The sequence below is a fragment of the Paenibacillus sp. EB106-06-01-XG199 genome (assembly GCF_058791575.1).
On sequence record NZ_JBYTDQ010000005.1, the window covers coordinates 346029 to 400764 of the forward strand.

75 protein-coding genes (2 of these 75 only partly in view) are annotated in these 54736 nt (G+C 46.8%); 67 read left to right on the forward strand and 8 right to left on the reverse strand.

Features of this window, described 5'->3' with window-relative positions; all coding sequences use genetic code 11:
- From AC3WT9_RS20010 to AC3WT9_RS20170, 33 genes are all read left to right on the forward strand, one after another.
- A protein-coding gene (locus AC3WT9_RS20010; RefSeq protein WP_492407831.1) for a phage terminase large subunit family protein crosses the window boundary here: on the forward strand, positions 1-450 show its 3' end. Its footprint begins 1410 nt before the window's first position; 450 of the gene's 1860 nt are visible here — the last part of the coding sequence; its start codon lies beyond the left edge, outside the window; its stop codon occupies positions 448-450.
- A gap of 28 nt (positions 451-478) precedes the next feature.
- Positions 479-709, forward strand: coding sequence for a DUF6148 family protein (locus tag AC3WT9_RS20015; protein ID WP_492407832.1), 231 nt, complete (start codon positions 479-481; stop codon positions 707-709).
- A 17-nt stretch (positions 710-726) separates the two neighbouring features.
- The gene (locus tag AC3WT9_RS20020) at positions 727-2388 is read left to right on the forward strand and encodes a phage portal protein (RefSeq protein WP_492407833.1); all 1662 of its coding nucleotides are present in this window, start codon (positions 727-729) and stop codon (positions 2386-2388) included.
- Positions 2389-2393: 5 nt separating this feature from the next.
- Complete coding sequence (locus AC3WT9_RS20025) at positions 2394-3497, forward strand: head maturation protease, ClpP-related (RefSeq protein WP_492407834.1); 1104 nt, start codon at positions 2394-2396, stop codon at positions 3495-3497.
- Positions 3497-3889 (forward strand): head decoration protein, encoded by a 393-nt coding sequence (locus AC3WT9_RS20030; RefSeq protein WP_492407835.1) that lies wholly within the window; start codon positions 3497-3499, stop codon positions 3887-3889. Before AC3WT9_RS20025 ends, AC3WT9_RS20030 begins: the two co-directional genes overlap by 1 nt.
- Positions 3890-3905: 16 nt before the next feature.
- Positions 3906-4946 (forward strand): major capsid protein, encoded by a 1041-nt coding sequence (locus AC3WT9_RS20035; RefSeq protein ID WP_492407836.1) that lies wholly within the window; start codon positions 3906-3908, stop codon positions 4944-4946.
- A 21-nt stretch (positions 4947-4967) separates the two neighbouring features.
- On the forward strand, positions 4968-5159 hold the full coding sequence (locus AC3WT9_RS20040; RefSeq protein ID WP_492407837.1) for a hypothetical protein: 192 nt from the start codon (positions 4968-4970) through the stop codon (positions 5157-5159).
- A 3-nt stretch (positions 5160-5162) separates the two neighbouring features.
- Positions 5163-5486: a hypothetical protein gene (locus AC3WT9_RS20045; RefSeq protein ID WP_492407838.1), complete on the forward strand. Its 324-nt coding sequence runs from the start codon at positions 5163-5165 to the stop codon at positions 5484-5486.
- 11 nt (positions 5487-5497) lie between these two features.
- A complete protein-coding gene (locus AC3WT9_RS20050) occupies positions 5498-6067 on the forward strand; it encodes a phage tail protein (RefSeq protein WP_492407839.1) in 570 nt (189 codons plus the stop codon).
- 7 nt (positions 6068-6074) lie between these two features.
- Entirely contained in the window at positions 6075-6518 is a 444-nt protein-coding gene (locus tag AC3WT9_RS20055) for a hypothetical protein (protein WP_492407840.1), read from the forward strand.
- Entirely contained in the window at positions 6515-6895 is a 381-nt protein-coding gene (locus tag AC3WT9_RS20060; protein ID WP_492407841.1) for a hypothetical protein, read from the forward strand. Before AC3WT9_RS20055 ends, AC3WT9_RS20060 begins: the two co-directional genes overlap by 4 nt.
- Positions 6885-8333 (forward strand): phage tail sheath family protein, encoded by a 1449-nt coding sequence (locus AC3WT9_RS20065; RefSeq protein WP_492407842.1) that lies wholly within the window; start codon positions 6885-6887, stop codon positions 8331-8333. Before AC3WT9_RS20060 ends, AC3WT9_RS20065 begins: the two co-directional genes overlap by 11 nt.
- 15 nt (positions 8334-8348) lie before the next feature.
- Positions 8349-8864 carry a phage major tail tube protein gene (locus AC3WT9_RS20070; protein ID WP_492407843.1) on the forward strand — a complete coding sequence of 172 codons (516 nt, stop codon included), beginning with the start codon at positions 8349-8351 and terminating at the stop codon, positions 8862-8864.
- A gap of 13 nt (positions 8865-8877) precedes the next feature.
- The gene (locus tag AC3WT9_RS20075; protein ID WP_492407844.1) at positions 8878-9204 is read left to right on the forward strand and encodes a phage tail assembly protein; all 327 of its coding nucleotides are present in this window, start codon (positions 8878-8880) and stop codon (positions 9202-9204) included.
- A gap of 181 nt (positions 9205-9385) precedes the next feature.
- The gene (locus tag AC3WT9_RS20080) at positions 9386-12241 is read left to right on the forward strand and encodes a phage tail tape measure protein (RefSeq protein ID WP_492407845.1); all 2856 of its coding nucleotides are present in this window, start codon (positions 9386-9388) and stop codon (positions 12239-12241) included.
- Entirely contained in the window at positions 12238-12444 is a 207-nt protein-coding gene (locus AC3WT9_RS20085; protein ID WP_492407846.1) for a tail protein X, read from the forward strand. The genes AC3WT9_RS20080 and AC3WT9_RS20085 overlap by 4 nt, the downstream gene beginning before the upstream one ends.
- A gap of 11 nt (positions 12445-12455) precedes the next feature.
- The gene (locus AC3WT9_RS20090) at positions 12456-13478 is read left to right on the forward strand and encodes a phage late control D family protein (protein WP_492407941.1); all 1023 of its coding nucleotides are present in this window, start codon (positions 12456-12458) and stop codon (positions 13476-13478) included.
- Between the two features lie 2 nt (positions 13479-13480).
- Positions 13481-13711 (forward strand): hypothetical protein, encoded by a 231-nt coding sequence (locus tag AC3WT9_RS20095; RefSeq protein WP_492407847.1) that lies wholly within the window; start codon positions 13481-13483, stop codon positions 13709-13711.
- A complete protein-coding gene (locus AC3WT9_RS20100) occupies positions 13711-14115 on the forward strand; it encodes a phage tail protein (protein ID WP_492407848.1) in 405 nt (134 codons plus the stop codon). Before AC3WT9_RS20095 ends, AC3WT9_RS20100 begins: the two co-directional genes overlap by 1 nt.
- Entirely contained in the window at positions 14112-14447 is a 336-nt protein-coding gene (locus AC3WT9_RS20105) for a lysozyme (protein WP_492407849.1), read from the forward strand. The genes AC3WT9_RS20100 and AC3WT9_RS20105 overlap by 4 nt, the downstream gene beginning before the upstream one ends.
- Positions 14448-15575, forward strand: coding sequence for a baseplate assembly protein (locus AC3WT9_RS20110; protein WP_492407850.1), 1128 nt, complete (start codon positions 14448-14450; stop codon positions 15573-15575). It abuts the gene before it with no gap.
- Entirely contained in the window at positions 15568-16119 is a 552-nt protein-coding gene (locus tag AC3WT9_RS20115; RefSeq protein WP_492407851.1) for a phage tail protein I, read from the forward strand. Before AC3WT9_RS20110 ends, AC3WT9_RS20115 begins: the two co-directional genes overlap by 8 nt.
- Positions 16120-16131: 12 nt before the next feature.
- Positions 16132-18645: a phage tail-collar fiber domain-containing protein gene (locus AC3WT9_RS20120; protein ID WP_492407852.1), complete on the forward strand. Its 2514-nt coding sequence runs from the start codon at positions 16132-16134 to the stop codon at positions 18643-18645.
- A 3-nt stretch (positions 18646-18648) separates the two neighbouring features.
- Positions 18649-19641: a hypothetical protein gene (locus AC3WT9_RS20125; protein ID WP_492407853.1), complete on the forward strand. Its 993-nt coding sequence runs from the start codon at positions 18649-18651 to the stop codon at positions 19639-19641.
- Positions 19642-19661: 20 nt separating this feature from the next.
- On the forward strand, positions 19662-20129 hold the full coding sequence (locus AC3WT9_RS20130; protein WP_492407854.1) for a hypothetical protein: 468 nt from the start codon (positions 19662-19664) through the stop codon (positions 20127-20129).
- Positions 20126-20233, forward strand: a complete 108-nt coding sequence (locus tag AC3WT9_RS20135; protein ID WP_438497188.1) for a CD1375 family protein — start codon at positions 20126-20128, stop codon at positions 20231-20233. The genes AC3WT9_RS20130 and AC3WT9_RS20135 overlap by 4 nt, the downstream gene beginning before the upstream one ends.
- A gap of 58 nt (positions 20234-20291) precedes the next feature.
- Positions 20292-20432, forward strand: a complete 141-nt coding sequence (locus AC3WT9_RS20140; RefSeq protein ID WP_438497189.1) for a CD1375 family protein — start codon at positions 20292-20294, stop codon at positions 20430-20432.
- A gap of 95 nt (positions 20433-20527) precedes the next feature.
- On the forward strand, positions 20528-20929 hold the full coding sequence (locus AC3WT9_RS20145) for a hypothetical protein (RefSeq protein ID WP_492407855.1): 402 nt from the start codon (positions 20528-20530) through the stop codon (positions 20927-20929).
- 11 nt (positions 20930-20940) lie between these two features.
- Positions 20941-21645, forward strand: a complete 705-nt coding sequence (locus tag AC3WT9_RS20150) for a M15 family metallopeptidase (protein ID WP_492407856.1) — start codon at positions 20941-20943, stop codon at positions 21643-21645.
- Positions 21646-21861, forward strand: a complete 216-nt coding sequence (locus AC3WT9_RS20155) for a phage holin (RefSeq protein ID WP_492407857.1) — start codon at positions 21646-21648, stop codon at positions 21859-21861. It begins immediately after the preceding gene.
- Between the two features lie 276 nt (positions 21862-22137).
- Positions 22138-22461, forward strand: coding sequence for a hypothetical protein (locus tag AC3WT9_RS20160; protein WP_492407858.1), 324 nt, complete (start codon positions 22138-22140; stop codon positions 22459-22461).
- A 65-nt stretch (positions 22462-22526) separates the two neighbouring features.
- A complete protein-coding gene (locus tag AC3WT9_RS20165; RefSeq protein ID WP_492407859.1) occupies positions 22527-23735 on the forward strand; it encodes an SIR2 family protein in 1209 nt (402 codons plus the stop codon).
- 593 nt (positions 23736-24328) lie between these two features.
- Positions 24329-25099: a DUF5677 domain-containing protein gene (locus AC3WT9_RS20170; RefSeq protein ID WP_492407860.1), complete on the forward strand. Its 771-nt coding sequence runs from the start codon at positions 24329-24331 to the stop codon at positions 25097-25099.
- A 45-nt stretch (positions 25100-25144) separates the two neighbouring features.
- Here the strand turns inward: AC3WT9_RS20170 and AC3WT9_RS20175 are convergent, their stop codons facing one another.
- Positions 25145-26005: an ATP-dependent DNA ligase gene (locus AC3WT9_RS20175; protein WP_492407861.1), complete on the reverse strand. Its 861-nt coding sequence runs from the start codon at positions 26003-26005 to the stop codon at positions 25145-25147.
- Between the two features lie 67 nt (positions 26006-26072).
- A complete protein-coding gene (locus AC3WT9_RS20180; protein ID WP_492407862.1) occupies positions 26073-26963 on the reverse strand; it encodes a hypothetical protein in 891 nt (296 codons plus the stop codon).
- A 415-nt stretch (positions 26964-27378) separates the two neighbouring features.
- On the opposite strand from AC3WT9_RS20180, the gene AC3WT9_RS20185 reads away from it, so the two are divergent.
- Both AC3WT9_RS20185 and AC3WT9_RS20190 read left to right on the forward strand, forming a co-directional pair.
- On the forward strand, positions 27379-27597 hold the full coding sequence (locus AC3WT9_RS20185; protein ID WP_492407863.1) for a LexA family protein: 219 nt from the start codon (positions 27379-27381) through the stop codon (positions 27595-27597).
- 306 nt (positions 27598-27903) lie between these two features.
- On the forward strand, positions 27904-28395 hold the full coding sequence (locus AC3WT9_RS20190; RefSeq protein WP_492407864.1) for a YhjD family protein: 492 nt from the start codon (positions 27904-27906) through the stop codon (positions 28393-28395).
- 39 nt (positions 28396-28434) lie between these two features.
- On the opposite strand, the gene AC3WT9_RS20195 is transcribed toward AC3WT9_RS20190, so the two are convergent.
- The 3 genes from AC3WT9_RS20195 to AC3WT9_RS20205 all read right to left on the reverse strand — a co-directional run bounded on the left by AC3WT9_RS20195 (position 28435) and on the right by AC3WT9_RS20205 (position 30483).
- Positions 28435-29133 (reverse strand): hypothetical protein, encoded by a 699-nt coding sequence (locus tag AC3WT9_RS20195; protein WP_492407865.1) that lies wholly within the window; start codon positions 29131-29133, stop codon positions 28435-28437.
- Positions 29134-29595: 462 nt separating this feature from the next.
- Positions 29596-29823, reverse strand: coding sequence for a helix-turn-helix domain-containing protein (locus AC3WT9_RS20200; RefSeq protein WP_492407866.1), 228 nt, complete (start codon positions 29821-29823; stop codon positions 29596-29598).
- A gap of 189 nt (positions 29824-30012) precedes the next feature.
- Complete coding sequence (locus AC3WT9_RS20205; RefSeq protein WP_492407867.1) at positions 30013-30483, reverse strand: helix-turn-helix transcriptional regulator; 471 nt, start codon at positions 30481-30483, stop codon at positions 30013-30015.
- Positions 30484-30702: 219 nt separating this feature from the next.
- Between AC3WT9_RS20205 and AC3WT9_RS20210 the strand changes: the two genes are divergently transcribed.
- The 24 genes from AC3WT9_RS20210 to AC3WT9_RS20325 all read left to right on the forward strand — a co-directional run bounded on the left by AC3WT9_RS20210 (position 30703) and on the right by AC3WT9_RS20325 (position 45957).
- Positions 30703-30924, forward strand: coding sequence for a helix-turn-helix domain-containing protein (locus tag AC3WT9_RS20210; RefSeq protein WP_492407868.1), 222 nt, complete (start codon positions 30703-30705; stop codon positions 30922-30924).
- An 87-nt stretch (positions 30925-31011) separates the two neighbouring features.
- A complete protein-coding gene (locus tag AC3WT9_RS20215; RefSeq protein WP_492407869.1) occupies positions 31012-31962 on the forward strand; it encodes a ParB N-terminal domain-containing protein in 951 nt (316 codons plus the stop codon).
- Position 31963: 1 nt separating this feature from the next.
- Positions 31964-32401, forward strand: a complete 438-nt coding sequence (locus tag AC3WT9_RS20220) for a hypothetical protein (RefSeq protein WP_492407870.1) — start codon at positions 31964-31966, stop codon at positions 32399-32401.
- The gene (locus tag AC3WT9_RS20225) at positions 32398-32649 is read left to right on the forward strand and encodes a DUF7667 family protein (protein ID WP_492407871.1); all 252 of its coding nucleotides are present in this window, start codon (positions 32398-32400) and stop codon (positions 32647-32649) included. The genes AC3WT9_RS20220 and AC3WT9_RS20225 overlap by 4 nt, the downstream gene beginning before the upstream one ends.
- Positions 32646-32837 (forward strand): hypothetical protein, encoded by a 192-nt coding sequence (locus AC3WT9_RS20230; protein WP_492407872.1) that lies wholly within the window; start codon positions 32646-32648, stop codon positions 32835-32837. The genes AC3WT9_RS20225 and AC3WT9_RS20230 overlap by 4 nt, the downstream gene beginning before the upstream one ends.
- The gene (locus tag AC3WT9_RS20235) at positions 32834-33181 is read left to right on the forward strand and encodes a type II toxin-antitoxin system PemK/MazF family toxin (RefSeq protein WP_492407873.1); all 348 of its coding nucleotides are present in this window, start codon (positions 32834-32836) and stop codon (positions 33179-33181) included. Before AC3WT9_RS20230 ends, AC3WT9_RS20235 begins: the two co-directional genes overlap by 4 nt.
- A 299-nt stretch (positions 33182-33480) precedes the next feature.
- Positions 33481-33645, forward strand: a complete 165-nt coding sequence (locus AC3WT9_RS20240) for a hypothetical protein (RefSeq protein WP_492407874.1) — start codon at positions 33481-33483, stop codon at positions 33643-33645.
- Positions 33646-33730: 85 nt separating this feature from the next.
- The gene (locus AC3WT9_RS20245) at positions 33731-35299 is read left to right on the forward strand and encodes an ATPase (RefSeq protein ID WP_492407875.1); all 1569 of its coding nucleotides are present in this window, start codon (positions 33731-33733) and stop codon (positions 35297-35299) included.
- The gene (locus tag AC3WT9_RS20250) at positions 35292-36215 is read left to right on the forward strand and encodes a RecT family recombinase (RefSeq protein WP_492407876.1); all 924 of its coding nucleotides are present in this window, start codon (positions 35292-35294) and stop codon (positions 36213-36215) included. The genes AC3WT9_RS20245 and AC3WT9_RS20250 overlap by 8 nt, the downstream gene beginning before the upstream one ends.
- A gap of 140 nt (positions 36216-36355) precedes the next feature.
- A complete protein-coding gene (locus AC3WT9_RS20255; protein WP_492407877.1) occupies positions 36356-36610 on the forward strand; it encodes a hypothetical protein in 255 nt (84 codons plus the stop codon).
- Positions 36607-36882 carry a hypothetical protein gene (locus AC3WT9_RS20260; protein ID WP_492407878.1) on the forward strand — a complete coding sequence of 92 codons (276 nt, stop codon included), beginning with the start codon at positions 36607-36609 and terminating at the stop codon, positions 36880-36882. Before AC3WT9_RS20255 ends, AC3WT9_RS20260 begins: the two co-directional genes overlap by 4 nt.
- The gene (locus AC3WT9_RS20265) at positions 36872-37627 is read left to right on the forward strand and encodes an MBL fold metallo-hydrolase (RefSeq protein ID WP_492407879.1); all 756 of its coding nucleotides are present in this window, start codon (positions 36872-36874) and stop codon (positions 37625-37627) included. Before AC3WT9_RS20260 ends, AC3WT9_RS20265 begins: the two co-directional genes overlap by 11 nt.
- On the forward strand, positions 37624-38247 hold the full coding sequence (locus tag AC3WT9_RS20270) for a 3'-5' exonuclease (RefSeq protein ID WP_492407880.1): 624 nt from the start codon (positions 37624-37626) through the stop codon (positions 38245-38247). Before AC3WT9_RS20265 ends, AC3WT9_RS20270 begins: the two co-directional genes overlap by 4 nt.
- Positions 38247-39053 carry a hypothetical protein gene (locus AC3WT9_RS20275; RefSeq protein ID WP_492407881.1) on the forward strand — a complete coding sequence of 269 codons (807 nt, stop codon included), beginning with the start codon at positions 38247-38249 and terminating at the stop codon, positions 39051-39053. Before AC3WT9_RS20270 ends, AC3WT9_RS20275 begins: the two co-directional genes overlap by 1 nt.
- A gap of 14 nt (positions 39054-39067) precedes the next feature.
- The gene (locus AC3WT9_RS20280) at positions 39068-39874 is read left to right on the forward strand and encodes a replication protein (protein WP_492407882.1); all 807 of its coding nucleotides are present in this window, start codon (positions 39068-39070) and stop codon (positions 39872-39874) included.
- Positions 39819-40187, forward strand: a complete 369-nt coding sequence (locus tag AC3WT9_RS20285) for a replicative helicase loader/inhibitor (RefSeq protein ID WP_492407883.1) — start codon at positions 39819-39821, stop codon at positions 40185-40187. Before AC3WT9_RS20280 ends, AC3WT9_RS20285 begins: the two co-directional genes overlap by 56 nt.
- A complete protein-coding gene (locus AC3WT9_RS20290) occupies positions 40177-41520 on the forward strand; it encodes a replicative DNA helicase (RefSeq protein WP_492407884.1) in 1344 nt (447 codons plus the stop codon). Before AC3WT9_RS20285 ends, AC3WT9_RS20290 begins: the two co-directional genes overlap by 11 nt.
- A complete protein-coding gene (locus AC3WT9_RS20295; protein WP_492407885.1) occupies positions 41492-41884 on the forward strand; it encodes a hypothetical protein in 393 nt (130 codons plus the stop codon). Before AC3WT9_RS20290 ends, AC3WT9_RS20295 begins: the two co-directional genes overlap by 29 nt.
- Before the next feature lie 13 nt (positions 41885-41897).
- Positions 41898-42560: a hypothetical protein gene (locus AC3WT9_RS20300; protein WP_492407886.1), complete on the forward strand. Its 663-nt coding sequence runs from the start codon at positions 41898-41900 to the stop codon at positions 42558-42560.
- Between the two features lie 13 nt (positions 42561-42573).
- Positions 42574-42738 carry a hypothetical protein gene (locus tag AC3WT9_RS20305; RefSeq protein ID WP_492407887.1) on the forward strand — a complete coding sequence of 55 codons (165 nt, stop codon included), beginning with the start codon at positions 42574-42576 and terminating at the stop codon, positions 42736-42738.
- A gap of 298 nt (positions 42739-43036) precedes the next feature.
- Positions 43037-44104: a DNA-methyltransferase gene (locus tag AC3WT9_RS20310; RefSeq protein ID WP_492407888.1), complete on the forward strand. Its 1068-nt coding sequence runs from the start codon at positions 43037-43039 to the stop codon at positions 44102-44104.
- A 17-nt stretch (positions 44105-44121) separates the two neighbouring features.
- Positions 44122-45033 carry a phosphoadenosine phosphosulfate reductase domain-containing protein gene (locus AC3WT9_RS20315; RefSeq protein WP_492407889.1) on the forward strand — a complete coding sequence of 304 codons (912 nt, stop codon included), beginning with the start codon at positions 44122-44124 and terminating at the stop codon, positions 45031-45033.
- 39 nt (positions 45034-45072) lie between these two features.
- Positions 45073-45387 (forward strand): hypothetical protein, encoded by a 315-nt coding sequence (locus AC3WT9_RS20320; RefSeq protein ID WP_492407890.1) that lies wholly within the window; start codon positions 45073-45075, stop codon positions 45385-45387.
- 186 nt (positions 45388-45573) lie between these two features.
- Positions 45574-45957 (forward strand): nucleoside triphosphate pyrophosphohydrolase family protein, encoded by a 384-nt coding sequence (locus AC3WT9_RS20325; protein WP_492407891.1) that lies wholly within the window; start codon positions 45574-45576, stop codon positions 45955-45957.
- Positions 45958-45974: 17 nt separating this feature from the next.
- Here the strand turns inward: AC3WT9_RS20325 and AC3WT9_RS20330 are convergent, their stop codons facing one another.
- Entirely contained in the window at positions 45975-46232 is a 258-nt protein-coding gene (locus tag AC3WT9_RS20330; protein ID WP_492407892.1) for a hypothetical protein, read from the reverse strand.
- A 228-nt stretch (positions 46233-46460) separates the two neighbouring features.
- Here AC3WT9_RS20330 and AC3WT9_RS20335 point away from each other — a divergent pair, with 228 nt between their 5' ends.
- Genes AC3WT9_RS20335 through AC3WT9_RS20345 form a run of 3 tightly spaced genes read left to right on the forward strand, consistent with a single transcriptional unit; the run spans position 46461 to position 47750 of the window.
- The gene (locus tag AC3WT9_RS20335) at positions 46461-46955 is read left to right on the forward strand and encodes a hypothetical protein (protein ID WP_492407893.1); all 495 of its coding nucleotides are present in this window, start codon (positions 46461-46463) and stop codon (positions 46953-46955) included.
- Between the two features lie 59 nt (positions 46956-47014).
- A complete protein-coding gene (locus AC3WT9_RS20340; RefSeq protein ID WP_492407894.1) occupies positions 47015-47506 on the forward strand; it encodes an ArpU family phage packaging/lysis transcriptional regulator in 492 nt (163 codons plus the stop codon).
- Positions 47507-47546: 40 nt separating this feature from the next.
- Entirely contained in the window at positions 47547-47750 is a 204-nt protein-coding gene (locus AC3WT9_RS20345) for a helix-turn-helix domain-containing protein (RefSeq protein ID WP_492407895.1), read from the forward strand.
- A gap of 11 nt (positions 47751-47761) precedes the next feature.
- On the opposite strand, the gene AC3WT9_RS20350 is transcribed toward AC3WT9_RS20345, so the two are convergent.
- Complete coding sequence (locus tag AC3WT9_RS20350; RefSeq protein WP_492407896.1) at positions 47762-48976, reverse strand: hypothetical protein; 1215 nt, start codon at positions 48974-48976, stop codon at positions 47762-47764.
- 270 nt (positions 48977-49246) lie between these two features.
- Here AC3WT9_RS20350 and AC3WT9_RS20355 point away from each other — a divergent pair, with 270 nt between their 5' ends.
- Both AC3WT9_RS20355 and AC3WT9_RS20360 read left to right on the forward strand, forming a co-directional pair.
- On the forward strand, positions 49247-49471 hold the full coding sequence (locus AC3WT9_RS20355) for a helix-turn-helix domain-containing protein (protein WP_019908812.1): 225 nt from the start codon (positions 49247-49249) through the stop codon (positions 49469-49471).
- A 168-nt stretch (positions 49472-49639) separates the two neighbouring features.
- Positions 49640-50401 carry a SagB/ThcOx family dehydrogenase gene (locus AC3WT9_RS20360; RefSeq protein ID WP_341095967.1) on the forward strand — a complete coding sequence of 254 codons (762 nt, stop codon included), beginning with the start codon at positions 49640-49642 and terminating at the stop codon, positions 50399-50401.
- A gap of 626 nt (positions 50402-51027) precedes the next feature.
- Here the strand turns inward: AC3WT9_RS20360 and AC3WT9_RS20365 are convergent.
- Positions 51028-51213 carry a hypothetical protein gene (locus AC3WT9_RS20365; RefSeq protein WP_038595962.1) on the reverse strand — a complete coding sequence of 62 codons (186 nt, stop codon included), beginning with the start codon at positions 51211-51213 and terminating at the stop codon, positions 51028-51030.
- 287 nt (positions 51214-51500) lie between these two features.
- On the opposite strand from AC3WT9_RS20365, the gene AC3WT9_RS20370 reads away from it, so the two are divergent.
- The 3 genes in view from AC3WT9_RS20370 to AC3WT9_RS20380 are tightly spaced (at most 12 nt apart) and all read left to right on the forward strand, a layout consistent with a single transcriptional unit that may run on beyond the window.
- Positions 51501-52922, forward strand: a complete 1422-nt coding sequence (locus AC3WT9_RS20370) for a spore germination protein (RefSeq protein WP_492407897.1) — start codon at positions 51501-51503, stop codon at positions 52920-52922.
- 12 nt (positions 52923-52934) lie between these two features.
- On the forward strand, positions 52935-54017 hold the full coding sequence (locus tag AC3WT9_RS20375) for a GerAB/ArcD/ProY family transporter (protein ID WP_341095965.1): 1083 nt from the start codon (positions 52935-52937) through the stop codon (positions 54015-54017).
- Positions 54010-54736, forward strand: the 5' portion of a protein-coding gene (locus tag AC3WT9_RS20380; RefSeq protein WP_341095963.1) for a Ger(x)C family spore germination protein. 374 nt of this gene lie beyond the right edge of the window; only the first 727 of its 1101 coding nucleotides appear in the window; its start codon is at positions 54010-54012; its stop codon lies beyond the right edge, outside the window. The genes AC3WT9_RS20375 and AC3WT9_RS20380 overlap by 8 nt, the downstream gene beginning before the upstream one ends.

Here is a 54736-nt window from a genome sequence, read left to right on the forward strand (position 1 = left end):
GGTGAAGAGAAAGGCGACGGCACGGAGACGCCTCTGCTTAATGGGATCAGTACAAACAATGTGGTGAAAGCAACCGTTATTCGAGTCGGAGTGTCTGAGGGAAAAGCGACGGTGTTCGCTTCTTTAAAACTTGATCCCGGAAAGCCGGGTTCGTGTCGGTTCCCTTTACCACATCCAGATAAGCCGGACCCATTCGTTTACGATGAAGAATATTTCAAGCAGTTGACGGCGGAACAATTGGTTACCCGATACGAAAAGGGTCTACCGTACACCGTCTGGGTCAAGACACGGGCACGAAACGAGGCGCTTGACCTTGCCGTGTATAATCGGGCAGCCATCGAAATGATCAATCCAAACTTTGACCTCCCGTTACCCGATCCCGTCAGTGCGAGGGCGGCTCCGGCCAAGGGCAAAAAGCCCAAGAAAAAGAATGTAGCCAGCAGCATATAGACCAGATGAAGGAGGTGAGAGAGGGAAAATGCCAAGAATATCATATGAAGAAGCCAAGACCAAATATCAAATGTGGAATGAAGCAGAAGATGCCATTGCAACCGGCAGCTCATACAGCATTGCAGACCGGTCCTTGACCCGTGCGGATATGGATACGGTCCTAATGATGAAAAGGAAATATGGCCGTATTGTCGATGCCTACGAGAATGGCGGGAAACGCCGGTCCAGAACAGCAGGCTTTTACCCCGTTGACCGATGAATGTCCTGGATAAGACGTTGAGTTATATTGCTCCTCGGTATGCGGCCAAGCGGGAGCAGGCCAGGACAGAAATTGAGAGGCAGCGGGCCGTTCGCCAGGTTACCAGTAATCTGATTAGTGGCCCTGGGAGTAATGGGCGAGGCTACGGGAAGCACGGAGCCAGCACCACCAAGTCATCCATGCTGTTTTGGAATACACCTGCCGGTGATGCCGATGTAGATATTCATCAGAATATTCCGAAGCTGCGAGAGCGGGCCAGGGACCTTCATGCGGGTACTGACATCGTGGCTGCAGCACATAAAGGGCTGCGTACTAACATTGTCGGTACTGGGCTGAAACTTAACACGGCATTTGATGCCAAATTCTTAGGCTTGGATAAAGTTAGAGCTGAGAAGCTGCGCAGTTCTATCCAGCGAGAATGGGCATTGTGGGCGGATACACCGAAATGTGACGCTGCCGGGCTAAGTGACTTTTACCAATTGCAGGCGCTGGCGTTCATATCGACAATGATGAGTGGAGATGTGTTCGCCCTGATGCCGAGCACACCCCGCCGCTGGTCTACTTACGATCTGAAGATTAATCTCATTGAGTCTGACAGATGTGCAACGCCTCCAGATAAAGTGATTATGGACAGGGACAGAATTCAGTCTGGTGTTGAAGTTGATGCTGACGGTATGGTCGTCGCCTATCACTTCAGCAACCGTCATCCGGGAGCGGATGGTTACAACCTCACCGGTGCAAATGAATGGGTCCGGGTTGAGAAGTACGGCAAGCGTACTGGGCGGGTGAACGTCCTCCATCTGTTCGAAGCTGAACGGCCGGGACAGCGGCGGGGCATTCCGGTTATTGCTCCAATCATTGAATCGCTGAAGCAACTCAGCCAATACACGAGCGCGGAGCTGGCTGCGGCCGTCATCACGTCTATGTACACCGTCTTTATTACAACCCCGGCGGATGAAGAAGGTGGGAGCCCGTTCGATGGCGTAGGAATGGGTGAAGAAGATCTGGACAGCGCTGAATACACTCCTGGAGCTACTGGGGACGAAATCAAGCTTGGTCAAGGTGCAATCATGCGGACTGATCCCGGGGAAGACGTCAAATTTGCGGACCCGACCCGGCCGAATCCAAACTATGAGGCGTTTGTCCGCGCCATGCTGAAGCAGATGGCAGCTGCGCTTGAACTGCCTTATGAAATATTGACCAAGCAATTTACAAGCTCATACTCGGCAAGCCGCGGCGCTTTGCTGGAAGCATGGAAGATGTACCGCATGCGGCGGGCCTGGCTGTCAAAGTCATTCTGCCAGCCGATTTATGAAGAATGGTTTGTGGAAGCAGTACTCAAAGGAAGAATTGAAGCACCCGGCATCTTTGATGATCCGGCTATTTTTGCTGCCTATACTCGGGCAGAGTGGCACGGTCCATCGCAGGGGCTACTTGATCCGACCAAGGAAGTGGACGCTGCTGTAACCCGTATCGAAAACAACATGTCCACGGCAGAGCGTGAGACAGCAGAGTTGAACGGTGGATCGTGGGAGCAGAATGTGCAGCAGCGGGCTTACGAAAAATCACGGCTGAAGGAATTGGGCCTTACGGAAGGCGGATCAGGCGGCAGCCAGCCGGTAACGCCTCAAAGTACGCCAGCGGAAGGTGATGAAGACAGCGAGGGGGGGGGTGAGTAAAACGAATGGCAAAAAAAATTAAGCTATCTGGCACGGTTGTTGGAGATAGGGATGCCCGAATTTATGAGTGGCTGGAGCTTCCTTACATCAGTCCGTCTGGAGTAGATAAGTTGCTTACAGAAGCCAATGGTGAAGAGGTTGAAATATACATCAGTTCAGGCGGCGGCAATGCTTGGGCAGGGGGAGAAATCTATACTCTTTTGAAGGAATATCAGGGGTTTGTCACTGTTAAAATCCCTTCAATTGCAGGTAGTGCTGCTTCTGTTTTTGCAATGGGCGGAGATAAGGTCCTGATTTCTCCAGCTGGTCAACTTTTCATCCACAATTCGGCAACATTGACTGACGGGAATAAAGAGGACCATCAGCAAAGCTACCAGATGCTTCAGAGCGCTGATGAAGCAATGATCAACGCCTATGTGATGAAAACCAAAAAGACGCGTGAGGAAATACGCAGTTTGATGGAGAATGAAACATTTTTCCATGCGCAGCGCGCCGTTGAGTTGGGGTTTGCGGATGAAATTATGTTTTCTACTGAAGAACTTAACCCGTCTGCAAGTGTTTTCGCAGGGGCAGAATTGCCTCCGGACGTGCTGGATAAGGTGCGCAACAAGATGATGGCACTCTTGCCAGGAAAACCGGAAACTGAAGGACAAGAAAAACCGCCTGCTGCCAAGGCCAAGGAGCCAAAACCAGCGGCACAAATAAAGGAGGAACCCAGAACAATGGATATTACAGAATTGAAAGAGAAGCACCCCGAGATTTTCGCGCAGGTTACCAGCGATGCGCAAGCGGCTGAAAGAAGTCGTGTCGCTGCTATTACAAGCCTTGCTGAAAAGACTCCGGGATCTGCAGAATTGGTTAAAGCAGCCATCGCTAATGGTGAGACGGCTGGTGAATTGGCGATTAAGATGGTGGAAGCTTCGCAGGTGCGTATTGCCAATGCAGCTAAAGAACGTGCAGCTGACGCTGCTGAAAGTGGTGTCGATGAGGTGGCATCGCTTGAGGCTAAAACGCCAGAAGCAGTTAAAGAAGAGAAAAAAGCTACTGCTGTCGAAAGCATGGTGGCTATGGCCCAAAATATTAAACCCAAGAATGGAGGTCGGAGATAATGTCTGAATATACTAGCCCATCGTTTGACGAACTGTTTGCGGGTGGGGTGCAGCCAGAGAGAATGACGGCGGTCATTATCAAGGCTGGGTCTGGTGTAGTAACTCGGGGAACCGTATTGGGCCTTGTAAGTCAGTTGCCCGAAACGGACCTATATGCTGGTACACCGATCACAGCACCAGTTGATTCTACGAAAACAGATGGTTCTAAAGATCCTTATTGCATCCTAGCAGACTCCACTATAGATGCAACCACAGTAGATGTGCGAGCTGCTGCGTACCTCGACGGCGAATTCAATCGCGATGCGCTTAAATTTGGAGGTACAGATAAAGTGGCCACACATGAGGTCGCTATGCGCAAGATCGGTTTGATCACAAAACGAGTAGTTAAATAAGGGAGGACAAGAGAACATGGCATCTTACCACGATATTTTAGAAATTCCAACACTAGTGCGAGTCGTTGAAGCATTTCCTGAAGACTCGTATTACCTTACGAATACATTTGCGAGCGAAGGAGAGACCTTCACGACTGATGAAATCGAAATCCAAACCAAAAAAGGTCACCGCCCCCTGGCTCCGTACGTAAATGAATTGCTTCCGGGCAAGGTTGTTCTGCGTACCGGATATACGTCCAAGACATACCGTCCGGCGCTACTGAAACCGATGCGTGTCATTACTCGCCATGACCTGAAGGTAAAGCAAGCCGGTGAAACGTTGCTGAATCCAAAAACACCGGCGCAACGTTACCAGGAATTGATTGTAAAGGATCTGGCAGAACTCACGGACACGATTGACCGACGCAAAGTGCAGCAACTCTCCGAAATTATGTTCACAGGTAAAACTGAGCAGATAGGTGAGGGCGTCAGCCAAATCCTTGATTGGGGATTTACGAATATCGAAGTGCTGTCCGGCACTGATCTGTTCTCTAACGAAAACACCAACGTCATTGAGTATCTTACCGACTGGGTGCAGGATGTAATGAATAAGAGTGGACGCACAATGCGCCGTGTACTCACTACCGCGAAGGTAGCTCGGACCATTGTAAACCACCCAACACTGTTAAAGCTGATTGAAGCTAAGAAAGAAACGTTGGACGTTGGTGATCTGAATCAACAGATTTTGCCGGAGGGCGTTATCTATCATGGATATCTGCGTCAGGCTAATCTTCAAATATGGTCTTACACAAACTCTTATACGGATGAAGCAGGCGACGAAGTCGACTATATTCCAGCAGGGACTCTTGCACTGTTGCCGGATGGTCAGCCGTTCGAATTCCTGTATGGAGCGAACTTGGTAGCTGACGAAGATGGCGACTTTGTGTTCGCTCAAGCTAAGATTTACCCGCAAGTGCTGAGCGAAGTAGAACCGCCTAGCCGTAAACTGCAATTGCTGTCTCGTCCTATCTGCGTACCGGCTAACGTCGATGGATGGTACGTCGCCAAGGTTCTTTAATCCAAAGGAGGAAATTTGATTATGGGATATATTGCTGAATGGAACATCCGCCACAATGGAAAAAAGATTGCTATCGGGGAAGCGATCCCCAAAGATATGACCAAAGAAGAGATTGCGCGACTGCTTGCTATTAAGGCGATCAAAGACCCGGAAGCTGAGGCCAAGGCTATCAAAGAAGCTGCCGCCAAGAAAGCAGAAACAGCAGGAGAGTAAGGGGTGTATGTTGTGAACCTCCGTGATCAGATTCTTATTGATAATCAGCGAACTTTTTTGAACGTCAAAGAGTTCGCGGACAACTACATTATCGACGGCAAGCCGTGCAAAGCAGTCCTTCATTCGGCTTCCGACAACAAGCACCCCCTGGCATATGCTGAGGGGGTTTCGCTTGTCACGGATACCCTTAAAGTGGATGTGCTGGAGCTGGGATACATGCCGGAACAAGATTCCTGGATGAAGATTAACGGCCAAGATTTCAAGGTGGTCCGCGTGGGCTCAGAAAATGGCATGCTCTCTATCTACTTGGAGGCGAATGTCGGATGAGGGTTGAGGGATTGAAAGAAGCGATCAAGGGAACCAAAGCGCTGAAGGAGCGCATGCAACCGGCGGCGTCTCTTGCCCTCAACCGTGTTGGGCAAGGCGTTATTACAGAGGCAGCCCGCAAGGTCAAAGAGACATACAACATCAAGAACGCCGATGTTAAGAGCGCAATGCGGCTGGTGCTGTCGTCTCCTGATGAGGGGCAGGTGCTTATTAAGGCAAAGGGGCGCAATCTACCCGTAACAAGGTTTAAGGTTACGCCCAAAGCGCCCTCACCAAAGCGTCAGAAGATGGTTAAGGTCGCCATCAAGCGCGGAGAAGCTAAGAAACTTGGCACAGCCTTTGTCGCATTCCGACGGGGTGAAAACCGAATCATGAAGCGTAAATTTCCGACTGGTCAGAGCGGGCGTCAGCGCGTGGTGAACCGTTTAGGACAGCGACCGGAATTACCTATTGAAGAAATTCACGGTCCTGCCATCCCGCGTATGCTCAATGAGCCGCAAGTGTTGAGACATATTCAAGATGAGGCTCAAGACCGCATGGAGAAGCGTTTAATCCATGAAATCAACCGTATTTTGAAATGAGGTGAGTATGATTTCTACACCGATTTTGCTTATCGAAGCCATCAAAGGCTTTCTTGAAGACCTTGTAAAAGACAGCGCGATTGCTAAGCCTGCTGTTCATCTTGGGTACCCGCCCCGGAAAAACAAAGATAATGCTGATAAAGAAGTCTTCCCATACATTTTGGTGAGGCCAGGAGAGGGTATCGACAACGAGGATTGCAAAGTCAAGGTTCATTTGATTTTCGGCAGCGAGGCAGACGATGACCAGGGATTTCTTGATGTGTTCAATCAGATGGAGCGGGTCCGGATTGCGCTGCTGAAACAGCAGATGATAGACCGCCGTTTCCGCATGGAGTTGCCGTACAAGTGGGAGTTTCCGCCGGAGCAGCCGGAGCCCTACACTATTGGTCTTGTAACAACGATTTGGACGCTGCCCACAGTTCAAAGAGAACCAGAGGAGGGTTTGTATTGAGCACACGAAAGAAAGAAGAAGTAAACGAAGTTACCGCAACAACCCAGGACATTGAACAAGGAATCCAAGAGTTTCCTGTGGAGTTGGCAGGTGAGGCAGTAGAAACTCCAGCATCAGTGGTTAATGAAGCGCCGACAGGCCCCCTCATTTACCTGGGTCCGAACCTACCAGGAGGAAGGCTGTTGCAATCCACGGTATTCCGTGGCGGTATCCCGGTCTATTTGCAGCCACTGCTTGCCGAACAGCCAGATGTTGAGGCGCTGATTGTGCCGGTGGACAAAATCGCTGGAGTACAGGCGCGTATCGTCAAGACCGGGACGGCCGAGTATGTGGCCTATCAATCAATCCTGAAAGGAGGTACAGTCAATGGCGGTTAAACATGGCGTTACAATCATTGAGCAATCCACATCTGTAATTGCTCCAACGCAGGCTACAAGCGGCATCCCATTTGCGGTAGGCACAGCCCCGGTTAACCTGGCGTCGGCACCCGTTCCGGTAAATACTCCGGTCCTAGCCTTTTCATATGCCGAGGCCGTAGCCGCATTGGGTTATTCGGATAATTGGAAGGATTACACGCTCTGCGAACTGATTTACTCGCACTTTGCACTGTATGCCAAGGCTCCGATGATCCTGGTCAATGTGCTTGACCCGGCAGTAAACAAAACGACGGTTCCGCCTGCAACATTGACTGTCAGTAATCGGGTGGCGACCTTGGCGGTAGACGGTGTATTGCTACCGTCTCTTGTGGTCAAATCTTCGGATGGGGCGACCACATATGTCAGTGGTAAAGATTACACTGCAGCCTTTGACGATGATGGTCATGTGATTATCACTACCAAATCCACCGGGGTCATTGGTGCCAGCGTTGCACAGTTGCAGGTTGGATATGACAAGCTCAATCCCGGAGATGTAAATGCTGACGATGTTATAGGTGGTGTAACTCTGGAGGGGGCTTATACCGGATTTGAGTTGGTTAACCAGGCATACCCTCGCTTTGGTATCCTGCCGGATATGCTGCTTGCTCCGGGGTGGTCGCACTTGCCAGCAGTCGCCGCAGTAATGAAGGCTAAGGCTGGGAACATCAACGGCAATTTTAAAGCCATGGCTTTGACTGACATTGATCCGGATCAGAAATATACCGACACTGGCGTTTGGAAGTCTGACAATAGCTACACCGGAACATTGCAAATAGCAACATATCCTATGCTGACGCTAGGAGACAAGCTTTTCCACTACTCCACGCATCTGGCCGGGCTGATTGCGTCTACAGATGCGGCGAATGGCGGCATTCCTTTTGTCTCTCCGTCTAATAAGGCGCTGCAGGCGGATGGCACGGCGCTGGCGGACGGTACAGACTTATTCCTTGGAATTGACCAAGCAACCTACCTGAACAGTCTGGGGATTGTAACAGCAATTAATCTCGGTACGAGCGGCTGGAGATCCTGGGGGAATTACACTGGGGCGTTTCCGGGCAATACGGACCCGAAAGACAGCTTTATCCCTATCCGCCGGATGTTTAACTGGGTGGGTAACAGCATCATTCTGACCTATATGCAAAAGGTGGATGATCCCATGAACACGAGACTGATCACCACCATCACCGACAGTTTGAACATTTGGCTTAACGGTTTGACAAGCACGGGCGCTCTTCTGGGGGGACGTGTGGAGTTTAATGAGTCCGAAAACCCGGTAACGGCTTTGATGGCTGGGAAAGTCACGTTCCATTTGCACATCACACCGCCGGGACCAGCACAGGAAATTTCATTCCTGCTTGAATACGACACAACATATCTGGCCGCGCTGTTTGCGGCGTAGGAGGGAAACAAATAAATGAACATTCCTGAACGGTTAACAGGGTATAGCGTTTTTCGTAATGGGGTCGAGCGGCTTGGTACGTCTGATGTGGAACTCCCCAGCCTTGAAGCACTAACGGACACTGTGAGTGGGGCTGGGATTGCTGGTGAAGTTGATTCACCAACCATCGGCCATTATGGCAGCATGCGGACAACTCTCAATTTCCGGACCATTGATGTTCCAATGCTCAAGCTTTCTGCGCCGAAAAGCCACGCTCTTGATTTTCGCGGAGCCCAGCAGGTGTATGACTCTACAGCCAGCGAGTATAAAATAGTACCGGTTCGGATCAGTATCCGGGGTATTCCGGTGAACACGGCAATGGGATCTTTTGAAACCAACGCCGCGACTGGAAGCTCTATTGAAGTTGAATGCACATATCTAATGGTAATGGTTGACGGTGTGAAACAAATTGAGATCGACAAATACAACTACATTGCTTTTATTGATGGCGAGGACCATTTGGCCGCCTATCGTAAAAGCTTGGGACTGTGAGGGATAAATGATAATGAGTAAAGAACAAAATAATACGGTTGTTGTAGAGGCTGACGAGCGGGTATTCACGCTTAGTCGGCCTTTTATTTTTGAGGAGCAGGAATATACGTATCTGACACTGGATTTCGAAAGAATTTTGGGTGAAGACTTGATCCGAATTGACGGCTTTTTTACATCCGATCAAAAGAATAGTTCAGTCTTTGTAAAGGCCTTGTCGCTCCCTTATCAATTACATGTGGCGGCAGAAGCGGCCAAGGTTCCTATGGAATTTTTCAATAAGCTTCCTGGTAAAGACGTAAATAAAATTGCCTTGAGGGCACAGGGTTTTTTGCTCTTCTAGGATTGGTAGACAAAGAAGGGCCGCGCAAGCTGAAAAAGCTGGCTGCGGCTCTTTCTGGTGCTTATTATACGCCAATCCCTCATTGGCTAAGTATGCCAGTCAAGGAGTTGTACGACTGGGTGGATACAGCAAATGAAATAGCCAAAGAACGAGACCGGCAGCGGAAGAGGTGATATAAACCATGGCCGGCAAAGAGTACAAAATAGCGTTTGATCTGCAAGCAAAACTTGACTCCAGTTACAACACCGGGATGCGTAAAGTGCTGGATAATCTGCAAGAGTTGCAGACCACTGCCCGTGCCATAGAAGCTATCCGACTCTCAGGTGATATGGTCAGACCACTGCGCGAAGGATTGCAAGCAGCAGAGCGGGAGTTTGACCAGTTGCGCCGGATGCCTCGTATTGATGGAATCTTTACCGAAACCGTCAAAGAACTCAAAGAGGCTGTCAAGGAGGCGGCGCAACTCTCACGCAATTTGCAAGAGATTGCCCGGATCCGGATGCCGTCCAATATGTTCGGCAATGACTTGCAACGCTATACCCGCGATATGCAGGAGCTTGAGCGCCGGATGCGTGAGATCAATGATATTCAGGGTCCGCAGCCGGGTGATCCAGGTGGCGGTGGCGGTGGTGGAGATGATAGCGGCGGAAGTTCAGGAATGTGGGCGCTGGGTGGTGCTGTCGTTGCTGGTGGGGCTATTGCCGGGGTAGCAGCTGGGGCTGGCCTGGCTGCTCATGCGGTGTTTTCGTTTTCTGAGGAGTACCAGGAAGCTATGAACCAGATTGATTCAGCCACGAATGCTTCTGATCTTGAAATGGTTGCTTACGGGAAAACACTAACTGACCTGTATAACCAGAACTTAGGCGAAAACCTGTACGATGTTGCGAATAGTATGAGTACTGTTCAACAAGTTACAAAACAAACTGGAAAGGCCCTTGAAGAAGCAACCAAAAGTGCGATTGTTTTTAGAGATGCTGCGGGAGAAGATGTAGCTGAATCAGTGAAAGCAACGGATACCATGGTCAAGAATTTCGGGGGCGATTCAGTCAAAGCGTATAACTTACTTGCGCAGGGTTGGCAGAAGGGGTTAAACAAATCCGGAGAATTATTAGATAGCGCAAATGAGTATAGCGTATATTTCGACAAAATCGGTTTCAACGCTGACCAGATGTTTGATACTTTCGCCGCAGGTCTCGATGCAGGGGCATTTAATTTAGACAAAATCGGCGACAGCGTTAAGGAATTCGGAATCAGATCTAAAGACGGATCGAAAACGAGCATTGCAGCTTATGAGTTATTAGGGTTAAATGCCGAGAAAATGACAGCGACATTCGCTGCAGGTGGTCCAGCGGCTAAGAAGGCGTTTGATCAGGTGGTTACGGCTATAGCTGCTGTAAAAGATCCGGTAAAACAATCAGCAGCAGCTGTAGGGTTATTCGGAACGCAAGCAGAAGATATGGAAATTGGTGTCATTACATCTCTTGGAAATGTGAAGAGTCAATTTGATTCCACGAAAGCAACTATTGATGAAATTGCAGCTACAAAGTACAACACTATCGGTCAAGCCTTCGGTAGCATGGGTCGAACTTTGCAGACCAGCCTGATCCTCCCTATCAGTAAAGAGTTGCTGCCGTTATTCTCGTCCATGGCTAACAAAATGACAAAATGGGTGCCTGCTGTAATGGATGCATTCGGCAAAGTCGGTGGAGCGGTCAAGGAAGCGGCCAAAAACGTACAATGGCTCTTCGAAAACGGCTTTGATGGCGAAATGGAAGGCGTCACTGTCAATTACCTGACTGCGTTGGGAATGGACAAGGGTACGGCTGAGGAAATTGCCAGCAGATTCCGAATTGTCTATGATTCGATGTCCGGTTTTATTGATGATATCAAGGGTCTGTTCACTGGAAACTTTGATATCTCTAGTATGTTTGGATTTAAGAAAAAGAACATGAGAGGAATCACGTCCGGCTTCAAGGATGTTGTTGGCGGCCTCATGGATTACTGGGCTGACTTTGGCAAAGGCTTGCTTGGATTATGGCCGGGTATCAAGGGGATATTCGTCTCCCTTGGAAACATCGTCAAAACGGTTGCCCCTATAGTTGGAGCGTTGGTGACGACAGCAGTGTCAGGGTTTAAGGCGATATACAATGCAGTAATGCCTATAGCGACCTATCTTTCTGGCAAGTTGTGGCCGATTATTCAGAACATCTTTACGTATTTAGGCACTCAGGTATTCCCGCAGGTTTCCCGGCTCATTGCTGCCCTGGTTCCGCAGATTATGAGTATTGCATCTAAGGCACAAGAGGCCTTCGGGGCCATCGGCGGCTGGATCAGTCGGATGTTTGAGGTAGTTAAGCCCACATTGGACAGTTTGTTTGCTGCATTTCAATTTGCATGGGGCTCGATAAAAATTGTGGTTTCAAATGCGATAGATGCTATAGGTGGCGTGATTAGTGGGTTGCTCACTTCATTGGGTGGCATCATTGATTTTGTGACTGGCGTATTTTCAGGCGATTGGGGCAAGGCTTGGCAAGGTGTCCGTACAGTGTTTGAGGGCATATTTGATGGTCTAGGTGCTGTCCTTGTCTTTCCGATAAACGTGGCCGTTGATGCGATTAACGCAGCCATACGGGGAATTAACAAAGTGAGCTTTGATATTCCCGACTGGGTTCCTGGTGGTGGCGGGACTTTTGGGTTCAGCATCCCTGAGATTCCGAAGATTGGCGGATATGCAAAGGGTGGCTATGTAGACAGTCCGGAACTGGCTTGGGTCGGGGAAGGTCGCTCGCCTGAGTGGATTATTCCGGAAAATAACTCCGCACGGTCTCAGGGCTTGTTGCAGGCTGCTAACCGGAGTATGGGCGGCGGAGAAATTGACGGCAACACCATCGGTGATTTTATATACAAACCAACATTTATCATACAAGGAAATGCCGATGAAGCGATGGTCCGGCAGATGGATCAACGCAATCAACAAGAGTTTAGCAAGCAGTTCGATGATTACAAACGCCAGGCGCAGAGGGTGGGTTTTGCATGACAATTTATACGACAGTTCAAGGCGATACCTGGGATGGTATCGCCTATAAGCTGTACGGCCAGGCTGAATTGATGACGCTGCTCATGTCAGCAAATCCGGACTATACACAGACCGTTTTGTTCTCGGGCAGCGTTACCTTGAACGCCCCAGATAAGCCGGCCGACGCCTCACAGACGTTGCCACCGTGGAGAAGGGAGGAATAGTATTGGAAAAGATGCAGGATGCCCGCAGGGCGGTACTGGTGCTCAATTACAATGGCAAGGACGTTACCTCGGATATAAGTAAGGCGCTTACTGCATTCACTTATAATGACGCTGCTCCCGGGACGTTAGATGATATTTCAGTAAGCCTGGAAGACCGTGGTCATAATTGGCAAGGCCCATGGGAGCCGATGGCAGGCGACAAGATCAAAGCAGAGATCCGCACGATCAACTGGGATAAGCCCGGGGAAATCAAAAAGCTACCTCTCGGCAGTTTTGAGGTCGATACATTTGATTTTGCGGGTCCGCCGGACGCTGTGACAATTAAGGCTATTTCTTTGCCAGTAAGCTCAACCGTTCGTCAAGAAAAGAGAACCAAAGCCTGGGAAAAGACAACTCTTAAGACACTGGCCGGGGAGGTCGCAAAGCGTGCCGGGCTGAAGCTGCTATATGAGGCGACAGACAATCCATCATATGACCGGATCGAACAGGCGGGGGTATCTGACCTCGCTTTTTTGCTGGATACGGCTACCAAAGAGGCTATAGCAATTAAGGTATCTGGCGGAAAATTGGTCCTGTTTGATGAGTTTGTTTATGAGCAGCAAGCCCCAATTACCACTATTACGCGCGGCGTGGATAACGTTATATCCTATGCATTTAGCTGGGGGACTGCATATGTGGCTTACCGAGCGGCTGAGTTGTCCTACACCGACACCAGCAAAAAGAAAACTTACAAGGCTACGTATAAGCCACCAGGAGCGCCATCAAGCGGACCTGTTCTGAAGCTTAATGAACAGGTGGACTCTCAAGCAGCAGCACTCAGGCAAGCCCGGAAGGGACTGAGAGCGAAGAATAAAGAGGCTGGTAAAGGAAGTTTGGTGTTGATGGGTGATATAAGAATGGCAACAGGCCTAACGATCAACATCAAGGGGTGGGGCCGTTTTGACGGCAAGTACATTATTGAGTCTTGCAGCCAATCCATAAGTAGTGGAGGTTATGTAACAAACATCGGAATTAGGAAAGTGTTGGGGTGGTGACCATGTTACGAACAGGGATTGTTTCAACAGTGAACGAAGCAGCGAGAACAGTCAGGGTGACGTATCCGGACAAAGATGATCTTGTTTCCGGCGAGCTGCAGGTTATTGGTCCGGCCACGATCGGGCTGACTCCAGTAGAGCTGCCGGAGGTTGGGGAGACGGTACTTGTTGGGTATCCCGACAATAGCTCAGATGGCTATTGTCTCGGGGTTATCTCGGGAGGTGGCACATAATGACCATGAGCAAGATCGGCAACCTCGGGCCGGTCGTATTTGTCGTATCCCCGGAGGCGATTCGGACCTTTCAGGAGTTCACCCGTACAAGCGCGGGGAGATTTGCCAAGCATGAAATCATCGGCCAAAAACCAAAGACTCAGTATCTTGGGCCGGGGCTTGATACGATCTCGTTTACCATGTGGTTCGATGCGCGGTATCGTCTCAATCCCCGGAAAGAGCTGGACAAATTAACGGAGCTTGACCGGGCGGGGAAGGCGTTGCCCTTGATTATTGGAGGGAAGGGGCTCGGAACTGGGTTGTGGGTGATTACCGGGCTGACTCAGGGATGGGAAAAGATCGACAATGCTGGCAATGTATACTACGCCACCGCAAATGTCAGTCTGGAGGAATACGTAAAATGAGTACTTACATCGTGGATATGACACAGCCATCGACGATAGATTTTTCACCGGCGACTATAGCGGCAGAAGTCGCACAAAACATCCGGACAATCCTTTCAACACCGTTGGGTAGCGCACCACTCGCTCGGGAAATCGGGTTGGATTATTCAATAGTCGATGATCCGTATCCGATTGCACAGGCCCGGCTAACTGGTGAAGTCATGACGGCTATCGCTATCCAGGAGCCACGGGCGGTAGTGACTGAGGTGTCTTTTAAGGGTGATCTTGAGGACGCCATGACAGGCCGCCTGCTGGCCGTGGTGCGGTTCAGTTTGGCAGAGGGGGTGCAATGATTGGAATACGTAGAATTGCCGGAAATACAGTTTGTCGCTGAGGATGCGGCAGGCATACAGCAAAACGTGATAACCGTATATGAGGGCCTAACTGGCCGAACACTACAGCCCGCCGATCCGGTGAGGCTGTTTTTGTCTTCGCTTGCGACCATCATTGTCCAACAGAAGGCGCTCATTAATCAGACGTCCAAAGGCAATCTGCTGCGATACGCATCGGGTCCCATGCTGGATCACATGGGGGCCTTTCAGGGTTCGGAGCGTTTAAATGCGTCAGCTGCTATAACCACACTGCAGTTTACTCTATCAATTCCACTATCCTCGGCTACGGCCATACCAACAGGGACTAGGGTCGGGGCGCAAGGCGGTGGCGGGTCTGTTTACTTTGCAACTGCGGAGTATTTGGAGATTCCTGCGGGAGCCACAAGCGGCACAGTGACGGCGGAATGCTCGGCAACTGGGACAGTGGGTAACGGATTCCTACCGGGGCAAATCAATGTCCTTATGGATCAGCTGCCCTTTGTACAGTCTGTAACCAACTTGACGGCCAGCAGTGGGGGAGCATCAACAGAGTCGGACGCTGCTTTTAAAGAGCGTATCCGGACAGCGCCGGAGTCATACAGCACGGCGGGGCCAAAGGGAGCATATGAATTTTGGGCAAAGTCCACCTCAGCGGCAATCCTGGATGTACATGCTTACTCTCCCTCAGCTGGCAAGGTTACAATTGTGCCTTTGCTTGTCGGCGGGCAGATACCTGGGCAGGATGTGCTGGATGCAATTAGCGAGACTTTGGAAGAGCGGGGAATCCGGCCATTAACCGATCAAGTAACCGTAAGTGCTCCGACCGCAGTAACTTACAATACGACTTTGACTTATTACATCAGCAGCAGCCGGGCGGCAGAAGTGCCTGCAATACAAGCAGCAGTGACTGCGGCAGTGGCCGCTTATCATCTCTGGCAGCGGTCCAGGCTAGGAAGGCATATCAATCCCTCTGAACTGATTACCCGCGTCATGGTGGCCGGAGCGCTTCGGGTAGTGCCGACAGCGCCAGTATATATGGCATTGACGGCGACACAGGTTGCCCAGGATACACCGCCAACAATCACCTATGGAGGGCTGGTCGATGATTAATATCCAAACGGTAAGCCTGCTTGATTTGCTGCCGCCGTCGATCAGGTCTGACCCGGCCATGGCAGCCGCAGCTGCGGCGCTTGATACGCAGCTGCAGGAGACCACCGCCATGATTAATAACTTGGATACTTTCGGGCGTTATGCAGAGTGGACGAATGAGGAGGTCGACGAGCTCGCCTGGCAGTATAAGCCGCCTTACTATGACCCGGATTTACCGCTGGATCAGAAGCGGCAGCTAGTCAAAAATGCAATTCCCTTTCACCGTCACAAAGGTACGCCGGGAGCCGTCGAGGATCTGATTGCAATCTTGTTCGGTGAGGGCGCGGTGGAAGAGTGGTGGCAATACGGCGGAGAGCCGTACCATTTCCGCGTGCTAACCAACAATGCCGACGTCACGACGACGCGGGCGCAGGAGTTTGTTGCTGCGGTAGATGCAGTTAAACGCCTTTCTGCCGTGCTGGATAGCGTCACAATATCACAAGCTGAGGAGCTGCCGTTATATTTCGGTGGCTTTTTGCATTTTGGCGAACAGATAACGATTTAAGGAGGGGAGCATGTGGCAGTATTTGGCGGCATGACTTTAACAAACAAAGGCCTCGTACTGCAAGGCAAGGCGCAGGCGGGGGCGCATCTCAAATACACCCGTATGGCTATTGGTGATGGGTCCTTAACAGGCCAGTCAATCCCAGCAATGAATGGACTGCTTTCGCAAAAAATAAGCCTCCCCATTACTCGGCTACGCACACAGCCGCCTAATAAGGCGATAGTCGGCGCTGTGCTGCGAAATGCCGATGTTGCCACGGGCTTTTATTGGCGCGAGGTTGGGCTGTTTGCACAGGATCCGGATGCCGGGGAAATCCTTTATGCCTATGCTAATGCAGGGGTGACGGCGGATTATATTCCACCAGGTGGCGGTTCGGATATTATCGAAAAATCATTTGATTGCGTGGTTGTCGTGGGTACCGCATCAAATATATCGGCGGTAATCGACGAATCACTGGTGTATGCTCTGCGGTCGGATCTGGACGCTGTAGCAGCGGCTAAGGTGGACAAGGTGACTGGAAAGCAACTCTCAACCGAGGATTACACTACACCAGAGAAAACAAAACTGGCTGGTGTAGCACCTGGGGCCAATAACTACACACATCCACCATCACATCCGGCCAGTATGATTACAGAGGATACTACGCACCGTTTTTCCACGGATGCAGAAAAGGTGGCTTGGAGTGCCAAAGAGACTACCGCAGGCGCTCAAGCAAAAGCAGACGCAGCCAAAGACGCTGCTATTACTGCGGCAGCAGCCGATGCTACAGCTAAAGCTAATGCTGCAAGGGACGCTGCAATAGCTGCCGCAGTTGCTGCAGATGCGGAAAAATTAAATGCCAATGCTTACACGGCTGCAGATGTCTTGGCAAAAATAATAACCGTAGATGGTTCCGGTAGTGGACTGGATGCGGATACAGTTCGCGGATTTACCACGAATCAGAATTTGAGTACAACCAATACGCCAAGGTTTGACGGCGTGGATTTCCGGCGCTCAGATAACTACAGAGTAGGTGCAGACAAGCCGTCCTCTTATCCATTGGGAGAAACAATTTTCTTTAATCTCGATGGGGGAGGCTGGCCCGCAGAATTTGGAACTGTAGTTTCGTATAGAACATACGGCGGTGCAATGAGTGTATTCCAGTATTTTTATCCCTACAATGTAGTAGCACCTATTAAGTACCGTTATTCATTGTACACAGATGATACATGGAGCGCATGGGAAACCATACTAACGGGCAAGGACGCCAAGGGATTTGCTGTATCTAACCCATACGTTAACTTTGGTGATACAGACGCACCAATGAATACTGATGAGTTCATAGCCCTTTTAACAGCTATGGGGGCATTTACTGCTAGTGGACATTGGGTAGCAAGAGGGGGATGGGCGTATGATTACAATCGCACTATTACCGATTCAGGATTTGGTCATATCTCATTAGCCGGGGCCGTAGTTGAAGTCACGGGAAACTCAACTTTCTTTACTGTTCGTATCCTTACCGCACCCCAAGCAGCTACGCCAGAAGCCGGATTAAATGCAAATTCGGAGTTCATATATGCAAGTAACGGACCCGGCTATGTTAATGGGTGGAGAAAACAAATAAACAACAAAAACGCATTAGCAGGAACAGTAGGAAGTACTACTTTTGTAACTGATGCAAACACGATACCTAAAGATGGATACTATGCCGTTGCAAGCTTATGGACCGGAAGCCCATTCCCTGGGACCCAAGGACCCAATCAGGGGTATCTCGAACAGTTTACTTGGGGCGACTCACCTGCTTATAAAGTGCAGCGTTTTATGCCAATTAACGCCTACGACCCGTCAACGAGGGGCCAGCGCTACCGTATACTTAACAACGGAGTATGGGAACCTTGGGCTAGGCAATGGGATAGTTCAAATGACGTCCCACTTTACGCAGCTAGACGAACGATTTCAGGTGGGGCGAACCTGAACGACTACGTCGGCAACGGAGCCTATAGCCTATACGTCGAGGGTGGGGCATATCTTAATGGTCCACCACCAGGATACTATCTATTAGATGTTAAGGTCGCCGAGAGCGGGTATGTGATTCAAGATGCGCTAAATGTGTTTGGGTCAGCTAGGTACTCCCGCGCCCGCACGGATTCAGGTGTTTGGTCAGGGTGGCAGGAAGTAGCCATTAAGGATTGGACGGGAAAAATCGCAAATGTAGCAGCTAATAGAGCGAGGGGCTACGGAGTCCAATTAACAACGACTACGGGATTGTCAATAGCCTCATATACTGCCTCTGCGACTTCTATGCATACGGTAAAAATCTGTATGACCGTAACTAACCAGCGCTCAGTGGCGATAAATGTCTACTATACTGGTATCGGAGGCGAAAAGCAGAGAGTTGTATTACCACTTACATCGATGGCTCCAGATGATTACGACTTTATACCCGTAACTATTTATTGCAATATCGGAACCTATATCAACGTTGTTGCACAAACGACACTTGCAAATTCAGTGTACGTAACCGCAGTTATTACAGAGGAGGGTTGATCAATGGGTTTATGGATACCGGGTACAGCAGATCCCGGCGATGTGTTAGCAGGGAAAACCTATAGCGCGAAAGATAAATACATCGCTCCAGGTACGATGCCACTTAAGACAAACTGGAATGGAGACGGGACAAGCGCCAATCATCATCTAGCTAAAGACATAGCTTCGGTCCCAGGAACATTATGGCTAAGGCCAGTAATTCCAGCAGACCCACCAACGGCATTTCAGGGGGATGTGTGGATACAGAAAAATGAACCGAATTTTAATCCCGCATACTGGAGGTCTGACGTGACTATGTTCGGACTTCAGGGATCGATTCCTGTCCGCGGAGCTGGTGGAGTGGTGACGCCTGGAGCTGTACCTCAAATAAAATCAGCAGGCTATTGGTCTGAAGACATTATCATTGCTGCTGTGCCTGTTCCAGCCAATAAAGTACTGGCAGATACCACAATAGCCGGGACTGCGGGAACCGTACCTATTATCAGTGCAGGTGATGATGTAGCTATAGGAACAGCGCAATGGGGCAATGGAGACTTAGCGGTTTATCCTAGGGAGGGCTACCGTAAGGGTGGACCAGGAGCGGGAGAAATTAAGGTTACTACAGCACAACTCCAATCTGCGGAAAGTGATTTGAAACCGTCTAATATACGAAGTGGTGTGAGTATATATGGAGTATGGGGCACTATGATAGAGGGCAGACGCACAGCTACTGGAACCATTCAATCCGGAGACATTTATAGAGTCACCGTTAACGGACTGGGATTCACTCCAAGTGAAATTCAACTTGCGTGGACTGGCACGGCGGGAACGGGGGCTACAGTTTATTATCGCTTAGGTCGATCATTTGGACAGTGGTACTGTTCAGCGGTAAACTCTGCTAATGGTACGGAAGCTACGTATATGAGTTTCTCGAATAGTCAGGTGTTCGCTGGAGGATTTACAATTGACCACCTCGCTTCCTCTGGAAAGGAACTTACATGGCGGGCAACAGAATAAAAAAAAAGGAGGCATTTACAATGGAAATCGGAATGAAAATTTACTATGAACTGAAAACGGGCAATGTAATCCTCAACACCGGCGAACGGATCGGCAGTGTGGTGCCAACAACCCGAGAACAGGATTTTGAGTCTTTCAAGCTGTTGGCCGAGCGTGTGCCGGAAACCGTGGGCCTGATTGAACTGGAATATCGCCAGCATGCACAGGATTTTATAAACGCTACTAGTTACCACGTCAATCTGGAAACAAAGAAGCTTGAGTTTTCTTATGATCCTATTGACCCAGAGGAACCGACTGAACCAGTCTATCAGAAGCCGTTAACCGAGCAAATCAAGGACCTGACAACAGAGCTATCCAGCACACAAATGGCTCTTGCTGATAATTACGAGCAGCTGCTCTCTGCACAAACTGAGGCCGTAAGTGCGCAATTAGCGTTAACCGAGCTGTACGAACTGGTATTACCCCTGACTGGAGGTGCTAGTAAATGACACAAGTATATGCAAGCTTGATCCGCAAGGGACTTAAAAAGCTGGAACAAGTACCAGCTGTAATCCGCGAGGACGTTGCCGTGCTGCTGGGCGACAATGCGTAACTGGTTGGCGGGGCTGCTGGTGTCCGGCGGTCTACGTCTCATGAGGGGAGGTGATACCATGTCTGTTATTTATGCGCTGCTGATTATTAAGGGCCTCAAAACTTATGCTCAAGTGCCTGCCAAGCTGCAGCCGGAGGTTAAGACCTATCTGGCCGCAAGTGACCTGGACGAGAACGGAGATCCATTACCAGCTAAATAGATTTAAAGATGGCGCCCAATGAGGCGTTTTTATTTTGCCCTCGGAGTCGATCCGGGGGCTGTTTTTATACACCAATTAGATAAAGGGGAGCAATCATGATGGCAGACGGGGGAGCAGATGTAAGGGGAGGGGTTGAGGATGTAATGCCATTACAACGCCTTGAAGAGGTAGAGGCGGGGTTGAGCACTCTGTCGAGTGAGTTTGCCCGAATAGCTGCCGAAAATGTTACGGCAAACACTAAGCTGAGGCTACTGGAAGAGAATGACCATCGTCATGATGAAAATATTAAGGAGATCAAAAGTTCAACCATCAAAATGGAGATTCAGTTCAGCGCAATTATGGCTAAGTTCGACAGTCTCGAAAGCAAAATTTTCTCGCTGCTTCAACAAGCTAACAAGGACAGCGGCGCAGAACGAAAGCTCTGGATGGATATGATTAAATACATTGTTTTGATTGCTCTTGGAGCAGCAGCTGGCAATCAATTTTTAGGAAAATAAGGAGTGGTGTAATGCTTACATTAGATCAGGTAAAACTCAAATCACATAAACGCCTTATTGGGCTGCATCCTGTCCTTAAAGCGGCCACAGAGGCCCTCATTGAGCGGAGTTATGCCCGAGGGGTCAATATAGTCATTACCCAAGGGCTGCGGACCATTGAAGAGCAGAATGCCCTGTACGCTCAGGGCCGGACCAAGCCTGGGCCTATTGTGACCAATGCCAAGGGCGGCACCAGTTACCACAACTTTGGACTTGCTATCGACTTCGCCCTACTGCTGTCGGATGGGAAACAGGTATCCTGGGACCTGAAACGCGATGGTGACGGTGATAAGGTAGCGGACTGGACAGAGGTTGTTCAGGAGGCCAAGGCGCTCGGGTTTGAGTGGGGCGGGGATTTCGTTTCCATCAAGGATGCACCACACTTCCAAATGACATTCGGCTTGAAGACCGCACAACTGCGAGCAGGCAAGGAACCAACAGCAGCGCAGGTTAAAACGGCTTATGCCAAGATTGATAAATGTAAGGGGGAAGCTTCAGAAGTGAAGAAAGATGTAATCGTGAGGGTGCTCGTAGACGGCAAGAAGGTGGCTGACGGTGTAGCGGATGAAGGAGTAACCTATACGCCTGCAAGGGCCGTAGCAGAGGCTTTAGGGGCTACAGTGGACTATGACGCTAAGACTAAGACAATGACAATCACCAGTAAGGGGGATAAGTAAATGAAAAGCAAATGGCGGAATCGTGGATTGTGGGTATCTTTGACGGCAGCCGTGCTGCTTGGCGTGCAAACAGTCGGGGTAATCTTCGGGGTGCAACTGGCCCCAGAAAAATACGATGAGATTACAGCGGCCGTGAATGCGTTACTTGGCATTCTGATTGTGCTGGGAATTGTGAGTAATCCGGAAGCTGGCAAGGGATATACGGATAAAGAGTAAATTCCCAAGTGTTTGGGATTATACCCACTGGCGGCGAGCTTTTCATTTTGTCTAGTGTTTGCCCTTTATGTATAGAATTAATTCATCCTTGATACGCTTGGATTACGCCCACTGGCTTAGACTGAAAAATCCCAAAAATCACTTAAAATCATCCCAGATCCTACTACATTTACCAGAATTACGTTCATAATTGTAAAATGACGTTTCCGACTAAATTCCTTGGGAGCGTCATTTTTTCGTGCTACGAAAGTAAATATAATCTATGGAGGTATTAAAATGAAAACAATTTATATTGAGTCCGAGTATCTTGGTAATAGATTCCTTGTTTTAGTTCAGGATGAGCGTAAAGAGATAAATGAATCTCAATCACAAAACATCTCAGGAATCTTTATGACGATTTCAGAAAAAGTGTCAGAGAGCATTCAAACGAAAAGTGGTTTGAAGTATAGCGAATGCTATATTAGATGGGTTGACATAACAGGTAATAAAATCTCCGTCGGTTTTGGTGGCGTTTATGAAGGTGGAGAGTCAACTGAAGGTAAGTTGGAATTCGAAAATGAACAGATAATGATTCAAGGTTTAAGGGATATTGTATATTAACATATCGGAAGTACACAATCCCATGTATAATATAATTTGATATATTTTACATGGGAGGATATTACATGGATAAGAGAATTCCTATAGCAGTTTTTACGGGAGCAGGAGCTTCCAGGGCAGAGCCAATTTCCTTACCTACTATGAAAGAATTTTTTCAACAGATAATGACAGAGGACCATCACCCTAAGTCTCCAAGAATTAGTGACCCGGAGTATTTTAAGTTCATATTTGATACTTTGTATGGCGATGATGAAAATTATGATCTGGAAAGAGTAATGGGTGCTTTGTATGAACTGAAGGAGTTCACAAATAATGATTGCTGGTTTTTATTCCAAAACCCAGTTATTTATAATAATATGGTGAACACCCTTTATAACACGTACGGTGAAATTAAAAACTCTAATAATAACTCAATAGGGGGACCAAATTTAGTTAAAATTCTATCACAGACAGCCAATAATACATACATGCTATACAAAGAAAAAGCTCAAACATTAATTTTCCAACTAGAAGATTTGATCAGAGAAAAATATGAAAATATTCAATTTGATTCAATAAGAACTGTTTACGAACCTATATGGAATTTGTTGATCAGAATTAATAAAGAACTTAATTTAGATGATGCACCAGTAATTCCGTTTTTTACAACTAATTATGATATGAGCGTGGATTGGTTTTTTAATCCGGAAAACGACATTGAGATGGATAAACACCTTGAGTGGGAAAAGGCAATTAAATATAACTTAAAATATATTGATGGTTTTGACAGACGTGGTTGGAACATGAATGAATATGAAAGTATTAATGAAGACTCTGATAATACAATATATATACCTTATTACAAACTGCACGGTTCTTTATTTTGGGAAAAAAGAGCTGGGAGAATAAAAATGGGGACTAACGTTGCTAATGATCCTTACTCTCCAAAAGAACTGATGCTGGTATACCCATCGGACAAAAAGGTGCTATTGGAAGATCCATACAGATATAATCATCGTATGCTTGATAAGTACTTAAAGAGAGTTAATACTCTATTGATAATTGGATTTTCTTTTCGAGATCCGGCATTAGTAAAATCTTTCGAAACAGCTCTTATTGATAATCCTAGTTTGATGATACATGTGATTAATCCTGAATTTAATAAAGGTGATTTTCCGGAAATGGAAGATTTCATTTATCGTGAGGAGTATTCCGGAAGAGTGATTCACCAAAAGTATTTCTTTGGAAGTAATGAATTTATTGTGTGGTTAGAAAACCAAATAATCAAACAATAACTAATGTATATGTAAGAAAAGAGTGTCTTACTCATGATATGATGAGACACTCTTTTAGTATAAAATTTATAATACCAATTACATAGAACGGATATACATAATGTTCCAAATGAATTATTCTATATTTATGAATAATGAAAATTATCAATACAGAGACACATACTTTTTGATTTGGCGTCCTACAGCTTTATGGATCGGAATATTTTTATTATTGTTGGTGTTGATTTTGTTTTATTGGATTTACAAATATCGAAAGAAGAGAAAATGAGAGGCATGAATAATACATACAAAGTCCTAGAGAGCGATACACACTTCCTGACCGCAGCCCTTGCGCAATCCAAGGTGTCAGTCTGGTACCGGGAAGATCCGGACCCAATCGGGCACCTAATAGATTACGGGGGGATCGTGGAGGGATACACACAGGAGTCGATCAGGATAGCCGACAGTTGGTTTATGCGAGAACGGTTTGAATTTAGAGCATATATAAAATGAATACAATTTACAGACTGTCTAATCGTGATAAAGTGTCTGTTTTTTGACTGATATGAAGCACCGAGCAATTCAAAATCTTATTGGATCGGGTCGATTAAATTATGTATATAAAAGAAGTTGTAACAGAAATGGAAAATAAGCATCAGAAATCTTTAATGGCTCACAGAATTATGGCAACAACTTTTGATAATAATTTGTTATCAGGTCAAATTCCTAATCACACATTAGCAGATGTTTCCTTGTTCTTTATAAACAAATTCCATAAATCTCTTCTGTCACTTAGGATATTAGTTGTATCTGGAATGGAAGAGGATGCTATAGTTATATTAAGGACATTGTTAGAAGCGAGTATCACTTTAGCATATATATCCAAAGATCCGGAAGTAAGAGTGCAGCTATACATTGAGTACTCTGCTGTATCTAGAAAGAGATTATATACTTCTTCATTAAAATATTACCCTGATATTGAATATGATGTAGAGGTCATTCAAAGTATTGAAGAAGACTACGAAAAGGTCAAAAACAACTATAAGAAGAAGTTCCAATGGTCTGACATAACTCTGCATAATATGGCTATTGAAGTTGGTATGGGTTATTGGTATGAAGTTATATATCAACCAGACTCTAGCTATGTTCATACTGGTATCTCGGCAAGTAATAAAATGATGTATTCTGATTCTGATGGTTTAGTGCTTGCTGTAGGACCGCAAGTTTTTTCTGCAACAGATATCCTCGCTAAATCCTGCGAGTTATCTAGAAACATACTGCGCTGTGCTTTAATGAATATGTCTAAAGATTACAGCGAAGTAGAAGATGATTGGTCTAAAGCACGAATTTTATTAAGCCAAGAGTTTGAAAATAATAGAAAGTGAAAAAGATTCCGTCAGGTGAATATGCCAGATGGAATCTTTTTTTAGTCAAAAGATAAAATCCGTAAACACTGGACTCCGCAACATTCCTGATTTGGTCCAGTTCCTCATTCTGACCTTCGCCCGCAGTCGCGGCTCCAAGTAAACAAACTCTTTGTCTTCGCCCTTCACAAGCTGCTGGGCTACTCCTCGAAAAGCTTGCTTGTAGAGCGGTGACACGCCAAGCTCAATTACTCCAGCCGGACGCAGTTTGCCGGATGTACCGGGCACTGCTGCTAACCAGCCGAATTCCTGCTTGCGATAAGCTGTTATATATACTTCGGCATAAGTCCAGTTAATGACCTTCTGCCATGCGTGGGATCGGCGTCCAGTCTCATACAGACTATTCTTACGCTTGCCCACTATACCCTCCAAACCTCGCGTCTCAATCTGTTTAAACAAGGCCACGCCAGCGCCGTCAACATGTGGCACCACTCCAAAACTTCCAGACGGTAGTGATAATCCCGCCAGAATCTCCCTGCGGTGCAGCAGCGGCAATCTGCGCAGATCCTTACCTTTGTATTGCAGGATATCAAAGATTGCGTAATAGGCCGGCAGTGCGGCTGTGAGCTGTTGAATTTTGTCTGCCCGGCGCGACTGGAAGCGGCTCATGACCGACTCGAAATCTGATACTCCGGTTGCAGGATCGACGCAGGCAACCTCACCGTCCAGGATAATATCATCATCAAACGGTAACTGCAGTTCAGGGTATTGCCGGGTGCAGTCATTGTCGTGTCGTGTATATAACCGGACCTTCCCGGCCTGCTGGGAGTAGATCAGCCGATGTCCGTCAATCTTTGGTTCAAATATATAATCGCTGTGGCTGAATGGGCCAGCAGCGGTCTGTAATAACATAGGGGAAATAAACATAAAAAACCTCCTCAATCCAATTATAGCGCTTGGCTATAAGGAAAGAGGAGGTAAGTGCTGGGAAGGATTATTCTGCTGCTGTGTACTCACTTACTTCATAGGTAAGGATTTTATCAAAGACAACATAATCTTTACGCTTTTTAAAGGGGCCTTTATTGTTTGTGTGCTTGTCGATCGCATACATTCCAGGACCTCTGCCCGCATCACGAGCGTCATACCAGGTTAAGAATGCATCAACTTCAGCGATGGGAAGATCATACTCCTTTTCGACTCCATTAATAAGGGTAATCGTGAGGACCGCTCTATCACCAGTCGGTTGTTCAGGCGTTGTCGTTGGTTTCGGAGTCGGTGTAGCTGTTGGCGAAGGTGTTACTGTAGGTGCAGGAGTAGCTGTCGGTACCGGTGTAGCACTTGGTGTTGGAGTTGCTGTTGGTTTTGGCGTGACGGTTGGCGAAGGAGTTGCAGTTGGTGTCGGTTCCACTGTTGCTGTCGGCGTGGGTGTTGGGGTTGGCATTGGCATCTGATCTGTCCAAACGTCAAATTCAGATTGTTCTGATGAATAGCCGAGGATCGACACCCTTACTACACCTGATATTGGTGTTTGCAAAACTTTACCTTCAGGATTATTACCTCCTTGATCCGAAAAAAGAACTTTGCCATTAGCATCATAAAAAGTCACCCAACCAGCACCCTTAAGACGATATGAACTGATGGTGCTTTCTGGTATATTTGCCCATAAATATTTGGTAGATTGAGTTGTTCTAAAAAAGGTGGACTCATTATTATCAGTCACAAGTGATGTTGATCCACTATGAGAATTAAGATCCTCACCGTAAAACATAGATTTACCATTAAGCAGACCACCCGGATAGGCAAAAGCGCTTGTTGCAGGCAGCAAAAGCATAATAGCTATAAACGTAACAAATACTCTCTTCAAAATAAATCTGTTGTTCTTCACTTGTTTACACTCCCTATGTGATATGAATATGGTAACGTTTGAATTTTACCTTTATTAGGTGAAAGTGTCTAAACATAATTTCTTATATATGGGAAAATTAGATTGTATTCAATCAATATAGATAAATGTGGGATTAGTGGAATATACTCGTGATTGTATATAGAACGTATGTTTGGTTATAATACAAACAAATGTTCTTATTTTATCGGAGGCGATCAATCATGAAAATGAGCATCGGCCAAACTATCGAAATTGTATATCAAGCAAAGTCAGGGGAAATTACACAGCGTAAAATAGAAGTGAACGCTATTCGCAATGACCGTATCAGAGCCACATGTCTTAACAGTGGGTCCCCGCGCGTATTCCTGAAAGGAAATATCCTTGCTTGGAGACTTATAAAGAGAGGTGTCGTAGCTTGAAGCCATTAACAAAACGACAGTACGCAGCATTGCAGGCAATTATTAAGCTATCGGAAGAGCAAGGATATCCACCAACCGTACGAGAAATCATGAAGGAAATCGAACTCACATCCAGTTCAACAGTGCAAGTGCTGCTGGATAAGTTGGAGGCAAAAGGATATATCAAGAGAGAGGGAAAAACTCCACGTGCACTTAAGGTGCTAATCCGTGCTTGATGATACCCCGCGCAAGTTGCTGCGAATTATCGTTCAGTTTAGATATCACTTCAAAAGAATGCCCAATATCAAGGAGTTAAGGCGGTTAAGCGGGCGCCGTCCGGCGGAGATAATCAAGGGTTTTAAAGTGCTGGCAGCGGAGCAATATATACTATGGGAGTCGTCTGCACCTATTGAAACGGCCGTAATAATTGAGGGGTGGGAACGTAACGTACCGTACGATACATCGCCGCAGGGAGGCATACAGAGCGCCCGACGTGGACCTAACATAGATTACTGGATGAATCACTGAGGGGGCAGTACATAATGAGTAAATTGGATGGGAATGAGCGGTGGAAAACTAAGATGCTACTTACCGATCATGTGGATCAGTACGATCAGAGGGATAAGAACGAGGGAGCCGGTAGTAAGATGCTCACTAATGATGAGCGCGTGATGATCCGGGATCTCATTTTACTGCCACATATAGATACAATGGTGGGCAAGAGTCTGAAAGAGATCGAGCATTCAGGCAACGTCCTTAAGCGAGCCTATCTGATGGCCGGGCAGTCTATACAGCGCCGGATCATGCAGGATATCTATCAACTGCAAAAAGAGCTGAAGCAGCGAAATATTAAATTTTTCGCGGATGAGCAAGATGAATTTATCTCTTATCACAAAATCTTTTGCCGGGGATACCAGGAACGATTTGGACTTACCCGTGATGTTATGCGTACTGAAATTAGTCTGCGGTTGACCATGTATACTGCCGAGCTAGGGGATACCTTAAAAGAGGCATCTACTAAAGCAAAAGTCTGATAGACATAACAAAACCCCGGGAGCTGCCCGGGGTAATTTTTATTTTACCTTAACAAATTTGTCGACGAATTTTTGTCTGTCCTGCTTATTGAAGTGTGGATCACTGATCTTAGCTCTCCATATTTCATTTGAAGTGAGCGTGTTGAAATCAACATTATAAAAACTCTCCACCTCTCCCTTTGTCAATGCGACAGAATAAGTTCTTCCCTCATATGGAAGTGTCATATCAACTGAAGCCGCACCAGGGAATTGTTTGAATAAACGACTTGTTTCCTGCATAAGTAGCTTATTAATCTGGTCTCCAGTAGAAAAATAGTCCACATAATCTTCGTTTGTGATGCCTGAGCTTGGATTGGCATCTTTATATTCCTTGAAATCCGAAAAAAAATTCACGCTTATGCTATCAGTACCTACAGTTACCTCTTTAATAAAAGTTTTTCCAGTAAGGTTTGCTGTGTATTTAAGGACCTCATCCTTCGATAAAGGTACTTGATCAGCAGCGACAGCTTGTGTTGGTGCTACTGTTGGAGCAACCGTAGGCTTCTCCGTAGGAGTTTCTGTAGGTTCCGTTGTAGGTTCTGTTGTAGGTTCTGCAACGACTTCCTTCACGGGCTCTATTGTAGCAGTGGGAGCTGCTTGATCTGTTGTTTTCTTATCGTCTCCCATACTTCCAATGGCTCCAATAACAATTATTAATACGACCCAAAACCACCAGTTCTTATAAACGGGCTTTTTCATGTTGTTCCCCCTAAATCTGATAATAATTAACAAAATAAGTCTATCAGAAATAGGTAATAATAACCATGAATAAAATTTATTCTTGCAATATTTTGGGAGAGGGATTAATATAATCTCATTACAATTCTATTGATTTTCACCGCCGCTATTGGTTCGGCTGGTGAGGGAGAATTAAGAAAGAGCGGTAGTAGTTCGTCTTGTACGTCCTGGCCGCTGCATGTATGTGGTAATACATAGGTTCATCACATTAAAAAAAACGGATTATAACGTATCTATTGGATACGCTACTAGTCCAGTTGTGATGAAACTATTACCTCAAAACATGCAGCGGCCTTTTTGCGTTCTCATTATTCTATCATGGAGGTGATCTCGATATAGACACCGATTAACGCGGAGTAATATTACAAGGAAGGAGAGTGGTTAAGTATTGCTTAACAATCTGTTCGAGGGAGAGCAAGAAATCTACTCTGACCTGTCACCGGACCAATTCAAAACATATAAATCAGTCACCCTACAGTTAAGGTAATGGGCTGCATTAATAGCAAACTCAAGCGACATTTTCGAATCTCCCAGTATGACTTGCGTCACAAAAGACCGGGAGCACTTCATATGTCGGGCAAACTCTGCTTGTGTTACACCCTTCTCCTTAATACGGTCCAGTAACAGGCACTCCCCGAGCAGGAATGCCATGTGAATCTCCTTTCATTTGGAATGTTTGTAAAAAGTGTTCGCATACTGTTCTCATTTATGGTATGCTCGTCTTACTTATCGCGGCGGAAAATTATACTACATAGGGGCGATGTCTTATTCGAAAAAAGCCAATTAACCTAACCCAACTATCTCTAATTATGGGGAAGCAACCCGATTACTTGCTGCAAGTTATTTCTGGGAGCGATTCTTGTACAACCGTTCCGCACGAACAGCAGAAATCATCCTATCATACTCCTCTTCCGTTAACTCTAAACCGTCAACTTTGAACTCATATTGATCTTTAATTTCTTCATCTGACAATTCCAGTGAATTTTCAAAGAGCTCTTTCTCGTGTTCTCCCGAGGAGGGGCTTTCACTATGTATTCCTTCTGAAAAATCCCCCTCTTCGATTGTTCCTACCCAATCATAGATATTAACATCCGTCTTCCCCAACAAGAAATCAGTAGTGGTATGGAAGATATCTGCAAGCTTACTGGCGTTTTCTGCACTTAAAGTACGTTCCCCCTTTTCAATATCGTAATAGTATTGCGGTGTAATCCCTAATAATTTTGCTACGTAAATGCCGCTTAGCTTCTTGCCTTCCTCATTTCGAAATTCTTCCCTAACCATCTTTAAACGGTGTGGTGCGCTCATTTTCATGATTCCTCCTATTATTCAGCAAATAGCTTATACAAATAATAACACTAAGATTTTATATAAACAACAAGCAAATAGCTGATAAAATGAGTAATAGAGTGAATTTAAAAGCAAATAGCTTATTTAATTGACCGTTTGCTCATTTTAGAAGCTATTTGCTTATAAATGCTCGTTGTTAAATAACAGCTATTTGCTTATTATTTAGTCATGGAGGTGAACACAGTGGACTTCACAACAACGGTAAAAAACATTCTTTCCCAAAACGGCATGAAGAATGCAGAGCTTGCAAGGCAGGCAGGGTATAGCTCGCAGCATATTCACGATCTACTGTCTGGCGATCGGCGTTGGAACGAAGATTCAATCAACAAGGTTTGTAGCGTGCTTGGGATAACGGTTAACTTCCAAGTTCCTGTTTCAGAGGAGGAAGAATCAGAAATCGTATAATCCTGTCTTTTAAAATCCGTACTAATCACGGACCACGCTCGCAGGCTCCAGGATATACGATTGATTTAGAAAGGAAGGTGCGTAACCTTGCTAACACCAATCAAAAGCATCAACATAGGCACCCGTATCCGTGAGGACATGGGCGACATCGCAGGGCTGGCAGAGAGTATTAATGCTCGCGGTTTGCTGCACCCCATCATCATAGATGAGGCTGGAAACTTGATTGCCGGACACCGCCGGTTAGAAGCTCATAAGTTGCTTGGCCGGGAAGAAGTCGAAACCCGGACGATGGCGGACTTGAGCGAAAAAGAAAAGCGCCTGATCGAGCTGGAGGAGAATACGAAGCGCAAGGCACTGACTGAGTTTGAAGCATCTAAGAACCTCGCAAAATTGGCTGAAGCGGCTAAGGAAGTGCTGAAGGAAGAATTATTGACGGAGCCCGTCAAAAATCAAGAGGGGGCTGGGAGGCCGAGGAAACCCGATTCAGAAGCAAAGGTTTCAGAGCTTTTAGGCGTCCCTCGTATGACCATCAACGATGCAAAGAAACATGTGAATGCAGTTGATAAATACCCTGCACTTGAAAACTTAAATAAGATCGAGGCCATTATCACAGCCCGCGACCCTGAAAAGGCAGAACAGTACCAGAAAGCGATTGACGATTTCCCGCAACTTGCAGAAGCAAAGGTTCCGGTTGACCTGGCTATTAGCGGGGCGGAGAAACTCCGACAAGCACCACCGGAGTTGGCTAAGGAAAGACTGGATAAATTGACAGCTGACGAGAAGAAATTTGAACTCCGTAAGCAGTTGATTGATGAGCAGTATAGGGACGCAAAGATTATCAACAACTTAATTGATGCGGCAGTGAGAATTCGCGGAACTGTGACAGAAGAACGAATGACCAACTGGATGGAGACGCGGCGTGATAGGAGCGAAATTGAGCTCTGCATGAGCCAGGTTCAAGGCGGAATCGACGAATTCCAAAGATTGAAAGATCAAATGAAGGCGGCATTAAAAGGACCTCGAAGGGTGGGGAAATAGAATGGATAAGCGCAATCTGGACCGTGAGGACCGGACGGAATTTATTCTCGGATTCATGAGCAGGAAATTCACGATAGACGAGGTCGTTGCGTTTCTCGAAGAAAGAATAACCCTGGATGAAGAGAAGATGCGCCGAGATGCGATTCGAGCGAAGGCGCGTCAGTTGGTCAGTAGCTTTAAGGACGGTGACGGAGTCCGGTTGATTGCAGCCTATGACGAATCAGCAGAAAACGAACCGCGCCGAATGGTATATCAGGTAATTGATAGCTGCAACGACACAAAGATTCTTGATAAGCAAATTGGGAACATGGTCAAGAACCGCGATGGATCAGAGAAGCTCATTCAAAAGGCTAGGGCCCGTAAAGAGAAGCTGATAAATGACCCGGATCTGTTTGACTTTTTTAACTTCGAAGACTCCGGGGAGGGTGAAGCCAAATGATCGCCATTCACTCAGTACACCGACAACTAGCACAAATTACGGCCATGAATGTCAATAAAGACGGCAAGCTTGAGATGGGAATGCTCGAATTGAAGTTCATCATGCCGTTGCTCCTAAAAAATCACGAACTTGTTACAAAACTTGATTCTCTGAAAGAGCTCTCTCTCCATGCTTATGAAATGGGCGATATGGAATGGCAGCATGAACTGTGCAAAAAAATCGAAGAATTGGAGGCTCAGCTGGCATGAATCAAAAGAAAGACACGATTCGATTCCACCGTCAAGAAATGGCTTACTGGCTCAGTGTAATAAAAGACGCACAATGGCGTGGAGACGCAATAACCGAGCAGCATGCAATCCAACAGCGCCGTATGCACCGTGATGCAGTGCTTACTTTATGGGCTTCACCTGCCGAGCAGATGGCGGTGTGTGTATGATCATCGAGCCGAAGCGTGGAGAAATCTGGTGGGCGCACATGGGTGGCAATCAAGGTAGTGAGCAGGGCGGACTGCGGCCAGTACTTATTATTCAAAACGACACGGGCAATCTGTACAGCCCAACAGTGATTATAGCAACAATCAGTCACGCCAAACGCAGGGACCTGCCAGTACATGTCCGGGTGGATAGGGCCTATAAAATGCAAAAGGACTCAGTCATCATGCTGGAGCAGCTGCGGACCATTGATAAGACAAGGCTGCGGAACTGTAGTACTCAACTCACCAAAGAGGATATGCAACAGGTGGAGCAGGCGCTTATCGTCAGTCTGGGGTTAAGTCTATGACAACCATTATCCGCAGCACAGTCAAATGTCCTTATCCTAATTGCGGTCATACAGCGGACTTTATCACTAACAATCATTGCACTACGGCTCACAATATGGAACGCACTGAACTGTTTGGGAGATATGGCAAGCCGAAGGGTGTCGGATACGATACCAAGGCAGCTAAAAAGAACCTTGAGGGCCATGTACCAGCCCAGCGGCTAAATACAGGATATCCTAGCGATTCAACGCATGTGAAGGATATGAGGTCGTCCAGAAGCAAAGGAAAATGATTCTGATGGAAGGAGGTGAGCAACACGATGAAAGAAGTCACTGAGCTGATCGGCAAGACCGGCACACTTACTCGGCCAATTACAATAGCCGGGGCTGTGCAGGCAGAAGACGGCACAATTGATGTCCTTGTCCAAGACGATCACGGGAATGAGTTCTGGGTGGAGAAAGACGGCAACATATCACTGTTTTAAAACGCGGATTTTATGACCGCTATTATTTTTTTGCCAAAAACGGGGTTTTGAACCCCAAACAAGCAGAAAGCGAGGAAAAAACCGCATGCAGCGCATCAAACTCAATTCAGCAACAGCACATAATTTCAAAGTTCACCGGGATCTCGTAGTTACCTTTGGCGAGAGAACAGAGATCACCGGCGACAATGGCAAGGGAAAGTCTAGCATTGTAGAAATTCCCTCATGGGTATTGTACGGCACGGATACGCTTGGCAGCAAGCTTGATCCGACACCAACCAATTATAAATACGATCTGGTGAAGGCTGAAACACTTCTCGAAGTGGACGGGACACAGATTCTCCTAGGCCGCGGCATCGAGAAGGGTAAGGCGACCTACTACATTAATGAGGTTCCCAGCAAGGCCAGAGAATTCGAGGAAATAGTTGAATCACTGTTTGACCGGGACTTATTTCTCTCACTGTTCAACCCTTGGTATTTCTTCACGCTTCACTGGCAGAAGCAGCGTGAACTTATGATGCGGTACTCTGCTCCGCCGTCTCCTAAAGAGGTTTACGCCGAAATGAGCCGCCTGACAGTAGGGCAGAAGCAGAAAGACATTGCACTTAACCTGCAGGCTCAGAAGCTCACAGGGATGACTAAGAAGCACAAACGGCAGCAGCTTAAAGATATCCATACCAAGAACAAGAACGACAAGGACGCTGCTCACAAGCGGGCAGAGGGTAAGGTTGAAGCGTTGGAGCAACAGCTTTCCAAACTGACCGAAGCGCCTGCCGACATTGAAGCCGTCAAGGCTGAAGACGCTGCATTGTTCGAACAGATTACGGCTTTGCAGCAAAAGATTGAACTGGCAGACGAGCCGAAGCGGAAGCGGCTGGTATTGGAAAGTAGTTTGCGGGCAGCACAGCAAAATGTTGAAGCAGCCAAGGCTCGTTATATGAAAGTTCACGGTGAGGAGATTGCCGAGGATTGCCCAACCTGCAAGCGGGCGCTTGATCCGGCGGCAGTCGAAGCCGTGAAGCAGAACAAAGAGGACCGTAAGAAGCCGCTGCATGATGAACACAGCAAAGCGGTAGCTGAGCGTAAGGCAATCGAGGCTGAATTGGCCGCCGTTGAGTTGATTGACGTTTCAGAGCTGATCGAGCAGCGGAATGAGCTGGAGAGGAAGCGGGATGTGACGGCGGGAGCTATCACAGCGCAGAGCATTCGAGGGCCGTTACAGGCTGACCTGGACAAAGCCCGTGCCGAGGAAGCCGACACCCTTGTCAGCCGAAACGACAGTATCTTTGTTCTTGACTCCATCAAGGCTTATGAGGCGAAAGAGGCGGAGTTACAGGCGGCAAAGATACAGGGCATGTTCTCAACATTGACTATAAACCTATTCAAAGAGATTAAGAGCACAGGGGAGCAGCAGCCAAACTTTGAGATCGAGCGTGACGGCAAGCCATACAGCAAGCTTTCCCGGTCTGAGCGGGCACATGCTGGCATTGAGCTGGCCGGAGTACTCAGCGAGCTGTCCCAAATTGTAGCCCCTCTGGCCGTGGATGATTCGGAGAGCGTGTTTAAGATCAAGCAGCCTGCCGGACAGCTGATCCTGCTGCGGGCAGTGGAAGACCAACAACTAAAAATCGAATCGGAGGCACTTATAAATGACTAAAAACCAGCTTGCAACCCTTACCCCTGAAATCGAATCCGCATTCCAGCCGCAGGTGCTGGAAGTAATCCGTACATCCATCTGCCCGACAGCGAATGACGCTGAATTCCTGCTCTTTGCTCATAAAGCAGCATCATACGGACTGGACCCATTCAAAAATGAAATCTTCTTTATCAAATATGGTAATCAGGCGCGCATTCAGTTTGCAGCTGAAGCCTATCTTGCGAAAGCCCGCGAGAAGGAAGGGTTTCAGCCGCCGGATACTCAAATGGTCTGCGCTAACGATGAGTTTAAAGCCCGAAAGAATCCGGAGACAAAGGAAATCGAGATTGTAGAGCATGAAATTGGATTTCCGCGAGGGGAGATTATCGGAGCTTACTCAATCTCCTACAGAGATGGATACCGTCCGGTGACTGTGCTTATGGACCGCGAAGAGATTCAGCATATGTTTAGCGGCCAGAACAAAGAAAACTGGAATAAATGGACGTCTGATATGTTCGGAAAACATGTGGAAACGCGTGGGCTAAAAAAGCAGTACGGCCTTGAATTTGGTGACGAGGAAACAGATCGTCAGCCGCAGACAGAGGGATATGACCCAAGTAAGCGTACTGACGTCACACCGCCATCTTCTCCTGAGCCTGAAGTGATTCACCCCGGCGGGAAGAGCGCAGATCCGAAACAGGGAGATGTTCCGAATGAAGAGGACCGTTTGAAGCAAGCCCGGGCCGAAATGAAGAAGAAATTCACGCAGTTGGGCATTACCGATAAGGCAGGTATGGAGGCACATATGACAAAATTCTGCAAAATGAAGGGCGATGTGCCATCTCTTCAAGAGTTGACCGGGTACCTGAAATTGATGGATATCCAGATCGCTGAAAAACAAGCCGCACAAGCTGAAGCCGATGATCTCCCAGTCTAACGCCGAACCGGTAATTGAAATATATCTTCGCTGCCTGGATTGTGAGGTCTGTGGCAGCGAGATAAACCCCGGCCGTGAGGAGTATATCCGCAGCCTGCGGGTATGCCCTCGCTTCTATGAGGGGCTGACAGGGGGTGCTGGTGATCGCCAAGCGAGACAGCGTAGAGCAGTTGGACTTATTCGGAGGGGCTGATCTTTGTCCCCCGGCGCTTCCTTCTGCCCGAAAGATTGCGCCTGCACCGGTGCAAAGAGTATTGAATGGTGCCTACTACGAGCGGGCGACTGACAAGTTTGTGACCTATGTAATGGGGCGTCGGCATAAGGAGTGGAGCGCCAGGCGTTGCACCTTTAGTAAGGAATGGCAGGAGAAAACCAAGAGGGAGCGGGCAATATGAGCAAGGTAAAGCCAAGACAATCAGTAGCGGAGTTCTCCGAACAAATGGAATTGCAATTGCAGGCCAATGAATTCAAAGGCGGCTGGGAGAACTGCACTGGACAATTCATCAGAAATGAGCTTGAAAAGAATTTTCGTAAATTAATGCGCTGTGCGTCACATGAGGAGTACCGGCGGCGGTGTGCGAATATAGCAAATTTCGCAATGATGCTCTCCGAGGATGATATCCGGGAAGAAAACGAGAGTTGGAGAGGGCTACCCAATGAAAGTTGATATCCTGGCCTCCGGCTCCGCTGGCAACTGCATCGCCCTTACATCAGCCGGCAAGACCATCCTCATTGACGCCGGTTTAGCAAAAACAAAGATCGAAAAGCGGCTACTTGAAGTGTCTATCCGGCCAGACAGTATCAAAGCTATCTTCATCACCCACGCCCACGGTGACCACACCAAGGGGCTACCGCTGGCAAACAAGTACGGCATCCCCGTATATGCCACGGATGGCGAATGGAAAGGCATATCCGGCGTAGACGAGCGGCTGCAGCGAACGCTTGAGACCAGATACGGGGATTATGAGCCGAATTCTCTTGGTGAAGTGACCGTTTACCCCTTCCAGACCCACCACGATGCCTATGAGCCTGTGGGCTACGCCATAGAGCCGGATGACGGCCCTCGCGCTTGTGTAGTTTTCGACACTGGCAAGGTGGACAATGACATGCTGGAGATGATGGAGGGAAGCATCTACATTATCGAGGCTAACCATGACCGGGATATGGTGGCCGAGTCAAATTACCCGCTGAGTGTTCAGGATCGGGTACTCTCCGACCTTGGGCACCTGAGCAATGAACAGACAGCGGCAGCTCTCTCGAAACTGATCCGAGGCAGCGGAGAGCAAATCTATCTTACGCACTTATCCGGCAGCAATAACATGCCCGCACTGGCCGAGGCGACCGTCAAGGCGGCGCTTCGTCGGAAGGGATTCATTGCAGGACAACATTATCAATTGGAGGTGATCACTTGATACTCAACGACATTACAGTCTTTGACTTTGAGACAACGGGCCTTAACCCGAAAGAGGAACGCATTATAGAAATGGCGGCAATACGGGTGGTCGGCGGTCAACTTGTTACTGGATTCCATACCCTCGTTAACCCGGGGCGCAAATTGGAAGCGAAGATAACTGAGATTACAGGTATCACTGATGAAATGCTGGTAGATGCCATGGACGAGAATCTTGCTCTACGGATTATGCGCAACATTATGGGCGGCAGTTTACTGGTCGCTCACAACGCCGCCTTTGATCTTCAATTTCTTCACTGGGGCATGCAGCGGCTGGCTGGGAAGACCTTTGAAAATCCGTTTATCGACACTATGACGATATCCCGGGAACGGACCAGTTATCCGCATAAGCTTACTGACATGTGCGGCAAGTACGGCATTGTGCTGGAGGGTGCGCATAGAGCCCTGAACGATGTAGAAGGATGCTGGGAGCTGTTGAAGGCTCTGCACGCAGAAGAGTCAGTCCTGCCGTTCGTTAACCGGCTGGGATACCTGAGCAAATACGACCCGCCCGCCTGGGCACCGGCTTACGCTGATCTGTTCCCTACTCAAAATAGATACGAAAGAAGAGGTGCAGTTTGATGTCATTCGAAATTAAGGTTCTGAAGCAGATCGGGAAGGTGCCGGCCGGCACATATGCAGCACGGTATCTCGATTCCAAGGAATACGGATTCTTACAAATGCTTAATACCTGCAAGGAGGCTCAAATTATTGAAGGACCCCAATCAGGGGAAATCCTTCCTTATAACTCTTACATTGAGCTGGGCGAATTGCCTGCACAGGCAGATGTGCTGGAGCAAAACGAGAAGTTAATCACGGACATGGCGGAAGCCGGTAAACGAATTTCAGAATATGCCCGAAAAACCGGAGCCCTGCAAGAAAAGGTTGAGATTCTTGAGAGAGGAAAATTAGACCTTGGGAATAGGATTGACTTTCTAGAGATCCGGAACAGGGAACTGAACGGGTTGTTGGATGAGGCAAATCATTCTAATTCTGTTCTTGCTGAAGAATTGGAAGCAGAGTTTAACAGCAAGAAGGTCGAGCTGCCACAGAAAGTAGTGGATGCACTTGATTGGAGTTTCAATATTGAAGGTTCCGATTGGCCGGGAATTGTGAATGACAGCTTTGAAATCCAAGTTGACCCACGCAAGCAAGCAATTACTAATTATGCTGCTGATAATTTCCCTGATTTTCTTCGGGCCTTAGTAAATGGCTACACGGCTGAACCTGCACCGGAGAAGGAGTATGACCCTGAGTTACGGCGCGAAATAAACCAAGTAATTAGCGATTGGTGGGAAGGCCGGAAAGGTGATGTTGGTATCAGCTTAGAAGGGCTCTCGACAGCGATCCTTAATTGCATCAAGCAGCGCGATAAATTGTCCCTTTAAAGCAGGTGGAGTGAATGGAAGGACCGGGAATGAAAGACGGCTTTACTCAGATTGCGAATGAAATCTTGGAAGAGGTGGCGAGGCGGAAATTCAACGGGACGCAGCACAGCATATTACTCATCGTCTGGCGGTACACCTACGGGTTCAAACGCAAATCACATGAGTTATCCGTCACGTTCCTGGCTGAAGCCATCCAAAGCGATCCGAAGGGAGTCAAGAGGGAACTCAATCGCCTGCTGGAGCGAAAGATACTGAAGATTACCCAAGTTGCTCACGGCAAGCGGTCCCGAAAGATCGGGTTCAATAAGTACTTTTCTCAGTGGCTTGAGGGGGAGAATCCTCCCCCTAAAAAATCAGAATCCTCTGGGGGTCAATCCTCCCCCTGTCTGGGGGCTAATCCTCCCCCTCTAGTGGGGGCTAATTCACCCCCCAAGAAAGAAAGAAAGAAAACTTTAAAGAAAGAAGAGATATATATGAAAATTCCTGAAGGAAAAAAGGCGTATGCAGACACGGTATTTCTTACCCCTGAGCAGTATGAAAAACTCTGTGCTGACTTCAGCCAAAAGACCGTGGACGACATGATTGAAGCTGTGGACGAGTGGCAGACCAACAAGAAGCCGAGCCAGCATAAGAAGGATCACAACAAAACAATCCGTGTCTGGATCAAACGGGATCAGACAAAGCCAGCTTACAAAAATAAGGATCAAAAGCGGCAAGAGGAAATGGAACTGTTAAAGCGGTTCAGCCAAGGAGGAGGCGTGCCAGATGAACAACAAGGAAACCTCCAGCTTACTGGCGGTAATCAAAACGGCATTTCCTGAGTTTGTAATTAGTAATGAAGTTATTCAGGTTTGGCACTTATTCCTTCAAGACATTTCGTATGACCAAGCAATGAGAAACCTTAAAGATCATATAGCCACATCCCGGTTCGCTCCGCGCATTGCCGATGTACTCCGGGAGGATTTACAGCCGCAGTTGACAGTATACGAGGTACAGCGCTTAGAGCAGGAGCAGCAGTTGCTTGAGCTTCAGGAATACCACGCGACAGAGAAGGTAGGCCCCATACCAAAGCACATTGAGCAGCAATTGCAGAAAGTCTTTAAAAAAGTGAAGGTGGCACACGATGAACCTTGAAGCAGAACGGGCCGTCCTTGGCTCTCTGCTGAAAGACCATACGTTAATGGACGACTGCTTTCTTACACCAGAGGATTTCAGCGAAGACGAGAACAGCCGGCGCATATTCAAAGTACTGCAATATGCCAAAGAGCATTTTACAGATGTTTCTGACCCATTCGAGCCTAGGGTAATTGCAGCCAAGTGGAAAGAAAAGCTTAACCAGATCGGCGGCGTTTCGTATCTCATGACGCTCCGCAGTTCAGTTCCTAGTACTGATAGTTTCAAATTCTATCAGCATGCCGTCCGGACTGATCGGGTCCAGCAGGAAATTGCAGACATTGGCCGCCAGATTGCTATACATGGCGGGGCGGACTTAGCGGAGCTTAAAGCCAAAATGGAGCAACTGGAAGAGCTACAGCAGGGTGACAACACAGGCGGACCCGTCCACATGGCAACGCTGCTGGAAGGGCATGAGAGAGTAATTGCCAAGCGGGCAAACAGCGGAGGGATCACGGGGGCAAAAACGGCGTGTGATGACATCACGGAATTAGGTGGAGGCCATCAACCAGGAGACTTGGAGATTATCGCGGCCAGGCCCTCAATGGGAAAAACGCTATATGTCGCAAATGACATGGATGCTGTGACTCGCTCTGGATGGGCAGATGTATTATTTTCGCTTGAAATGGGCGCTTTAGAAATCGTTGAACAAATGGCTTCATGCATTGGTGGCATTAATAGGAAAAAGATTGCTTCGGGCCAGATGACTGACAACGATTGGCTTAACTACAGCAAAGCCATTGAAATTATTGCCAGCAGAAACTTGTTTATTGATGACAAAAGCGGCGCAACGGTGGAGTACATCCGGCGGCAAGTGAAGGTTCTAAAGAAGAAATTTCCGAAGCTAATTGTGCATATTGATTTCTTGCAATTCCTCCAAAGTGAAAAGAATTTCAATAGCACCAAGGAGAGGATCGGATATATAACAAAATTCCTGAAACGGATGGCAAAGGAGCTTCAAGTTAAAGTGGTCTGCATATCGGCGGTAGGCCGAGATTGCGAAAAGCGGCCAGATAAGCGGCCATTAATGTCGGACCTGCGAGACTCTGGGGATATTGAATCTGATGCTGACATTGTGACCTTTATATACCGGGACGATTACTACTATGCGGATAGCCCTAAAAAGGGTATCGCTGAATTAATTGTCGCGAAGGGTCGGAAGATTGGGACCGGAACCTTTGATATGGCCTTCTTGCCACAAATAAGCCGCTTTACGAATCTTACAGCAGATGAAAAATACAAGCTTCGTGAGAAGGTGAAAGAACATGAGCAGCAACGGAAAAATCGTAGATGAAGTTGGCTATGAGAAATCACTTAGCTGGATGGTAGAAAAGGCAGTGCTGCTGGAAGATCCCTTGCTTGATTCTGAAGAGAGATCAAAGCTTCAGCGAGCTTACGATTTCGTGGAACAGCGCCTGCAGGAGTACCGGCGAGGGCAACTGGTGAAACAGTTCCCTGGGCTTAGCGAGCAATACAGGATACTGGGTCTTTCGTTTCAGGAGGATGTACCTCCTTTAGAGAGCGAATCTGAGCCTGTTCCAGCGCCGCCCGTTACACCAGACACAAATACACCAGCCGCGAGCGTGAACCTGCCAGCAGAGGCAGTGAGTTCACCAGCAGAGCCAGCAGTGAATCTCTCAGCTTGGCTGGATGATTGAAAGGAGTGAGGGCATGCGATTTGTAGGCATTGACCCGGCCACCCATACGGGGTTTGTTGCTATCGGCACCGATGGGAAATTGGCTGGCTGGACCGAATTTGTTGGTAAAGGGAACACAGCAACGGCACGTATCAATATGATTTTTAACGAAGTATATCGCCATTTAAAACCCGAAGATGATGTGTGTATAGAAGGGTTTGCAATGGAAACGAAGTTCGATAACAACAAAGTAGCTTCGGGATTCAACTGGGGAGCGCGATTGGCAATAGACCGAAAAGTCGGCAGCTTCATCATCGCAACGCCGAATCAGTTGAAAAAATTCGTAAACGTCTCCGAGTGGGAGGGTGTACCCGGGAGCAAAGTGAGGCTGGAAGGTGAGGCGGTTAAGGCGCTGGTGATGGCTGAGGTTGAAGCCCGCTGGGGAGATAAGCCCCGAACGGAAAATATCGCCGATGCTTATGTGCTGGCAAGGATAGCCGAGGCTGCATACAAGGTCAAGCACGGGCAAGATCGGGAAAGCTATCCCGCATATCAGCAGGAAGTGATATGGGCCATTACTGACCCAAAAGGGTACAAAGCAGCTCAAAAGAAAACGCCGACACCGCGTAAACGCCCCGGGAAGCCTGCGGCGGCGGGCGGTCACGCCCAAATGACGGGTCAGGGGCTCTTATTTTGAGGGGGTGGCAGCATTGAACTGGAAAAAGGCTACTCTCGTCCAACTCTATGAGATTGCTTACAACGACAGCGGCGCACCACTTATGCATAAGCATGCTGCCCTATCTGAAATCCAGCGCAGACAACCTCAGCGGCGTGAAAAGGTCAATTATAAAATGAAGAAGGTGTATCCAAGATGAAAATGTGGATCGTGTTGGAGAGGTTCAAGCCTGCTGCGGGGCAGATGGAGTTTAGCCTTTAACCAGGACCGCCGGAGCCTATACCAACGGACAGCCGCTTGTTTCCTGGAAACCAGATCACTTCCGTTTCTTTAGACCAATCAATCCACCTACTATCCCAACAACCAAAACAGCAACAAAGGCAAATACAATCCAAAAAGCTATGCGCAAAACTAATCACTCCTTTTAACCAACAGTACGATAATGTATATATTTTTGCAAAAAAATGGACATTGCATTCCGGAAAGGAGGAAATCTTTTGATCTTACAGGGCGACAACATGAAGATCATGCCGACACTGGCCGCTGAGAGTTTCTACTGTTCGGTAACCTCCCCGCCCTACTGGGGTTTAAGGGATTACGGTATACCGCCGACAGACTGGCCGGAAGTGACTTACACACCGATGCCAGGGCTTCCGCCAGTTACAGTTCCGGCATGGACCGGCTGCCTGGGGCTGGAACCTACGCCTGAAATGTTTGTCGCTCATAGTGTGGCGGTGTTTCGAGAGGTCTGGCGGCTGCTGCGGAAGGATGGAACGCTTTGGCTCAATTACGGAGACAGCTACGCCAAGACAGGCATATCAGGCATGGGTGACCCGACAATTGGAGAACGGAATCTGGGTGGGATGAGGACAATGAAAAAGATTATTCCTACAGGACTGAAACCAAAAGACCTTATTGGTATTCCGTGGCGAGTAGCCTTTGCTCTCCAGGCAGACGGTTGGTATCTCCGAATGGACAACGTTTGGAGCAAATCCAACCCAATGCCGGAAAGTGTAACGGACCGGCCAACAAAGGCGCACGAATACTTCTTCCTTTTAACCAAGTCGGAGCGATACTTCTACGACAAAGATTCTGTTATGGAGAAACTGGCCAATTCCAGCATTGCCCGGCTTTCTCAGGATCTCGAGGGGCAGCAGGGAAGCCGACGGGCGAATGGGGGGGGCAAATCTAACGGGACCATGAAAGCTGTTTTCTCAGTGCGGGGATCAAAAGGAATTATCAGAAACCCATTAAATGCGGCATTGAGGGAGGAAGATAGAGCTTTTGTCCCTCCAAAGATGAGAAATAAGCGGTCTGTTTGGACAGGGCCGACGGCGTCGTTCTCCGAAGCTCATTTTGCAGTCTTTCCAGAGTGGTTGATTAAACCCTGCATCCTTGCCGGGGCGCCGCCGGGCGGACATGTACTTGACCCCTTTGGCGGATCCGGAACGACCAGAAAGGTGGCGCTGGAGAACAACCGGGAATGTACCATTATTGAAATCGGCCCGCAGTATGTGGAGATTGCGCAGCGGCGGACGGCAATTATACAGCAGCAGTTATTTTAGGACAAGGGGGAACAGGCATGACCACAATGAATGTCATCAACAAATCGGGCGGTAAAGACAGTGCAGCAACTTGGTTGCATTGCTTGGAGCAAGGCGTTGATCCGATGGTTGTATTCATCGACACCGGGAACGAACACCCCTTGACATATGAGTATCTGAATTATCTGGAAAATAAGCTTGGGCCGATACGTCGAATAAAAGCTGATTTTCGGCAGCAAATAGAACGCAAGCGGGAAACAGTACAGACCAAATGGAGAAATGACGGCATCGGGGAGGATGTAATTCAAGCAGCGCTTGAAATGCTGCACCCAACGGGGAATCCATTTTTGGACCTATGTATTTGGAAGGGACGTTTCCCCAGTACAATATTCAGATTCTGCACCGTAGAGTTGAAAGTACGTCCTATGTTTGATCAGGTATTCCTGCCATTGCTAGATGCCGGTAACGAAGTTATCTCCTGGCAAGGTATAAGGGCGCAAGAGAGCCGAAAACGGGCAGCAATGCCGATGCGAGAGAACACACCAGAGGGATATGAGATTTACCGCCCACTGCTACATTGGACAATAGAGGATGTATTTGAAATACATCGGAAGCATGGTATAGAGCCAAATCCTCTCTACAAACTTGGCATGGGCCGTGTCGGATGTATGCCCTGCATTAACTGTGGGAAGCAAGAGCTTTTCGAGATAGCCCGCCGATTTCCGGCAGAGGTAGATCGAATAGCTGAGTGGGAACGCATCGTTAAACAGGCTTCAAAAAGAGGGGTAGCTTATTTTTTTCCAACAGCAAACGGAAGGGATACGGAAGGTATATATGACAACGTGGAATGGTCAAAAACGAGTTATGGTGGCAAGAATTATGATCTGGTCAAAGCTATTGAGTTTGAAGATGTTCCAGCCTGTTCTAGCCAATACGGACTTTGTGAGTAAATCATTTCAGGGCATAGCCCCTATAAGGAGAAATAAACGATGCACCCTGAATGCAAGTATTGTGACAACCCCATGCCGCCGGCCAACATGTATGGAGATATAGTTTGCAGCAGATGCGGCGCAGAGTGGGCAGACGCTCGAATCATGGTCGAAGACGAGGAGTATGACGATGACGATCTGCTGCTTCTTGAAGACGATGAATTGCCGGATTTAGAAGATGATGATCTCCCGGATATGGAAGATGAAGACGGCGGCTGTGTAGATTGTGAGGACGGCATCTACACCGGGCACGATGAGGCCGGGAGTTATTGCGAGTCATGCAGGTACCGGCCATTTCCTAAATCTGAGTTGTAAACGGAGAGGGTTAACCACCCTCTCCCCTAACTGCATAGTGAAACATATAGTTAATTCCGTAAAAGTAAAGGATCAATAGAGCCACCGATCCAACAAACATCCAGATAATTATCTTTGTCCTTCGATTCATTAGATCACCTCAAATGTAAATTGCACTAAATTATACCACGGGGGGGCATAACCAGTATGAGCAAATCTATCAATGAGTTAGTCAAGAAAGCCCATGACAACGCCGTCAGCAAAGGCTGGTGGGACGAAGATCGGAGCTTTGGGGAGATCATTGCTCTAATTCACTCGGAGGCGTCAGAAGCTCTGGAGGAATATCGGAAAGGTAATCACCCAGGTAACTTTTGGTATGATCGCAGACTTCCCGAAGGAGGTTTTCAGACCGTTCTGGCGATGGGGCATGACACTGATAAGCCCTGCGGTATTCCTTCTGAGCTGGCTGACATCGTGATTCGTGTGTTCGACGCTTGCGGACGTTACGACATAGACTTGGAGCAGGCAATCCGGGAAAAGATGGCTTACAATGCCACACGGCCCCAGCGGCATGGAGGTAAGGTCATATGAGCATGACAATGGAGTAATCATTTCCAAAACATTTCTTCTTTAAGATGTGCTTCGAGGTCTTGTCTGAATCTTCCTTCGTCCTGGTCGGATATGTAAGTATCAACGATTTTATCAAGCGCAATGAAGTTAAGCATTTCGAAGGTACTAACGTCATCTAAGCCCGGTTCATTAAACTTATTAGACATTTCCTTTAAGGTAGAGCAAAACTTATCGGTGGATATTTTTCCAGAGAGGAATCGCTCGCAATGTCTTTTCAAGAAAAATTGATAATCCAATTAAATTCATCCTCCAGTTGTTTGATAGTTTCAATATATACCAGTCAATAGTCAGAAGAATAGTATAGGTAGTTTATTGTCATATATCACGCTACAGGAGGCGCAGCCATGAGCATCGGGAGCTTTGTCGCAGGGATAACCGTCGGTCAACTTGCACTGTTGGCAGCACTCATTCTCTTTTATAAGCAAGACAGATTATAAACCCATAACCGAGAGGAGCAATTATATATGAAAACTACAATGAGCGTATTGTTCAAATCAATGCAGAAGGATGACAAGAAAGAAATCCTGAAATTTGAGATCAAAGGGACAGAGGATGTAAGCGACGAAATGGACCTGTTTGAGCTCTCAGGTAGCATCGTTGTACTTTCCTTGGAAGCCGGCGGCAATGATGTGTGCGGCGATATCTCAGCCGAATTTGTCTCTATGCAGCGCGACAGCAAAAAGACGGTTATGAAATTCGGCGTTAAAGGTGATAAGGACGACAAGGCACAGCTCCTCTATAAATTCGCTGGAAGAAATGTAACGTTGGGTGTCTCGCCCAGCCAGATGAGCATTGAGGAGTTTAATGAGCCGCGCGAAGGTGTTCGTGGAAAGCTCAATCCTGACGGGACTGTGGATGTAGATCCCAATCAGACAAAGCTGGAGGATTACAGCGGAGATCCGGATGACAAGAACGGTCCGGATATGCCAGGAGATAATTCAGACGATCTGCCGCTCTAAGATGTACACTCCCCGGCTTCGGTCGGGGAATTCTTTTCACAGATTGAGGTGATACGGTGATGCAGATGTCATTTGAACTCCCGGAGTTTGATAGAAAGAGAACGCGAGTTGCAGTAGAGGCTGCCCTTGAGAAATACCGAATTTATAAGTCTACTCTATTCGAGGAGAGAGAAGCGAAAACAACAGCTGAGTGGTCTGCTACACCCAGGGGCGATACGGGAGTAACAAGCGACCAAACTGGAAGTATAGCTACCTATAATGTGGATGAACCAGCAGCCCGGCGGGCTTATTGCGAAAGGATCGAAAGGGCGGTGAGTAAACTCCCCAGAAGAGAACGCATATTGATCTCTGAACGTTACCTTAATACGGATTGTGATTTCGATTATGTCGTTTATAACAACGCATTTGATCAGCCAATAAGCGAGACGACATACTACCATCTTAAATGGAAGGCGTTCTATAAGATCGCATTGAACCTTAACATACAGGTCGTGAAGGAAGAAAAGGAACTGAAGGGATTGAAAAATATTGAAGGGAAAAAGAAGTCATGAGACAACCAATTTCAACAGTATGATAAATTGAGGTGATGGTATGAGTTCACTGAATATAGATGATCTGCCTCCAGTTCTCAAGGTAGAGGATATACAGAGATTTTTAACAATTGGCAGAAACCAAGCTTATGATTTATGCAATTCAGGACAATTTCACGTTGTTAAAATCGGAAGGTCAATAAAGATTCCAAAGGAGCCATTCGTGAACTGGTTTTTAGGAAATAACACAGAAAAGCAGGGGTAAACCCTGCTTTTTTATATTATTCTGCTATCTTCATGCTGTCGTGAGAACCAACGAATAGTTTGATGAGCTACAATTTTTAGGCACGCTGCTAATTCACTCAGTTGGTCTTCAGGACACTCAAGACCTTTGCGATTATAGTTTGTTTTAGCATGAGCTAACATATTACGTGTGTCTGAAACGGCTGATGATAGTTCTCCAAAACACTTTATTTGGTGTTCTTTGCTGCTTGAACTTGTTAACTTTTTAATTTGGGTCAGGTATTTGGGAGCTAAAGAAACAATTTCTAAGATATCACAACAGGTTTCAATCGTCAGCTTAATCGCATAACTATCCTTTTGGTTATTGCGGTGTTCAGAAAATAGTCTTTCAAGTTCTAATATGTAATTTGCATCTGGATTAAGTGTTTTGTTGCTATATAATTTTTTGGTGATTGATTCTAACATCTCTTTTCTTAAAACAGTTTGTGAAACAAACTCTATCACTTTGGTATAGGTTAGAATGAGATACTCAGCATCATAAATCTGATTACATGAATTATAGATTTTTAATACATCAACTATACCTCGTCCTTGAAGTAAATTTCTTAATCCAAGATTGGGAAATGGATCTTCTTCAATATGATCCAAATAAAGCTCAAAATTGGTTGGTCTTGGATATAAATAGATATTTAAATTTAATGAAGAGGTACATTCAAAAATAAAGGACTGAACGATATCATCAACTACTTCAGGTTCAATTATCTCCTCTGACGTAATTTCAATGAACAAATCCTCTGAGGACACTGGCGGAACATATCTCGTGAAAAGTTTATCTATGGTTAGTTTTATTCCAAAGCTGCTAAGTTCCCTAACAAATTTAATTCTTATGTTTTTTCCATTCCATTCCTGATCGATGATGTATTCTAACAGCTTGGGATCATAAACTTTTGGGTTATCACATCTAACAGATATCAGTACCAAATTTGGACTGATTAGTTTGTATTCATCTATAATAGAGCTATTAATTGCTGCAGTAATAATTGTATAGAAATTTTCAAGTGAAACTAACTCTTCATAGTCTTCAGCTTCAGGAAGCAAAATCATTAACATTGTATTGTTATCAAGGGTGATATCATCTTCTACATCATCAAGTTCATTAATATGGTCATAAATCTCAATGTTGTATTTTTTGCAAAATGACTCAATGTGTTCATACTTTAGTTCCACTTCTTCAGATACAAAAATCATTTACTCCCACTACCTTTCCTATCGAAAAAAGCAGATATTCATTATATTTACATAGAATTCTCCTTAGAGATTAAATCTCCTGTTTGTACCATGATTTTGGTAACACATTTGGTGTTAATTCTGGTGCTAAACTTTAGAATATATTAAGGGATACCAAAAAACCACGAAAGATTAAAATAAGGACAACCCCTTCTCTGACACTGATTTTAGGGAACTTACAGGGATGATGAGGGAGCATGAAATACGCACAAATACACGATGCTCACACCATTGAAAGGGAACGAACATCATAGCAAATTTCTGTTGACGCATCGCGAGCGCGAAGTATTCGAGCTTCTCGTGCAGGACAAAACAACACGGGATATTGCCGGATTGTTATTCATCAGTGAAAAAACCGTCCGCAACCACATCTCCAACGTCATGCAAAAACTAAACGTAAAAGGCCGTTCGCAAGCGGTTGTCGAGCTGATCAAGCTTGGGGAGCTGAAAATATAGCTGCCGTGCTTTCGCAGTGATGAATGCGTTTAAGCCTTCTTTTACCCTTCGGGGTGAGGGGAGGTTTTTTGTTTACTCACCAAAACAACTAAATAGTGAGTTAGATCACAAACTAATTTTTATGACATGATAAATTAAAGCTATTAAGGTAATTCAGGAGGATCTGTGATGACAAGATATGAACAGCAAAGGCGCTTTCTTAAATCTAATTTTCATGAATTTAAACATATAAAAACAGATAAGATCAAAGGAATTACACAACCGCCAATTGTTAAGCCATTTGAATCGAAATCACTAATTATTGATTTGCCAAAGGTGAGCAAAGACGTTGTGTGTACAGAGAATATTTTTGATTGTATAAATCAGAGAAGAAGTACAAGATTTTATTCAGCGGAAACTTTAAGTCTGGATGAGTTATCCTATTTATTATGGGCTACCCAAGGGATTACTGGTATTAATAAGAACGGACTTACGCTGCGAACTGTACCCTGCAGTGGGGCGACACACACATTTGAAACCTATTTAATTATTATGCGGGTAGAAGGCATTCAACAAGGAATTTACAGATACCTTCCTGTCGAACATCAGCTATTATTTATGTTTGAATTAGATGAACTTGAACAGAAGATTGATGCTATTACTTTAGATCAGCCATTTGTCCCTAACTTTGCAAAAAAGGCTTCTGTCCTGTTTGCATGGAGTACAACACCATATCGCTCCGAATGGAAGTATGATATATCAGCTCACAAAAAAATCCTCATCGATGTTGGACATGTATGCCAAAACCTTTATTTATCCAGTGAATCTATCGGTGCAGGTGCTTGCGCAATTGGAATTTATGATCAAAAGCTAATTGATGAGATTTTAGAATTAGACGGTGATGAAGAATTTGTTATCTATCTTGGCGCAGTTGGGAAGAAACGAGAATAGATTGTTTCCTGACCAATTTGTTTTGCTTCTATTCTTGACTATCACGAGGAAGAAGACAAGAAAATAATAACGGATGTTGCGCCTGTAAGGGTGATAGCCGAGAAGGATGCCAACAGAGAGTTTTTTAGTGCTGAGACTGGCAGTATTGTTTATCATACCTCCAATAAGGATTGTATCATTCATTTGCGAAAAGACCCTTTATTAAGAGTGAGACGCAAGGTATGAGGATTGAGTACGATGGACAACTCCCTACAGTCACGCTTACTGTCTGCTATCGTGGTCAAACTTTACAGGTAACAGATATTATTATTGACACGAAGATCTGGCGTGGACGGACTTTGAGGGCTATCCTTTCGAAGATGTGGGTTCGGGATTATACATCCGTAAATATGCGGTGGAAGAGGATTACCATGTGCTGGTCAGCGGCAGGAGCCTCGACAAGGCCCCTGATACGGTTTACCTTGTGAACCCGACCGGAGAGCAGAGCGATCTACGGCATGTGGAGGTTTGGAAGTTATAATTGGAAACGTAAATAAAAGGCCGTCAGCTCCGGAAGCTTAAGTTCCGGATATGGCGGCCTTATTTCATAAGAAGGTTAGTCAAGCTGTATCTGAAAGCTCATGTGGCTAGTGATATTTGATGGTCTTAATGCGTGACTCTTGTTCATAAGTAAGCGGGCTCGGGGTTTGAGGCGTGTGCAGGTGCCGCTGCACGGTGTATTCCATGTTCCGGTAATCTTCCTCTCCTGAAACGGTCCATGGCTGCCAAATACCGGATACCCAATTCTTAATTTCCTTTAGTCCTTCAAGCATTTCCTTCATCCTCCTTGAGCGATGAAATCAATAGATTTTTATTACCTTGGTTACGCTTACATTATAGCATGACTGATCTGTTTTTAAAAGAGGTGTCCACGGGAAAAAGACAAAATTTATAACTGAAAACAGATGTTTAAAAGGTTTTGTGTCTTCCTGAAAGATTGATGTCTCTATACAGAAGACACTCTCAAATCAAAGCATCCGTTTCATACGCATTCATAAATATCAATGAAAATTTTGGAGATACTACCTTAAATCTTATGGCGAAGGGCGTGGTTAATATCATGGATTCAGGTTCGCAGAATACTCTTACGCTCGGACATATTCTTAAAGAATTTGATCAATGTGCCGATTTGATTCACAGGACCTTTCCGGATATACAGACGGATATTGTGTACTTTCCAGCTATTGTGGACAATACCTTGTTTATCAAAGAAATTCTGGAGCCGTTTTCCCGCGTTCAGCTTCAAGAAGCCGAACAACTGTTCAAGCAGTCACAATTCCTTCAAGTGACTGATAGCAAAGCAGCGGTTATTGGCATCCTGGAGGGCTGTGTCGCTGTCTCTCACCGGGACAGCATTTATTTATTGAATGCTTATAAACCGGAGGCCCGCAATGTTCAGCAATCTGAGACGGAAACCATTATCGCGGGTCCCCACGATGCTTTTGTGGAGTCAGCATTAACAAACCTCTCCTTAATCCGCAGCAGAATAAAAAGCTCCCATTTAAAAATCAGAAAGTATTCTATCGGAGAAATATCCAAAACAAGTGTGTATGTTCTTTACATCGAGGATATTGCCAATCTGACCTTTGTTGAGGACCTGGAGCGGCGGATTCAAGGAATAGAAACAGATGCTATTAATGACGGAGGGACGTTGACCCAATTCATCGAAGATAGACCGAATTCGGTGTTCCCCCAATTTTTGACCACCGAAAGGCCGGATGTTGCTGTATCCAAGCTGGCTGCCGGGCGGATCATCACGATTATTGACAACAGCCCGACAGTCATCAGTGCTCCGGCCGCTTTTTTTGAATTTTTCTCCTCCCCGGATGATTACTACCAGCGCTGGACTTTGGGGACGGCTCTGCGGCTGTTGAGATTACTGGCCCTGATCATTACGATCACTTTTACAGCCATGTATGTCTCCGTAACCACCTTTCATTACGAGATGATCCCCGAAGCGCTGCTGAGAACGCTGGCGGAATCACGCAACAAGGTGCCCTTTCCACCTGTATATGAGGCACTGCTTATGGAGATCATGATTGAGCTGCTGAGGGAGGCGGGTGCGCGTCTCCCTAGCAAGATCGGACAAACAATCGGGATCGTAGGCGGTATTGTTATCGGACAAGCGGCAGTACAGGCCGGTCTGACCAGTAATGTGCTTATTATTGCTGTTGCTTCATCTGCTATCGCCTCTTTTGTCATTCCCAGCTATATGATGAGCGCCTCCATCCGTCTGATCCGCTTCGGGATTATCATCCTTACCGGAATATGGGGGAATATGGGACTTGTAATGGGAATCGCCCTGATTGTGATTCATTTATCCAACCTGACCAGTCTGGGCTCATCCTATATGATCCCTGTTGCACCTATGAAATCCGCTGATTGGAAGGATGTATTTATCCGTGCGCCATTCTCCATGTTAAGAACCCGGCCCTCACAGGCACAAACGTCTAATACGATCAGGCAAAAAAACAGAAAGTAGGAATGGCAGGCTATGATGGACAAACTTCGCCCCTTTCATATTACCGTTCTTGTCTATATGGCGCAGGCCGGGATCGTGATGTTTACGTTACCGCGCAGTCTGGCCGATTATTTTGGCACGAACGGCTGGCTGGTTCTGATCCCCTGTTTCCTGCTGTCGTCATTTAATATTTATTTGATTTCTCTGGTCTTTCGGCTAGGCAAGGGACGCTCCGTCTTTGAAATCATGGAACAGTCTATTCCTAAGTGGATACTCTATCCTTTTTACATAGGCTTAGCGTCTATCTGGCTGATCTTCGCCTGCATGATCGGGAAAAAGTATGTGCTGTTATTTCAGATGCTCTCTTTCCCGACTACGAATCCGATGATCTTCAAGCTTGCTATGGACATCCTTCTTTTTCTAATCATTATCAAAGGGATTTATTCGATATCCAAAACAGCAACGCTTTTTTTCTGGATGACGACATGGATGTTCCTGCTGCTGCTGTGGTTTTTTCCGGCCTTCCGCTGGGAGAGATTCACTCCGTTCATTCTCGAGGGTGGACATGACCAGGTTAAAGGGGGAATAGAAGTGTATGCCGCATTTTTGGGTTATGAACTGTCCATTCTGCTGTTTCCTTACGTGGAAAAAACGAAAAAGTCGATGACCGCCATTTATCTCGGTAACACAATTTTAACCCTATGCTACCTTTCTCTCTGTCTTATTTGTTTCGGCTTCTTCAGCCTGGGCCAGTTAAAAAAGCTGCTGTATCCCGTGCTTGATTTGCTGGCCTATATCCAGTTTCCATTCATTGAGCGGCTGGAAAATTTGCTCTACGGCTTTTTTCTCTTTTTAATTCTGATGACTGTCGCGATGTACTGGTGGGCGGCAGAGGAGGCTCTAAAGAGAATCGTACCGAAGTTAAAGACAACGGTACTGGTATTTGTAATGATTGCTGTTTCCTACGGTATCTCTTTTATCCCGAAGACTTTAGATGAGGTTAACGTCTGGATCACCAATCTGGGTTATGTGGCAGTTGGAATAGCCTTTGGATTTCCGAGCTTATTACTTATGGTGCTGTTAATTCAGGGAATTGGGAGGAGCTCAAATGAATAATAAGCTGTTCATTTCAATGACTGTTTTGCTGCTATTAACCGGCTGTGAAAGTGATGAACGGATTCTCGAAAAGCTGGGCATGGTGCAGACGTCAGGCTATGATTTGTTGGAAAACAGTAAGCTAAAGGTGACCTCCTGCGTTCCGGTAATTGATCCTAACTCCGCTATCCGCCGGGAACTGCTGACTGCGGAAGTGAACAGCATCAAGGAAGCGCGGCTGCATTTCTCAAGGCAGACCGACCTGAAGGTAGTCAGCGGACAGCTAAGAGAGTCCATGTTCGGAGCGAAGCTGGCAAAAGCAGGTGTGGAGGATTATATCGATACGCTGCTGCGCGATCCTTCCATCGCGCTCGGCGTCAGAGTAACTGTTGTTGAAGGTGATGCCGGAGAACTGTTGACCAAAAATTTCAAGCCGCATACAGATACTGGACGTTATATTACCCATATGCTGGAGAAAGAGGCTGCCGGCAACAGCATCCCGGCAACGACTTTTTATGAGTTTTCCAGGGATTACAACGATGAAGGAATTGATCCCGTTGCTCCCATAGTGAAGGATGACGGGAACAAGGTACTCATTGACGGTATTGCTTTGTTTCAAGAGGACCGTTATGTTACGAAAGTTTCGGCTAAGGACGGGATTATCTTCGGTCTATTCCGTGATGATCTGAGACAAGGAGAAATCGCAATCAATTTAGGGCAAGAGGACGGCAAGCAGGTCG

Excerpts from the sequence above, each read along its gene's own strand:
- AC3WT9_RS20015 (WP_492407832.1), top strand. The coding sequence starts at position 479 with ATGCCAAGAATATCATATGAAGAAGCCAAGACCAAATATCAAATGTGG.
- AC3WT9_RS20025 (WP_492407834.1), top strand. The coding sequence starts at position 2,394 with ATGGCAAAAAAAATTAAGCTATCTGGCACGGTTGTTGGAGATAGGGAT.
- AC3WT9_RS20030 (WP_492407835.1), top strand. The coding sequence starts at position 3,497 with ATGTCTGAATATACTAGCCCATCGTTTGACGAACTGTTTGCGGGTGGG.
- AC3WT9_RS20035 (WP_492407836.1), top strand. The coding sequence starts at position 3,906 with ATGGCATCTTACCACGATATTTTAGAAATTCCAACACTAGTGCGAGTC.
- AC3WT9_RS20040 (WP_492407837.1), top strand. The coding sequence starts at position 4,968 with ATGGGATATATTGCTGAATGGAACATCCGCCACAATGGAAAAAAGATT.
- AC3WT9_RS20055 (WP_492407840.1), top strand. The coding sequence starts at position 6,075 with ATGATTTCTACACCGATTTTGCTTATCGAAGCCATCAAAGGCTTTCTT.
- AC3WT9_RS20065 (WP_492407842.1), top strand. The coding sequence starts at position 6,885 with ATGGCGGTTAAACATGGCGTTACAATCATTGAGCAATCCACATCTGTA.
- AC3WT9_RS20070 (WP_492407843.1), top strand. The coding sequence starts at position 8,349 with ATGAACATTCCTGAACGGTTAACAGGGTATAGCGTTTTTCGTAATGGG.
- AC3WT9_RS20075 (WP_492407844.1), top strand. The coding sequence starts at position 8,878 with ATGAGTAAAGAACAAAATAATACGGTTGTTGTAGAGGCTGACGAGCGG.
- AC3WT9_RS20080 (WP_492407845.1), top strand. The coding sequence starts at position 9,386 with ATGGCCGGCAAAGAGTACAAAATAGCGTTTGATCTGCAAGCAAAACTT.
- AC3WT9_RS20085 (WP_492407846.1), top strand. The coding sequence starts at position 12,238 with ATGACAATTTATACGACAGTTCAAGGCGATACCTGGGATGGTATCGCC.
- AC3WT9_RS20090 (WP_492407941.1), top strand. The coding sequence starts at position 12,456 with ATGCAGGATGCCCGCAGGGCGGTACTGGTGCTCAATTACAATGGCAAG.
- AC3WT9_RS20095 (WP_492407847.1), top strand. The coding sequence starts at position 13,481 with ATGTTACGAACAGGGATTGTTTCAACAGTGAACGAAGCAGCGAGAACA.
- AC3WT9_RS20100 (WP_492407848.1), top strand. The coding sequence starts at position 13,711 with ATGACCATGAGCAAGATCGGCAACCTCGGGCCGGTCGTATTTGTCGTA.
- AC3WT9_RS20105 (WP_492407849.1), top strand. The coding sequence starts at position 14,112 with ATGAGTACTTACATCGTGGATATGACACAGCCATCGACGATAGATTTT.
- AC3WT9_RS20115 (WP_492407851.1), top strand. The coding sequence starts at position 15,568 with ATGATTAATATCCAAACGGTAAGCCTGCTTGATTTGCTGCCGCCGTCG.
- AC3WT9_RS20125 (WP_492407853.1), top strand. The coding sequence starts at position 18,649 with ATGGGTTTATGGATACCGGGTACAGCAGATCCCGGCGATGTGTTAGCA.
- AC3WT9_RS20130 (WP_492407854.1), top strand. The coding sequence starts at position 19,662 with ATGGAAATCGGAATGAAAATTTACTATGAACTGAAAACGGGCAATGTA.
- AC3WT9_RS20135 (WP_438497188.1), top strand. The coding sequence starts at position 20,126 with ATGACACAAGTATATGCAAGCTTGATCCGCAAGGGACTTAAAAAGCTG.
- AC3WT9_RS20140 (WP_438497189.1), top strand. The coding sequence starts at position 20,292 with ATGTCTGTTATTTATGCGCTGCTGATTATTAAGGGCCTCAAAACTTAT.
- AC3WT9_RS20145 (WP_492407855.1), top strand. The coding sequence starts at position 20,528 with ATGATGGCAGACGGGGGAGCAGATGTAAGGGGAGGGGTTGAGGATGTA.
- AC3WT9_RS20150 (WP_492407856.1), top strand. The coding sequence starts at position 20,941 with ATGCTTACATTAGATCAGGTAAAACTCAAATCACATAAACGCCTTATT.
- AC3WT9_RS20155 (WP_492407857.1), top strand. The coding sequence starts at position 21,646 with ATGAAAAGCAAATGGCGGAATCGTGGATTGTGGGTATCTTTGACGGCA.
- AC3WT9_RS20160 (WP_492407858.1), top strand. The coding sequence starts at position 22,138 with ATGAAAACAATTTATATTGAGTCCGAGTATCTTGGTAATAGATTCCTT.
- AC3WT9_RS20165 (WP_492407859.1), top strand. The coding sequence starts at position 22,527 with ATGGATAAGAGAATTCCTATAGCAGTTTTTACGGGAGCAGGAGCTTCC.
- AC3WT9_RS20170 (WP_492407860.1), top strand. The coding sequence starts at position 24,329 with ATGTATATAAAAGAAGTTGTAACAGAAATGGAAAATAAGCATCAGAAA.
- AC3WT9_RS20175 (WP_492407861.1), bottom strand. The coding sequence starts at position 26,005 with ATGTTTATTTCCCCTATGTTATTACAGACCGCTGCTGGCCCATTCAGC.
- AC3WT9_RS20190 (WP_492407864.1), top strand. The coding sequence starts at position 27,904 with ATGAGTAAATTGGATGGGAATGAGCGGTGGAAAACTAAGATGCTACTT.
- AC3WT9_RS20195 (WP_492407865.1), bottom strand. The coding sequence starts at position 29,133 with ATGAAAAAGCCCGTTTATAAGAACTGGTGGTTTTGGGTCGTATTAATA.
- AC3WT9_RS20200 (WP_492407866.1), bottom strand. The coding sequence starts at position 29,823 with ATGGCATTCCTGCTCGGGGAGTGCCTGTTACTGGACCGTATTAAGGAG.
- AC3WT9_RS20205 (WP_492407867.1), bottom strand. The coding sequence starts at position 30,483 with ATGAAAATGAGCGCACCACACCGTTTAAAGATGGTTAGGGAAGAATTT.
- AC3WT9_RS20220 (WP_492407870.1), top strand. The coding sequence starts at position 31,964 with ATGGATAAGCGCAATCTGGACCGTGAGGACCGGACGGAATTTATTCTC.
- AC3WT9_RS20225 (WP_492407871.1), top strand. The coding sequence starts at position 32,398 with ATGATCGCCATTCACTCAGTACACCGACAACTAGCACAAATTACGGCC.
- AC3WT9_RS20230 (WP_492407872.1), top strand. The coding sequence starts at position 32,646 with ATGAATCAAAAGAAAGACACGATTCGATTCCACCGTCAAGAAATGGCT.
- AC3WT9_RS20235 (WP_492407873.1), top strand. The coding sequence starts at position 32,834 with ATGATCATCGAGCCGAAGCGTGGAGAAATCTGGTGGGCGCACATGGGT.
- AC3WT9_RS20240 (WP_492407874.1), top strand. The coding sequence starts at position 33,481 with ATGAAAGAAGTCACTGAGCTGATCGGCAAGACCGGCACACTTACTCGG.
- AC3WT9_RS20245 (WP_492407875.1), top strand. The coding sequence starts at position 33,731 with ATGCAGCGCATCAAACTCAATTCAGCAACAGCACATAATTTCAAAGTT.
- AC3WT9_RS20250 (WP_492407876.1), top strand. The coding sequence starts at position 35,292 with ATGACTAAAAACCAGCTTGCAACCCTTACCCCTGAAATCGAATCCGCA.
- AC3WT9_RS20260 (WP_492407878.1), top strand. The coding sequence starts at position 36,607 with ATGAGCAAGGTAAAGCCAAGACAATCAGTAGCGGAGTTCTCCGAACAA.
- AC3WT9_RS20265 (WP_492407879.1), top strand. The coding sequence starts at position 36,872 with ATGAAAGTTGATATCCTGGCCTCCGGCTCCGCTGGCAACTGCATCGCC.
- AC3WT9_RS20275 (WP_492407881.1), top strand. The coding sequence starts at position 38,247 with ATGTCATTCGAAATTAAGGTTCTGAAGCAGATCGGGAAGGTGCCGGCC.
- AC3WT9_RS20280 (WP_492407882.1), top strand. The coding sequence starts at position 39,068 with ATGGAAGGACCGGGAATGAAAGACGGCTTTACTCAGATTGCGAATGAA.
- AC3WT9_RS20285 (WP_492407883.1), top strand. The coding sequence starts at position 39,819 with ATGAACAACAAGGAAACCTCCAGCTTACTGGCGGTAATCAAAACGGCA.
- AC3WT9_RS20290 (WP_492407884.1), top strand. The coding sequence starts at position 40,177 with ATGAACCTTGAAGCAGAACGGGCCGTCCTTGGCTCTCTGCTGAAAGAC.
- AC3WT9_RS20295 (WP_492407885.1), top strand. The coding sequence starts at position 41,492 with ATGAGCAGCAACGGAAAAATCGTAGATGAAGTTGGCTATGAGAAATCA.
- AC3WT9_RS20300 (WP_492407886.1), top strand. The coding sequence starts at position 41,898 with ATGCGATTTGTAGGCATTGACCCGGCCACCCATACGGGGTTTGTTGCT.
- AC3WT9_RS20315 (WP_492407889.1), top strand. The coding sequence starts at position 44,122 with ATGACCACAATGAATGTCATCAACAAATCGGGCGGTAAAGACAGTGCA.
- AC3WT9_RS20320 (WP_492407890.1), top strand. The coding sequence starts at position 45,073 with ATGCACCCTGAATGCAAGTATTGTGACAACCCCATGCCGCCGGCCAAC.
- AC3WT9_RS20325 (WP_492407891.1), top strand. The coding sequence starts at position 45,574 with ATGAGCAAATCTATCAATGAGTTAGTCAAGAAAGCCCATGACAACGCC.
- AC3WT9_RS20335 (WP_492407893.1), top strand. The coding sequence starts at position 46,461 with ATGAAAACTACAATGAGCGTATTGTTCAAATCAATGCAGAAGGATGAC.
- AC3WT9_RS20340 (WP_492407894.1), top strand. The coding sequence starts at position 47,015 with ATGCAGATGTCATTTGAACTCCCGGAGTTTGATAGAAAGAGAACGCGA.
- AC3WT9_RS20345 (WP_492407895.1), top strand. The coding sequence starts at position 47,547 with ATGAGTTCACTGAATATAGATGATCTGCCTCCAGTTCTCAAGGTAGAG.
- AC3WT9_RS20350 (WP_492407896.1), bottom strand. The coding sequence starts at position 48,976 with ATGATTTTTGTATCTGAAGAAGTGGAACTAAAGTATGAACACATTGAG.
- AC3WT9_RS20360 (WP_341095967.1), top strand. The coding sequence starts at position 49,640 with ATGACAAGATATGAACAGCAAAGGCGCTTTCTTAAATCTAATTTTCAT.
- AC3WT9_RS20365 (WP_038595962.1), bottom strand. The coding sequence starts at position 51,213 with ATGCTTGAAGGACTAAAGGAAATTAAGAATTGGGTATCCGGTATTTGG.
- AC3WT9_RS20370 (WP_492407897.1), top strand. The coding sequence starts at position 51,501 with ATGGATTCAGGTTCGCAGAATACTCTTACGCTCGGACATATTCTTAAA.
- AC3WT9_RS20375 (WP_341095965.1), top strand. The coding sequence starts at position 52,935 with ATGATGGACAAACTTCGCCCCTTTCATATTACCGTTCTTGTCTATATG.